This is a genomic window from uncultured Massilia sp. (assembly GCF_913773735.1).
Lineage (GTDB): Bacteria > Pseudomonadota > Gammaproteobacteria > Burkholderiales > Burkholderiaceae_D > Telluria.
Map to the genome: position 1 here is coordinate 57,441 of NZ_CAJYEB010000042.1, position 57,671 is coordinate 115,111.

The window sequence follows — 57,671 nt, forward strand, 5'->3', positions numbered from 1 at the left end:
AGCACCTGGCGCGCCACTACCGGGTGCACCTGGCGACGTTCGTGGACGACAAGGACGACTGGCAGTACGTGCCGCACGTGCAGGCCTTGTGCGCGAGCAGCCATTTCGCGCCGATGAACCCGCTGCTGGCGCGCGTGAAGAGCCTGGCGGCGCTGCTGAAGAACCGCTCGCTGTCGCTCGAGTACTACCGCGACGCCGCCATGGCGCGCTGGGTACGCGACACCGTCGCCGCGCACGACGTCAAGCGCGTGCTGGTGTTCTCGTCGGCGATGGCGCAGTACGCCGCCTCCTACCGCGACGCGCGCCGCGTCGTCGACTTCGTGGACGTCGACTCCGACAAATGGCGCCAGTACGCCGAGCAGAAATCGTTCCCGATGAGCCTGCTGTACGGCTACGAGGCGAAGCAGCTGCTGCGCTACGAGCGCCAGGTGGCGCGCGACTACGACGCCTCGCTGTTCGTGTCGGCGCCCGAGGCCGATCTGTTCCGCCGCCTGGCGCCGGAGAGCAGCGCCAAGATCGGCCACTTCAGCAACGGCGTGGACACCGACTACTTCTCGCCGGCGCAGGACTACGCCAGCCCGTACGCGCCGGGCGAGCGCGCGCTGGTGTTCACCGGCGCGATGGATTACTGGCCCAACGTCGACGCCGTGCAGTGGTTCGCCGACGAGGTCTTCCCGAACCTGCGCGCGCGCTTCGCGGACCTGAAGTTCTACATCGTCGGCTCGCGCCCGTCGCAGCAGGTGCAGGAACTGGGCAAGCGCGCCGGGATCGTCGTCACCGGCACCGTGCCCGACGTGCGTCCCTACATCGCCCACGCGGCGGTGGCGGTGGCGCCGCTGCGCATCGCGCGCGGCATCCAGAACAAGGTGCTGGAAGCGATGGCGATGGCGACCCCGGTGGTGGTCTCGCCGCAGGCGCTGGAAGGCATCGACGCCGAGCCGGGCAGCGAGCTGGTGCTGGCCGCCGACGCGCCCGCCTTCGCCGACGCCGTCGGCGCCCTGCTGGCCGGACGGGACGACGCCGCCGCCGCCATCGGCCAGGCCGCGCGCGCCAAGGTGCAACGCCGCTACAGCTGGTCGAGCAACCTGGCATGCATAGGAGAGAACCTCGAATGTTCCTGAAACCGCCTCCCGGCGTCGGCGCCGCCCACCTCTCTCCGCCGCTGTCGCGCCATGCCGCCGTCCTGCTCGCCATCGCGCTGCTGGCCCCGTTCGCCTTCTATTTCGGCACCGTCGCCTCGATCGTCTCGGTCTGGAACAGTTCCGAGACGTTCGCCCACGGCTACGTGATCCTACCGATCAGCCTGTGGCTGATCTGGCGCCGACGCGTCAACTTCCGCCTGTACCCGCCCAGCCCGTATCCGCCGGCCCTGCTGCTGCTGGCCGTGCTTGGCGCCGGCTGGCTGGCCGCGCGCCTGGGCGAGGTGCAGGTGGTCGCGCAATACACCTTCGTCGCGATGTTCCCGGCCGCCGCCCTGGCCCTGCTCGGCCGGCGCCTGGCCGGTTCGCTCGCCTTCCCGCTGCTGTTCCTGCTGTTCGCGGTGCCGTTCGGCGAAGTCTTCGTCGGCCCGCTGATCCAGTTCACCGCCGACTTCACCGTCTGGGCCGTGCGCGCCACCGGCATCCCGGTGCTGCGCAGCGGCACCCGCTTCGAGCTGCCGACCGGGAACTGGTCGGTGGTCGAGGCCTGCAGCGGCGTGCGCTACCTGATCTCCTCGATCACGCTGGGCAGCCTGTACGCCTACCTCACCTATCGCTCGACCATGAAGCGGGCGCTGTTCGTCGGCCTGTCGGTGATCGTGCCGATCGTCGCCAACGGCCTGCGCGCCTACATGATCGTGATGATCGGCCACCTGTCCGGCATGGAGCTGGCCACCGGCGTCGACCACATCATCTACGGCTGGCTGTTCTTCGGCCTGGTCATGTTCTTGATGTTCTGGATCGGCAGCTACTGGCGCGAGGACGGCGCGGAGCCGGCCCCGGCATCGGCGGCATGCGCCGACGTGCACGTCACCGCCCCGGCCGGCGGCACGATGCCGCCGCGCTTCGCCGCCACCGTCGCCGCCGTGCTGGCCCTGTGCGCCGTCTGGCCGGCCGCCGCCTGGGTGGGCGAGCGCGCCAACCACAACCCGGCGCCGGTCGATCTCGCCCCCATCGCGCAGGCGCTGGCCCTGCCGCCGGCGCCCGAGTTCACCGACTGGAAGCCGGCCTACCTGGCGCCGCGCGCGCGCCTGCACCGGGTCTACAGGATGGGCAGCCTGCCGGTCGGGCTGACGGTGCTGTACTACCGCAACCAGGACAAGGAGACATCCCTGATCAGCTCCCTGAACCGCCTGGCCGACTACGACGACGCCTGGCACGAGGTCGAGGGCGCCGGCCGCACCGAGGCGCTGGCCGGCCATCCGCTGGCGCTGCGCGAGACCGTGCTGCGCGCCCAGGGCCAGGGCCCGCTGCTGGTGTGGTCGTTCAAGTGGATCGGCGGCCACTACACGAGCAGCGACTACGTCGGCAAGCTGCGCCAGGCCGCCTCCAAGGCGCTGCTGCGCGGCGACGACGGCGCCGCCGTCATGCTGGCCGTGCCCTACGACGATCCGGAGCAGGCGCGCGCCACGCTGCGCCGCTTCCTGCAGGACCACGGCGCGGCGATCGACGGGGCGCTCGACGCGCAGCGGGCCCGATGAACGCGCGCGCGCCCGTGGCGATCGACACCGCGGCGGCCGCCGCCGCCGACCGGCGGCCGCTGGTGGTGCACCTCGTGTACGCGCTCGGCGTGGGCGGCCTGGAAACGCTGCTGGTCGACTGCATCAACCGCATGCCGGCGTACCGGCACGCGGTCGTGTGCCTGACCCGCTACACCGACTTCGCCGAGCGCATCGCGCGCGCCGACGTCGCGCTGCACGCGCTCGGCAAGCCGCCCGGCCTGGGCCTGAGCACCCACCTCGGTTTCTGGCGCCTGATGCGGCGCCTGCGCCCGGCCGTGCTGCACACCTACAACCTGGCGGCGCTGGAATACGCGTTCACGGCCACGCTGGCCGGGGTGCCGGTGCGCGTCCATGCCGAGCACGGACGCGACGCCGCCGATCCGCACGGCCTGAACCCGAAGCACAACTTCCTGCGCCGGCGCCTGGTGCCCTTCGTCGACCGCTTCATCCCGGTCTCGGAAGACCTGCGCCGCTGGCTGGCCGACGTGGTGCGCATCCCGCAGGCCAAGACCCTGTTCATCAAGAACGGCGTGGACACCGACAAGTTCGCGCCGGGCGGGGCGCCGGCCGCGGATGCGCCCTGGGCCGCCGGCGACATCGTGATCGGCACCGTGGCGCGCGTCCAGGACGTCAAGAACCACCGGGTGCTGGTCGAGGCCTTCGCGCGCCTGCGCGCGGCGCGCCCGGACCTGGCGCCGCGGCTGAAGCTGGCGATCGTCGGCGACGGCCCGCTGCTGCCGGCCGTGCGCGAACAGGTCGCGGCGCTGGGCCTGCGGGACAGCGTCTGGCTGCCGGGCGCGCGCGCCGACATCGCCGCGCTGCTGCACGGCTTCGCCGTGTTCGCCCTGCCCTCGCTGGCCGAAGGCACGCCGGTGTCGATGCTGGAAGCGATGGCCTGCGGCCTGCCGGTGGTGGCGTCGAACGTGGGCGGCATCCCGGAAGTGGTGGACGAAGGCGTGCAGGGCCTGCTGGTGCCGGCCGGCGACGTCGGGCGGCTCGCCGCGGCGCTGGAACGCCATGCGGGCGACGCCGCCCTGCGCGCGGCGCACGGCGCCGCCGGACGCCGGCGCGTCGAGGAACGCTTCAGCCTGCGCGCCATGGTGGCCGCCTACGGCGCCCTGTACGACGGACTGTGTGGGCAGAAAACGCGCTGACGCGCTATCGTTTCATTTTCAGCAGGAAACCATCGATATGTGCGGAATAGTCGGCATCTTTGATACCCACGGCAGCCGGGACATCGACCGCGAAGCGCTGCGGCGCATGAACGAGAGCCAGCACCACCGCGGCCCCGACGAGGGCGAGCTGTACCTGGAGAAGGGGCTGGGCATGGGCCACCGCCGCCTGTCGGTGATCGACGTGGCGACCGGCCAGCAGCCGTTCCTGAACGCCGCGCGCGACGTGGCGCTGGTGTTCAACGGCGAGATCTACAACTACCGCGCGCTGCGCGACGAGCTGGTCGCGCTGGGCCACGTGTTCCGCACCAGGTCCGACACCGAGGTGGTGCTGCAGGCCTGGGTCGCCTGGGGCGTCGAGTGCGTGCACCGGCTGCGCGGCATGTTCGCCTTCGCCGTGTGGGACCGGCGCCGACAGACCCTGTTCCTGGCGCGCGACCACGTCGGCGTCAAGCCGATGTTCTACTCGCTGCTGCCGGGCGGCCTGTTCGTGTTCGGCTCCGAGCTGAAGTCGATCATGACGTTCCCGGAACTCTCCCGCGAATTGAACCCGCGCGCCGTCGAGGATTATTTTGCCTACGGCTACGTGCCGGAACCGAACACCATCTTCCACAACGCCTACAAGCTGAGCCCGGGCCATGCGATCCTGCTGCGGGTCGGCGACCGCGACGTCAAGCCGCACCGCTGGTGGGACCTGGCATTCAAGCCGGCCGCGCCGCGACCCGAGGCCGAAGTCGCCGAGGAACTGATCGGCCGCCTGCGCGAGACCGTGCGCCACCAGATGGAATCCGAGGTGCCGCTGGGCGCCTTCCTGTCCGGCGGCGTCGACTCCAGCGCCGTCGTCGCCATGATGGCGGCCGACGCCGACGGCCGCATCGGCGAGGGCGTGACGACCTGCTCGATCGGCTTCGACGACCCCGAGTTCGACGAGACGAAGTACGCGACCGAGGTGGCGCAGCGCTACCGCACCCACCACCACGCCCAGATCGTCGACAAGGACGACTACGGCCTGATCGACACGCTGGCCGGCCTGTACGACGAACCGTTCGCCGACAGCTCGGCGATCCCGACCTACCGCGTGTGCCAGCTGGCGCGCCGCCACGTGACGGTGGCGCTGTCGGGCGACGGCGGCGACGAGAACTTCGCCGGCTACCGCCGCTACCGCTTCGCCATGGCCGAGCACAGCGTGCGCTCGAAGCTGCCGGACGCGATCAGGAAGCCGCTGTTCGGCACCCTCGGCAGCCTGTACCCGAAGGCCGACTGGGCGCCGCGCATGTTCCGCGCCAAGACCACCTTCGAGGCGCTGGCGCGCGACCTGGTCGAAGGCTACTTCCACGGCGTGTCGCGCCTGCCGGACCGCCAGCGCGAACAGCTGTTCTCGGAATCGTTCCGCAGCCGCCTGCAGGGCTACCGCGCGATCGAGGTGATGCGCGGGCACGCGGCGCAGGCGCCCACCGACGACCCGCTGGCGCTGATCCAGTACCTCGACTTCAAGACCTGGCTGCCGGGCGACATCCTGACGAAGGTCGACCGCGCCAGCATGGCCCATTCGCTCGAGGTGCGCGTGCCCCTGCTCGACCACACCTTCTGCGAGTACGCGGCCACGCTGCCGAACGACCTCAAGCTGCACGGCGGCGAAGGCAAGTACATCCTCAAGAAGGCGCTGGAGCCGCACTTGCCGAACGACATCATGTACCGCGCCAAGAAGGGCTTCTCGATCCCGCTGGCGGCCTGGCTGCGCGGCCCGCTGCGCCAGGCCGTGCGCGACGCCGTGCTGGGCGAGCGCCTGCTCGACACCGGCATCTTCGAGCGCCGCACGCTGGAACGGCTGGTCGAGCAGCACCAGGCCGGCAGCGCGGACCACAGCGTGGCCCTGTGGTCGCTGATGATGTTCGAAGCCTTCCTGCGCGTCAGTGTCGCTTCCTGACAACCGCCGGCGGCGCGCCTTCCGGTACCCTGCCGCAGGCGCGCACGGCACATCTTACCGTGTGAAAGTTTAAATTTATTTAAGGTAAGATGCTGTCGTAAAGTAAATTTTTCGCAGCAGCATGACCCGTCGATGGCAAGGCCGCATGCCGCCCGCCATCCGTCTCACACGTGGAGCAGTTTCCAGTGCGCATCCTCTACCACCACCGTACCCGTTCCAAGGACGGGCAATACGTCCATATCGAAGAAATGATCCATGCGCTGCGCGCGCAGGGCCACGAGATCGTCATCGTGGCGCCGCCGAGCGCCGAGACCGAATCGTTCGGCGCCGATGCCGGCGCCGTCGCGCTGCTCAAGCGCTGGCTGCCCAAGTGGTTCTATGAACTGATGGAGCTGGGCTATTCGCTGGTCGCCTACCGGCGCCTGGCGAAGGCCATCCGCGCCCACCGGCCGGACTGCATCTACGAGCGCTACAACCTGTTCCTGCCGGCCGGGATCTGGGCCGCGCGCCGCCACAAGCTGCCGCTGCTGCTGGAAGTGAACGCGCCGATCCTGGAAGAACGCAGCCGCTACGACGGCCTGGCGCTGACCAGGCTGGCGCGCTGGTCGCAGGCCTACGCATGGAAGAACGCCGACATGGTGCTGCCGGTGACGCAGGTGCTGGGCGACATCGTGCAATCCTACGGCGTCGACCCGAAGCGCATCGTGGTGATCCCGAACGGCATCAACGGCGAGCGCTTCGACCGCGCCCCCGACGTCGCCGCGGCCAAGCGCGCGCTCGGCCTGGACGGGCGCCTGGTGCTGGGCTTCACCGGCTTCGTGCGCGACTGGCACGGCCTGGACAAGGTGCTCGACCTGATCGCCGCCGACCCGCCGGGTTCGCCGCGCCACCTGCTGGTGGTGGGCGACGGCCCGGCGCGCGCCGGCCTGGAGCGCCAGGCGCGCGCGCTGGGCATCGAGAACCGCGTGACCTTCACCGGCATCGTCGGGCGCGACGACGTGGCGCGCCACGTGGCCGCGTTCGACATCGCCCTGCAGCCGGCCGTGGTGGCGTACGCCTCGCCCCTGAAGCTGTTCGAGTACCTGGCGCTGGGCAAGGCGATCGTCGGCCCGGCCCAGCCGAACATCGAGGAAATCCTGCGCCAGGACCACAATGCCGTGCTATTCGACCCGGCCGACCCGGACGGGCTGGCGCGCGCCGTCAGCCGCCTGTGCGAGGACGCGGCGCTGCGCGCGCGCGTGGCCGAGAACGCCCAGCGCACCATCGACGACATGCAACTGACCTGGGGCGCCAACGCACGCAAGGTGGTCGGCCTGTTCGGAGCCCTGCGACCGCATGCGTGACATCGCCATCACCCTGATCATCTTCGGCATCCTGCCGTTCGCCTTCAAGCGGCCGGCGATCGGGGCACTGCTGTTCACATGGATCAGCCTGATGAACCCGCACCGGCTGACCTACGGCTTCGCCTATACCTTCCCGTTCGCGGCGGCGATCGCCGGGGTCACCATGCTCGCCATGTTGACCAGCAAGCAGCCCAAGCGCCTGCCGGTCACGCCGGTGACGGTGACCCTGCTGCTGTTCGGGGCGTGGATGACCTTCACCAGCTTCTTCGCGCTGGAGCCGGAACTGGTGTGGCGCGAATGGGACCGCGTCAGCAAGACCTTCCTGATGGTCCTCGTCACCATGATGGTGATCAACAACACGCGCGACCTGAAGATCTTCGTCTGGATCGTCGCCCTGTCGCTCGGCATCTTCGGCCTGAAGGGCGGCCTGTTCACGCTGGCCTCGGGCGGCCACTTCCGCGTCTACGGCCCCGAGGGCAGCTACATCGCCGAGAACAACGGCATGGCGCTGGCGCTGGTGACCACGCTGCCGCTGATCTGGTACCTGCGCACCCAGGTGACGAACAAGTGGATCACGCTGGGCCTGACGGCGATGACGGCGCTGACCGCCGTCTCGGTGGTCGGCTCGTATTCGCGCGGCGCCCTGATCGGCGGCGTGGCCATGCTGTTCTTCCTGTGGTGCCACAGCCAGAAGAAGGCGCAGACCGCGATCATCCTGCTGGCCGTGGTGGCGCTGATCGCGGCCGTGATGCCGGAAGCCTGGTTCGAGCGCATGAACACCATCGACGAATACCACGAGGACGGTTCGGCCCAGGGCCGCATCAACGCCTGGAAGTTCGCGTTCAACATCGCCTCCACCTTCCCGCTGGGCGGCGGCTACAACGTGTTCACCCCGCGCATGTTCGCGATGTACGCGCCCAATCCGCTCGACTACCACGTGGCGCACAGCATCTGGTTCCAGGTGCTGGGCGATCACGGCTTCGTCGGGCTGGCCATGTTCATGATGCTGATGGTGTTCGCCTGGCGCACCGGCACGCGGGTGCGCAAGTACTGCGCCACCCAGCCCGACCTGAAGTGGGCGGAAAACTTGGCGCGCATGTGCCAGGTCTGCATCATCGGCTATGCCGTCAGCGGCTCGTTCCTGTCGCTGGCCTATTTCGACCTGTACTACGACATCGTCGTCATCCTCGTATGCCTGGAAAAGATCCTGCTACCCTCGAAGCGCACGACGCCGTTCCGTTCGCTGCAGACGCAAGCGGCGCGATGAACGTGCCGCGCGCCACCCCGCCCGTCGCCGCCGGCGTCGTCAAGCCGGCCATGATGCGCGGCATGCTGTCGCTGCTGTCGCCCGCGGGACCGGCCGCGCGCCTGTCGGTGCTGCTGTTCCACAAGGTGCCGACGCTGGCCGACCCGCTGGCGCCGGGCGAACTGAACCTGGGACGCTTCGAACAGATCCTCGACTTCGTCGGCGCCAACGCCAACGTGCTGCCGCTGACGGAAGCCAGCGCCGCGCTCAAGCGCGGCACGCTGCCGGCGCGCGCGGTCGCGCTGACCTTCGACGACGGCTACGCGGAATGGATCGACAACGTCGCCCCGGCCCTGCTGCGGCGCCGGATGCCGGCCACCTTCTTCATCACCACCGGCCCGCTCGAGGGCGGCGTGCTGTGGCACGAGCGCATCCTGGCGGCGGTGCGCGCGCTGCCGGCACGCGGCGCCCTGCTGCCGGCCGGCCTGGGCATGTACACCGACCTCGACCAGCCCGGCGCGCGCGAGCGCCTGGTCGAGCAGTTGCAGGCGCGCCTGAAGTACGCGCCGCTGAGCCAGCGCCTGGACGCCATGGAACAGCTCGAGGCGCAGGCCTGCCGCCCGCTGCTGCTGCCGCGCGGCTTCGACGCCGCCTCGGTGCGCACGCTGCACAACAAGGGCTTCGAGATCGGCGCGCACACCGTGCACCACCCGATCCTGAACGAGTGCACGGCGCAGCAGGCGCGCGCCGAGATCGGCGACTGCAAGGCCGAACTCGAAGCCATCATCGGCGGCGCCGTGCATGCCTTCGCCTACCCGAACGGCCGCCCCGGCAAGGACTTCAGCCGCGAACACGTGGACATGGTCAAGGCGGCCGGCTACCGCACCGCCGTCACCACCAGCATGGGCGCGGCGAAGGGCGACACCGACCCGTTCGAGCTGCCGCGCTTCACGCCCTGGGGCCTGAGCCAGGAACGCATCTCGTTCCAGATGGCGCGCAACATGCTCGTGCGCGCGACCCCGGTGCCGGATGCGCCGCGCGCCACCGCCGCCGGCGGCGGCACCGACGTGCGCTGCCTGCTGGTCGCCAGCACCTTCACGCCGATCCACGGCGGCTCGGCCGTCGTGTACGACAACCTGTGCCGTCACATGCCGCCCGGCAGCGTGCGCGTGCTGAGCGCCACCACCAGCTACCAGAACCGCCAGGAAATCCCGGGCTGGCGCGAGCACGATGCCGCGCAGCCGTTCCCGGTCGAGCGCATCCGCCTGCTGCGCCCGGCGATGATGCCGCCGCCGGCCAACAAGCTGGTCTCGCTGTGGCGCCTGCTGACCCAGGACCTGCCGCTGTATGCGAAGGTGCTGTACAAGGCGGCGCAGGTGGTGCGCCGGCACGACATCAACCTGGTGTGCGTGGGCGAGCTGGTGACCGGTTCCTGGCTCGGCATCGCGCTCAAGAAGCTGTTCGGCTGCAAGCTGGTCATCTACGTGCACGGCGAGGAAATCACCACGCGCACCGACGGCCGCCTCGGCCAGAAGCGCAAGCAGTTCCTGCTGGCGGCCGACAAGGTGGTCGCGGTGAGCTCCTTCACCTGCGACGCGATGAGCGCGATGGGCGTGCCGCCCGCATCGATGGTGCTGATCCAGAACGGCGTCGACGTCGACCGCTTCACGCCCGGCGAGCGCGATCCGGAACTGATGGCGCGCCACGGGCTGCACGGCAAGCAGGTGATCCTGACCGTCGGCCGCCTGGTGCCGCGCAAGGGCGCCGACATGGCCGTGCGCGCGATGAAGCGCGTGGTGGCGCGCCGTCCCGACGTGCGCTACCTGATCGTCGGCGACGGCGAGCTGCGCGCCGAGCTGGAACGGCTGATCGCCGCCGAGGGCCTGCAGGAATGGGTGACCCTGGTCGGCAAGGTATCGGACGACGACCTGCTGCGCTACCTGCGCCTGTGCGACCTGTTCCTGATGCCCAACCGGACCATGCCGGACGGCGATACCGAGGGCTTCGGCCTGGTGTTCCGCGAAGCCAATGCCTGCCGCAAGCCGGTGATCGGCGGGCGCGCCGGCGGCGTGGTGGAGGCGGTGGAGGACGGCGTCAGCGGCCTGCTGGTGGACGGCAACGACCCGGACGACATCGCCGCCGCGATCGAATGCATCCTCGGCGATCCGGCGCTGGCCCGCCAGCTGGCCGAGGGTGGCCTGCAACTGGCGCGCGAGCACAGCACCGCGGCCGTCGCCTACCAGTTCCTGCGCACCTGCGAACGCGTGCTGGGCGCCGGCAAGCGCTGAGCCGCGCACGCGGCTCAGCGCCCCGGCGCAGGCCGGGGCCCAAGGTCACGCTGCAAGCCATCACGCCCCCGCCGGCCGCACCAGGCGCAGCACGCGCATGCGCGCCGCGCCCGCCAGGCGGTGCACTTCTTCCAGCAGTTCATGGCGCGTCGCGCGCAGGCTCGCATACCAGACGGCGACCAGCGGCGGCAGCGCCACCAGCAGGCGCAGCAGGGGCGGCAGCGATTCCGGCAGCAACAGGTGCAGCACCATGCCGGCGCCGGTGCAGACCAGCGTGACGAGCGCGCTGGCCGCCACCGAGCCGAACATCGCGCCCAGGCCGAAGCCCAGGTGGCGCGTCTGCTGGTAGACCAGCACCGGCCCGCCCACCAGCGTGGCCAGGCTGACCGCCCAGGCGAACGACACCAGCGAACCGTCGAACAGCACGTAGCCGAACACGAGGCGCCCGATGCAGGTGACGAGCTGCGGCACCGCGCCCAGGTAGGCCATGCCCATCGCGGTCAGCGCCACCGGCGCGTACTGGAACAGCAGCGTGACGCCGGCGGCCAGCGCGAGCGGGGCGATGGCGGGCACGCAATCGATCCACGCGGAGCCGTACAAGGCCAGCACCAGGTCCCTGCCGAATACGGCGGTCAGGGCGAAGGCGGGCCAGCCGATCCCCGTCAGCAGCGAGGTGGCGCGGCGCAGGATCGGCGCCAGCGATTCGCCGCGGTGGTGGGCCTGCGACAGGTAGGACAGCGCGCCATAGGTGATCGTGGTGCCGGCGGCATAGCTGAAGATCTGCACCGTCGAGGTGGCGCGGCTGAGCAGGCCGACGAGGCGCGCACTGCCGAGCTTGCCCAGCAACATGTCGGGAATCGCGCCACTCACGGCCTGCACGCAATTGGTCAGCAGCGTGCCGACGCCGAAGTTGACGACACTGCGCCAGTGGCGGAACGACGGCAGCCACGGCATGCCCTTGGGCCGGAACGGGATGTAGACGAGCGCGCACACCGAGATGTTGATCAGGTTGGCCCACGCCAGGCTCATGGTCCCGCAGCCCAGCGCCGCCAGGCCCAGGCAGCTGACGCAATAGCTGAGCGTGCCGGCCGCGGTCACCACCGCCTGCTTGTCGGCCGCCAGTTCGCGCAGCAGCATCGAATGGGTGATCGAACCGAAGGGCACGATCAGGAAGCCGAGGGCCAGGACCCGCATCACCGGCACGACCCCGGGTTCGCGCAGCCACACGCCGAGCGGGGCGCTCACCAGGAACAGGAACAGCGCGAGCGACCACGAGGTGGCGAGCATCACGCCGATGGCCGAGCGCATCTTGTCGACCGTCAGGTCGGGTTCGCGCTGCACATAGCTGGCGACCCCGAAGTCGCGGAACATGTGCGCGACGTTGACGAACACCGCCGTCATCGAGAACACGCCGATCTCGCTGGGACTGAGCATCCGCGCCAGCAGGATGCTGCAGAAAAACTGAAGCAGGGACGCGCCCGACGACGAGAAGAAATTGATGACGAGCGAACGACGCAGATTGGCCATACCAGACTTTCCTTACCCCTTCGACCGGACCGGCCGCCTCCGGCAATCCGGCGATTCTACCCTGCGGGCTTCCCGCCCAATTGCACGATTGAAAAACATTAGTGTTGTTGCGGCACATCCGGATCGGTGACGTCCGCCGCGGCGATGGCCGGCGCGCGCGGGCGGCGCCACCGGCCCTGCAGCGCCGCGATGCGGCCCCGGTACCACTTGACGCGGCGCTCGGTCAGCTCGGCCGCGACCAGCACGCCCAGCGCCATCGCCGCATAGAACGGCAGCGGCGCCGCGATCCCGGCCACGTCGCGGATCAGCACCAGCAGCGGACCGTGGAACACGTACAGCGTGAACGTGCAGCCGGCCAGCCAGCGGATCGGCCGCGCCGCGCGTTCGACCAGGCGCGGCAACCAGCCGAGCGAGGACACGGCCGCGAAATGCATCGCCACCACCAGGCCCAGCAGGTTGTCGTACAAGAACTGGGTCGAATAATGGGCGCGCCAGGCGAACGGCACCAGCGCATACAGGTGCGCGCGCAGGACGTCCGACACGTCGAGCCAGGTCATGAGCACGCCGATGGCGACCGAGGCCAGCAGGCAGGTCCAGGCCAGCGCCGGCTTCCACGCCGGCATGCGCCGGTACAGCAGCACGCCCAGCAGCCAGACCGGCAGCAGCAGCAGGATCTTGGGGCCGGCCAGCAGGCAGGCCGCCAGCACCAGTGCCACGCGCCACCGGGCCGGTGCGAACAGCCAGGCGCCGAAGATGGCGTAGTACCAGACCTCGTAGTTGAGCGACCAGAACGGCGGATTCAGCGGCGCCGCGACCGCGAACGGCCCCGATTGCGCGATGAACAGGGCGTTCGACAGCGTTCCCCACCCCAGGGACTCCGCGCCGGGCAGGCCGGGCCACAGCAGGCAGGCCGCCAGTGCCAGCAGCAGGGCCGTCCAGGCGACCGGCACGATGCGCGCGATCCGGTGCTGCAGGTACAGCCCGAAGGTCATGCCCGGCGCCGTCGCCGCATGGGCGATCACGTAGCCGGACAGGACGAAGAACACCACCACGGCCTCGTGCCCCGGCCACTTGAACGGGCGGTCGGGAAACGTCAGGCTCCAGGTGTGGTACAGCACGACGAACAGCGCGGCCGCGAAGCGCACCAGGTCGAGGTAGAGCGACAGGTGCGGCGGGATCGCCCGTCCGACGGCGCGCGTCGTCACGGGATGCCCCGCACGATGGATGCCACGTCGCGCAGCGACGTCAGCGAGGGCGTGCGCAGCAGCATCGGCGCCACCGCGGCCAGCGCCGCGCGCCGTTCGCCCTTGCGCAGGTACATATAGGCCAGGCTCAGGCGCCCCTGGCGCAGCTTGGCGCGCCAGCCGCGGCGGATGCCCGGGTCGGCGCCGCGCAATTCCGGCTCCAGCGCGTCGAGCGCCGCGACGTAGCGGCGCTGGGCCAGCACGACGTCCTTGCGCAGCGCGCTGCCGGGGTAGATGTAGTAGACCGCCAGCGGCAGGTTGACGACGCCGCCCTTGCGGCTCGCCGCGCACAGGCGGATGAAGAAGAACAGGTCCTCGCCGATCTTGTGCTCGGCCGGGAAGCCGCCCAGCGCGAGGAAGGTGCGGCGCGGGATGGTCAGCGTGCGGATCTCGGCGAAGCCGTCGGCCACGAAGGCCTCGAAGTCGTCCTTGCGGATCGGGATCTCGACGCTGCCCGGATGGCGCGCCAGCAGTTCCCGGCCGCAGGCGCTGGCATCGATCGCGCGCTGCAGCAGCTTGCCGTCGGGTTCGCGGTATTCCTGGTCGGCGAACAGGAAATCGATGTCCGGCTCGCGCTCGATCCAGCGCGCATGCGCGGCCAGGCGTTCCGGCAGGTAGATGTCGTCGGCGTCGAGGAAGGCGACCCAGTCGCCGCGCGCCTGGCGCACGCCGTTGTTGCGCGCGGCCGAGACGCCGCCGTTGGGCTGGCGGATATAGCGGATGCGCTCGCCGAAACCGGCCGCGACCTCGGCCGACGCGTCGGTCGAGCCGTCGTCGATGACGATGATCTCGAACGCGGGATGGCGCTGCGCCAGCACCGACTCGATCGCGCGGGCCAGTGTCGAGGCATTGTTGTAGTTCGGGATGACGACCGAGATCGTGGGCATGGACGTGGGGTGGCGCAGGCGCGCGATGTTAAATTTAGAACAAGTCTTGCGATTGTAAAACAATTTACTCACAGACAGCCGATGCGCCAATCGTGCGCGCCTCGCCCGTTGCGCGGAAAGAAAAAACGGCACCGGGTCCATGGGACGCGGTGCCGTCGGCAGGCGGTTCCGGCGCGGCCGGAACCGGCGCATCAGCGCGGGAGGATGTCGAACTGCGGCTGGTCGTTGTAGACCGGCTTGACGGTACGCGACATGAACAGGGCCCAGGCCTGCTTGCCGCCGGTGCCGCCGACGTCCGCGGCGTAGGCCAGGGCCGGCTGCATGTTCGACGGATAGCCGATCGGGGAATCCGAGTAGCCGGTCATCTCGCCGACCTTCAGCTTCAGGTAGCTGGCCATCTGCTGGCTGTTGCAGGCCAGCGAGGTGAAGTCGGCCGCATGGGTCGCCTTGTAGACTTCCGCCATCGAACCGTACACCGGCGAATACATGTCGTTACGCAGCGTCATGGTGTAGGCGGCGGCGTCGATCCAGCACAGGCCCGGCGTCGTCATGCGCTGGATCGGGAACTTCGCCTTGAACGCCAGGATCGGGGCGGCCTTGGTGAAGCCCAGTTCCGCGGTGTGGCCGATCGCCGAGGTGAAGAAGTCGTCCTGCCACGGCGCGATCGCGGTGTAGTTGTAGTACGAGTACGCATAACCGTGGGACAGGGCGCCGAACGTGTTGCTGGTGGCGGCATTGTTCACGTAGGTATCGTTGTACCAGTCCAGGTTGTTGTTGACGAAACCGACCAGGTCCTTCTTCAGCGCGTCGTTGTCCGGCGTGATGTAGGCCGCTTCGGCCGCCGTGCGCATGCTCCACGCCTGGCCGCGCACCTGGTTGTCCTGGTACAGGCCCTTCGAGGTCTGGCGGTAGTTCGGGTTCGACTCGAACGTGTTGTACATGGTCCAGAACTGCAGCTCTTCCAGGTAATAGTAGTCGCCCGTGACCAGGTACGGCAGGTAGGCGAAGCCCGGCTGGTGCGACGAGTCGTGGGTGTACGGCGTGTCGCACAGGGTGGCGGCGGCGCAGCCCGGGAACGCCTCGGACTTGCCGGTGTTCCAGTTGATGCTGTCGGTCTCGCGGCCCAGGATGGTCATGTACGGATAGTTCGTCACGCTCACCGGACGGTCGGTCTTCTTGTCGCGGTAGTGCATCGACCAGGTACCGGCCAGGTCGGCGGTGCCCAGCGTGACCAGCTTGGCGCGCTTGTCCATGCTCAGCAGGTAGTTGGTCGCCCAGCTCGGCATGATGCCGATGTCCGAACGGCCGCCGGTGGTCGGCATGTAGGCCAGGGCCATGCCCACGCCCATCGGCTCGATCGCGGCGCCGGTCCAGCCGGACTGGTAGCCGGCCAGCGTGCCTTCGCTCGGGGTGGCGGCCTGGTCGTAGTTCGGGACCGCGCGGGTCGAGATCAGGTAGGCCGTGTTGAGCTTGACGTTGACCTGCGGCTCGACGCCGTTCCACCAGAACGTCTTGCGCCAGCGCGCGTGGTGGTAGTGGGTCAGGCCGCTCTTGGCGTACACCTGCTTGCCGCCCGACACCACCGAGGCGTCATAGGTGAAGTTCTGCGGGTTCGCTTCGAAAGCCCAGGTGTTCTCGATGGTCGTGTCGATGCGCGCCTTCTTGACGCCGTCGAACCAGCGCACGGCGAAGCGCGCGGTCAGGTGCGGGTGGGTCGCGCCGGCGCTGGTGCGCAGCGGGGCCGAGACCAGCCATTCGTTGGCGACGGTACCCTTGAGCCAGTTGACCGGGGTGCCGCTCTTGAGCAGGTCGGCGGCGGACGCATAGTAGTCGGTGCCGCCGATCTTGGCGTGCACGGAGAAATCGAAACCGGCGGCGGCCAGGGCGGCCGGGGCGGCGACGGTGCCGGCGGGCGCCGCGCTGCTCTTGACCAGCGACAGCTTCGGCTGGGCATTCGCGGCCAGGGCCGGCAGCACGCCGGAAATGATCGCGTGGCGCACCGAACCGTCGGCGTGGGTCGCCTTGACGTCCAGCTGCAGCGGCACGGTCGTGCCGTCGTCGAGACGGCCGGTGAGGAATTCGGTGCTCTTGAGCTGGCCCTGCACGAAGACCTGGCCGAAGGTGAACGGCACGCTGGTCTGGGCGGCGCCGGTATTTTCCAGGCGCACGTCGGTCAGCGCGCTGCCGGTGACCGGCGCGGTGGGCGCGGAAGTGGTGACCGGGGTGGTGGTGGTCGGGGTCACGGCCACCGGCTTATAACCACTGGTTACAGTCGCCAGCGAGCGATTGCCGTCGGTACCGACGCCGGCACTGTCGCCGCCGCCGCCGCAGGCGGTCATGAGGGCTGCCGCCGACAGGACGGCGATCACATTGGTGCCCGCGATCTGTCGTGCGGATGCAAGGCTTTTAATACGCAGGGTAGTGGTCAGTTTCATGATTGGGGGCAATTAAGTTTGCCGTGGGAAATTTCATTCGAGAACTGAACTTTACCCTCGTCAACACTTTCCGTGTACCTTTCCTGTCGGAAAAACCGAAAATTCCACAAAAAAACAACGAAAAATTCCAATTTTTCTATCGAAAATAAACTGAACATCAATCGTCAAATAAAAAACATTGACGTCCCATCCAACTGATGATTCGAAAAAATTAAATCGAATACATCGAAGTTTCAAAATCGTTCACGCTCGTGAATAGAATGAAAACTCTGACAGCCAGCAGGCATGCGGCTTCCAGACTTTCCGGAAGTCATTGCGGCGGGGTGGGTAGGATATAGGAATAAGGAAAGAATGCAAAGCCGAAATAATATGGCTGAGCATGTTCCATTCAATAAATGAAATGTGAATTTCTTTTCAATTTCTGAATGGATTCAATTCATACCGATTACATAATTGAATAAAAAATACCGATAAACTTGGCGTTTTCGCCATGCGCACGCCGGGTCCCGAGACCCACGCGCGCCAGCGCCCCATCGCGCCCCGCATCGCGCCCCCACCGCGCCCCCATCGCACCCGCAAGGCGGACCGGCGGAACGGCAGCGCAAAGGCATGGAAGAAAGGAACGGCCGGAAAAGCGCCTCGACGGGCGGCCGGCAGCCGGCGCGGCGCCGTGGACGGTCCGCCGTTGCGGGGTAACCGAAAAGCGCTGGGCCGGGAGGGAATCAGGCGGCGCGGCGGCGCCAGGCGTGCAGGCGGCCGAGCGCCTGCCAGCGGTAGTGATTGAGGTGGTACATCGTGCGGATCTCGTCGGTCCAGCGCGTATGCCACTCCATGACCTTGCCGTAGAACTCGATGCGCCGCACGCGTCCCTCGTCGAACAGGCGGCGGCAGGCTTCCTCGCGCATCAGCAGCGCCGGGGAATAGTGCGCGGGCACGCGCTCGTCGTAGGCGGTCTTGAGCACGACGATGCAGTCGCCCTCCTCGATGCACAGGTCCATCGCCACCAGTTCCTCGCCGAACCAGTAGCGGTAGACGCTGCCGCGCCCGAGGGCGCAGGACGCTTCCAGCAGCGCGCGGTAGAAGCGCCCCTGCGCGTTGTCGGCCGCCACCGCGGTGCCGGCGCGGCCCTTCCACCCCGTACTCTCCAGGCGCCCGTAGTCGGCGACCGCCTGCGCCATCCGTTCCGGCGCGCGCCAGACCTCCAGGCGCGGCGCGATGCCGGCGCCGGCCAGGCGGTTGCGCTGCTTGCGCAGGTTGGCGCGCAGGTTCTTGCCGCGGCCGTTCCACCAGCTGTCGAAATCGCCGGCTACGCTGATGCGCGCGGTGTCGATGTAGTCGTCGGTGCTGGCGCGGGGACCGGCCGGGCGCGGCAGCAGGAACGGGTCGCACTGGGTCAGCCCCGCCAGCAGCGCGCATCCCGGCAGCGCGCGCACCAGGCCGGCCAGCAGCGCGTCGGTGTCCAGGCCGGGGCGCTGCAGCCACGGCCCGACCGGCGCCTGGGACGGCTGGAACGTAGCCCAGCGGCCCGCGCCCTGGGGCGCGAGCACGGCGGCGGCGGCCGGGCCGGCGGCGTCCTCGCACAGCGCCAGCAGCTCGGCGCCGGCGCCGAAGGCGTCCAGCAGGGCGCCGACGACGTAGCTGTCCAGCACCGGCGCGCTCGGCCCCGTCGCGCGCAGCGCATCCCAGCGCGCCGCGTGCGCCATGAAACCGGCGGCGGGCAGCAGCGTCCACTTCATGCGGGGAACACCTCGTCCAGGCGCGCGCGCAGCCAGTCGAATTCGTCCGGCGCCAGCTCCTGGTGGCAGGGGAAGGCCAGCACGTGGCGCGACAGGTAGGCGCTGTGCGGGCAGCGTGCCGGGTCCATGCCCGGCCATAGCGTCTCGGCGAAGCGCACGACCGGCACGCCCAGCCGGCGGACGCGCGCGAACGCGGCGTCGGCGTCGTCGACCAGCAGCGGGAACAGCCACGGGCAGACGCCGTCCGGCAGTTGGGCGAACAGCGGCCGGCAACCCGGCCGGCCGGCCAGCAGCGCCTGCAAGGCCTGGTAATGGCGCCGCCGCAGCGCGACGATGCGCTGGCGCGACACGCGCGCCAGCAGCAGGCGCGAGAACGCCGACGTGCGCTTGTCCAGCCAGTGCGGATCGAAGCTGGCGTCGCTGTCGGAGGAGCCGGGCGCCAATGCCACCGCCGCCGCCCCCGCTCCCGCGGCGGCGCGGCGGCCGGCCTTGATGCGGCGCCACAGCAGGTCCTTGGCGCGCAGCGGCAGCGCCAGCAGCGCCCGCAGCGCGCCCAGGCGTCCATAGGAAAACGCATATTCGAGCGTGGCCAGCGCCGCCTTGGCCTCGAAGCCCTTGCCGGCGGAGCGCAGCGCGACCCCGTCCAGCGCGTGGCGCGCCGACACCAGCGCGCCGCCCTCGTACATCGGGAAGAATTTCATCGTGCTGGCGATCGCATAGTCGCCATGGCTGCCGAGCGGCTTACCCGCATGTTCGCCGAAGAAGGCATGGGCGCAATCCTCGACCAGGGCGATGCCGCGCGCGTCGCACCAGGCGCGCAGCGCCACGAGGTCCTGCGGGAAGCCGAAGTAATGGGTCGCCACCAGCACCCTGGCGCCGGCGTCGCACTGCGCGGCGATGTCGCCGAGGTCGGCGCGCGCCTGCGCGTCGACGCGGTAGAAGCGCGGCGTCGCCCCGCGCCACAGCACCGGCGGCACCATCGACAGGCTGTGGTAGGCCGGCAGCAGCACGGTGTCGCCCGGCCCCACGCCCAGTTCGCGCAGCGCCAGGGCCAGCGCGATCCTTCCGCTGGTCACCAGGCGCACGGCCGGCGCGTCCAGCACGCCGGGCAGCGCGCGCGCCGGCGCGCCGCGCACGCGGCGCAGCGATGCCGCCGACAGGGGCGGCACCAGCGGCACGCGCGGACGCGCCGGCACGGCGGCGGCGGCGCCTGCGGCAGGGGAAGACGGCGTCATGGATTCGGTTGGGACGGGCACGGGGTATCGTTTCGACGTTGCTCGACACGAATGGTAACATTGCAATTTGGCTTTTCCATGCACGGTCGGCCGTCGCCCGCCGCCGGCCCGACAGCGCGAACCGTTTATTCCGATGAGCGACCTGATCCACGACTTCATTTTCGCGTCGGCGCAGCGCGCGCCGGCGGCGCCGGCCCTCGTCCACGGGACGACCCGGCTCGACTACGCCACGCTGGCCGGCACCGTGCGGCAGGCCGCCCATGCGCTGCTCGGCGCCGGGCTGGCGCGCGGCGAACGGGTCGCGGTCTACCTCGAAAAGCGCGTCGAGAACGTGGCCGCGCTGTTCGGCGCCGCGCTGGCCGGCGGCGTGTTCGTGCCGGTCAATCCGCTGCTCAAGCCGGAGCAGGTCGCCCACATCCTGGCCGACTGCGACGTGCGCATCCTGGTCACGTCGGGCGAACGCCTGGCGCAGCTGGCGCCGCAACTGGCGCGCTGCCCCGGCCTGCGCACCGTGTTCGTCACCGGCGCGACGCCACCGGATGCGGCGACCGGCATGGCGCTGCATGCCTGGGACGAGGCGCTGGCCGGCGCCGCGCCGCGGGCGCCGCACCGGCGCATCGACACCGACGTCGCCGCCATCCTGTACACCTCGGGCAGCACCGGCAAGCCGAAGGGCGTGGTGCTGTCGCACCGGAACATGGTGGCGGGCGCGCGCAGCGTCGCGGACTACCTGGCGCTGGTGCCGGACGACCGCCTGCTGGCGGTGCTGCCGCTCAGCTTCGACTATGGCCTGAGCCAGCTCACCTGCGCCTTCCTGGCCGGCGCCAGCGCCGTGCTGCTGAACCACCTGTTCGCGCGCGACGTGGTCGACGCCGTGGCCGCCCACGGCATCACCGGCCTGGGCGCGGTGCCGCCGCTGTGGAACCAGCTGTCGCGGCTGGCCTGGCCGGACGGCTGCACGCTGCGCTACATCACCAACTCCGGCGGCGCCATGCCCGGCGCCACGCTGGCCGCGCTGCGCCGCGCGCTGCCGCGCGCGCAGGTCTTCCTGATGTACGGCCTGACCGAGGCGTTCCGCTCCACCTACCTGCCGCCGGACGAGATCGACCGCCGTCCCGGCTCGATGGGCCGCGCGATCCCGAACGCCGAGGTGATGGTGGTGCGGCCCGACGGCACGCCCTGCGCGCCGGACGAGCCGGGCGAACTGGTGCACCGCGGCGCCCTGGTGGCGCTGGGCTACTGGAACGATCCGGCCAAGACCGCCGAGCGCTTCCGCCCGGCCCCTGGCCAGGACCCGGGCCTGCCGCTGGTCGAGATGGCCGTGTGGTCGGGCGACACCGTGCGCCGCGACGCCGACGGCTACCTGTACTACATCGGCCGCGCCGACGACCTGATCAAGGTGTCGGGCTACCGCGTCAGCCCGACCGAGCTGGAAGACGCCGTGTATGCCCTCGGCAGCGTCGACGAGGCGGTGGCCTTCGGCGTGCCGCATCCCGAACTGGGCCAGGCGATCGTCCTGCTGGCCGCCAGCAGCGCCGCCGACGCGCCCGATGCCGCCACGCTGCGCCGCGCCTGCCAGCAGCGCCTGCCGGGCTGGATGGTGCCGGCCCACGTCGAGGTGCGCGCCGGCGCCTTCCCGCGCAACCCCAACGGCAAGATCGACCGCAAGACCCTGGCCCTGCCCTTCCTGAACCTGTTCGAGACCAGCCCCCCATGAGCACCAAGCCCGTCCACGCCGCGATGCACCAGTTCGCCGTCGCCGGCGGCGAACTGCTGGTCGGCGGCATCCCGCTGTCCCGGCTGGCGCTGCGCGTCGGCCGCACGCCGTTCTACGCCTACGACCGCGCCCTGCTGACGCAGCGCGTGCGCGATACCCGCGCCGCCCTGCCGGCGGCGCTGCGCCTGCACTTCTCGGTCAAGGCCAATCCGATGCCGGCCGTGGTGCAGCACATGGCCGCCCTGGTCGACGGCCTCGACGTCGCCTCGGCGGGCGAGATGAAGACGGCGCTCGACACCGGGTTCGACCCGGCCCACGTCAGCTTCGCCGGTCCCGGCAAGACCCCGGCCGAGCTGGCCCAGGCGATCGCCGCCGGCATCCTGCTGAACGTCGAGTCGGACCGCGAGATCGACACCGCCGCGCGGATCGGCGACGAGCTGGGCATCGCGCCGCGGGTGGTCGTGCGCGTCAACCCGGACTTCGAGCTGAAGGGATCCGGCATGCGCATGGGCGGCGGCGCCAAGCCCTTCGGGATCGACGCCGAGCGGGTGCCGGACAGCCTGCGCCGCCTGGATGCGCTGGGCATCGCGCTGCAGGGCCTGCACATCTTCGGCGGCTCGCAGAGCCTGAAGGCCGACGCCATCGCCGACAGCCACGCGCGCGGCGTCGAGCTGGCGCTGCAGCTCGCCGGCGAGGCGGGACGCGCGCTGCCGGGCCTGTACCTGGGCGCCGGCTTCGGCATCCCCTATTTCCCGGGCGAGCAGCGGCTCGACCTGGCGCCGGTCGCGGACAACCTGGAACGCTGCCTCGCGCGCCTGGACGCCGCGCTGCCGGGCACGCGCCTGTCGCTGGAATCGGGGCGCTACCTGGCGGGAGAGGCCGGCATCTACGTCGCGCGCGTGGTCGACCGCAAGGTCTCGCGCGGCCAGGTCTTCCTCGTCACCGACGGCGGCCTGCACCATCACCTGGCGGCCTCCGGCAACTTCGGCCAGGTGATCCGCAAGAACTACCCGGCCGCGATCGGCAACCGCATGGACGCCGCCCGCGCGACGGAAAACGTGTCCGTGGTCGGGCCCCTGTGCACGCCGCTGGACGTGCTGGCCGAGCGCATGGATCTGGCGCAGGCCGACATCGGCGACCTGGTGGTCGTGTTCCAGTCGGGCGCCTACGGCCTGTCGGCCAGCCCGACCGCCTTCCTGGGCCATCCGGCGCCGGCCGAGGTGCTGGTCTGAGCGGCCGGCGTCCCGCCATGCCCAACCTGCGCCGCTCGCTGGTCATCACCTTCCTGTCGTCGACCGGCGCGACCGTCCTGCAGTTCGCGGTCAGCCTGATGCTGGCGCGTATCCTCACGCCGGCGGAGATCGGCGTGTTCTCGATGACGGTGGTGTTCACCAACTTCGCCCACGTGTTCCGCGACTTCGGCGTGTCGGCCTACATCCAGCGCGAGCAGGACCTGACGCCGGACAAGCTGCGCTCCGCCATGGGCGTGCTGTTCTTCACGTCCTGGCTGATCGCCACCATCCTGCTGCTGGCCAGCGCCGCGATCGGCGACTGGTTCGCCGAGCCGGCGATCGTCCCCGTGCTGCGGGTGCTGGCGGTCGGCTTCTTCTTCATCCCGTTCGGTTCCGTGACCAACGCCCTGCTGGCCCGCAATTTCGAGGCCGGCAAGGAGGCGTTCCCGGTCGCCGTCGGCACCGTCTGCTTCTGCGTCAGCTGCGTCACGCTGGCCAAGCTGGGCTTCGGCAGCCTGTCGCTGGCCTACGCCAACCTGATCAACATCATCGCCTGCACGCTGGCCTACATCCCGATGCGCCCCAAGGGCCTGCCCTGGCTGCCCTCGTTCAAGCACTGGCGCGGCGTGGCGCACTTCGGCCTCGGCTCGCTGGCGTCGAGCACGGCCGACACCGTGAACGGCTCGATTCCCGACATCGTGCTGGGCAAGCTCGGCACCGCGCGCCAGGTCGGCCTGCTCAGCCGCGCGAATTCGACCGTGACCATCTTCGGCTACGTGGCCGGGGCCACCGTCAGCTACGGCGCCGTGTCTTACCTGGCCCAGCTGCACCACCGCGGCGAACCGCTGGCGCCGATGCTGGCGCGCGCGTCCACGCTGCTGACCGGGATCGGCTGGCCGGCGCTGGCCCTGTCCGCCGTGCTCGGGCGCGACATCGTGCTCGCGCTGTACGGACCGGCGTGGCTGGACTGCGTGCCGGCGATCCTGCCGCTGGCGCTGGCCGGCGCGATCGGCATGGCGTTCCACTACATCCCGATCGCCCTGACCTCGATCGGCCGGCCCTACCTGGGCGCGGTGCCGAACCTGGTCTCGCTGCTGGCGCGCATCGGCTTCGGCGTGGCGCTGTTCGACGGCAGCCTGGAACGCTTCGCCTGGGCCCTGTGCCTGGCCGGCGCGGTGACCGCCCCGTTCACGCTCGCCCAGCAGCGGCGCCATTTCGGCTACGGCATCGGCGCGATGCTGCGCAACCTGGCGCCCAGCGCCGCCGTGACGCTCGGCACCGCGGCGGCGGCGTGGATGCTGGACACCCTGCTGCCGCCCGCGCTGCCGGCGCTGGCCCGGCTGCTGGTCATGGCGCTGCCGCTGGCCGCCGTCTGGTACCTGCTGCTGCGCGCCACGCGCCACGCGCTGGCGGGCGAGGTGCACCGGCTGGCGGCGCCGGTCAAGGCGAAACTTGCGCTGCTGCGCCCGAATATATAATGGCGCCATGGCGCGCCGCCGGTGGCCGCGCCGCAACCGGAATGAGCACCATGTACCTTGACGATGTAAAGACCACCCTGATCGACGTGCTGAACCTGGGCCCGGCCGGCCAGGCCCTCGACGCCGATTCGCCGCTGCTGGGCAGCCTGCCCGAGCTGGATTCGATGGCGGTCGTGAGCCTGATCGGCGCGCTCGAGGAGCGCTTCGACATCGAGATCGGCGACGACGACCTCAGCGCCAGCACCTTCGAGACCCTCGGCAGCCTGGCGGCGTTCGTCGCCGCCAAGCGCGCCGGATGACCGCGCCGCCGGGCCACGGCGGCATCCAGGCCGAGCCGTTCTTCCTGGACGGCGCGCCGGGCCGGCGCTTCTGCCTGTACCACCCGCCCGCCGGCCGCTGCCGCGGCGCGGTCCTCTACGTCCACCCGTTTGCCGAGGAAATGAACCGTGCACGCCGCATGGCCGCGCTGCAGGCGCGCGCGCTGGCGGCGCAAGGCTACGGCGTGCTGCAGATCGACCTGTACGGCTGCGGCGACAGCGGCGGCGACTTCGGCGACGCCCGCTGGGAGATCTGGAAGGACGACCTGGCGCGCGCCGCGGCCTGGCTCGACGCCCGCCTCGGCCAGCCGCTCACGCTGTGGGGCCTGCGCCTGGGCGCGCTGCTGGCGCTCGACTTCGCACGCGACCGCGTCGCCCCGCATGCCGTGCTGCTGTGGCAACCCGTGACCAAGGGCTCGGCCGGCCTGACGCAGTTCCTGCGCCTGCGCATGGCCGGCGACCTGCTCGGCGAGGGCGCCGCGCCGGCGGGCACCAATGCGCTGCGCGCCGCGCTGCAGGCCGGCGAGACGCTGGAGATCGCCGGCTACGACCTGGCGCCGGCGCTGGCCGCCGCCCTCGACGCCCTGCCGCCGCTGGAAGCGCTGGCGCCGCCCTGCCCCGTGCACTGGTTCGAGGCGCTGGGCAGCGTCGGCCAGGCGCTGCCGGCCGGCGCGGCGCGCATCGCGGCGGCCTGGCGCGAGCGCGGCGTCGACCTGGCGCTGCATGCGCTGCCCTGCCCGCCGTTCTGGACCACGCCCGAGATCGCGGTCGACCAGGGCTGGCTGGACGCGACCTGCGCCGCCCTCGGAAAGGCCGGCGATGTCCATTGACGAGCGCGCGCTGACCTTCGACTGCGGCGGCGACCGGCTGGTCGGCATCCTCGCCCTGCCCGCGCAAGCGCCACCACACGCGCGCGGGGTGCTGGTCGTCGTCGGCGGTCCGCAATACCGGGCCGGCAGCCACCGCCAGTTCACCCTGCTAGCGCGCGACCTGGCCGCCGACGGCGTGCCCGCGATGCGCTTCGACTACCGCGGCATGGGCGACAGCGAGGGGGATATGCGCGATTTCGAGGCCGTCGCCGACGACCTGCGCGCCGCCGTCGACGCCTTCGTGGCGGCCGTCCCCGGCCTGCGCGACGTGGTGCTGTGGGGCCTGTGCGACGGCGCCTCGGCGATCGCCATGCATGCGGCCACGGATGCGCGCGTGGCCGGCGTGGTGCTGCTCAACCCGTGGGTGCGCAGCGAGGAAGGCATCGCCCGCGCCACCCTCAAGCATTACTACCGCGCGCGCCTCGTCGATCCGGCATTCTGGCGCAAGCTGCTGGGCGGGCGCTTCGACGTCGCCGGTTCCGTCAAGTCGATGCTGGGGCTGGCCCGCGCCGCGCGCGAGCGCCCGGTCGCGCCGACGACGGCGCCGTTTCCGCTGCGGATGCGCGCCGGCCTGCGCGCCTTCGGCGGCCCGGTGCTGGTGATCACCAGCGGCGCCGACCTGACCGCGCGCGAGTTCTGCGACCTCGCCGGCGCCGACAAGGAGTGGAAACGCCTGCTGGCCGCGCCGCGCGTGACGCGGCGCGAACTGGACAAGGCCGACCACACCTTCTCGCGCCGCGCCTGGCGCGACCAGGTGTCGCGCTGGACGCGGGAGTGGCTGCGAAGCTGGTGACGGCGTTTCAGGCCGACGGCGCCTTCCCCTGGTCCGGCGCCGCGCGCAGGCAATCGTTGAAATCGTCGAACGCGCCATACGCCCGCACCGGGCCCGCGCCGCACAGGGCCATGCCCTGGCCCGCGCCGCGCCGCTGGGGCGCGCCGCCGCGCCAGGAGAAATCGCCGTCCAGCGGCGCCGCGAACAGGCGCCGCACGCCGTGGTAGCCCACGTAGGACGGCCACAGCGACGCCGTCTCGTTGTCGCCCAGGTGCAGCAGGCCGCCGTCGCGCGCGCGGATCGGGCCGTCCACCAGGTTGCCGTCCAGGCGCGCGCTGCTGGTCGCGAAGCGCACGTCGATGCCCGCCGTGTCGACGACGGTATTGTCCTCGACGCGGCTGTCGGCGGCGCCGTTGAGGTAGATGCCGACGTCCGAGCAGGCCGCCACCAGGTTGGCGCGGATGGCCGCGCCCTGCTGCTCGACGATGCAGCGGCCGTCGCGGCAGAACGGCTTGTCGGTGCCGCCGCCGCCCAGCGACAGGCCGACGCGCTGGCCGGGCAGGCCGCGCAGCCGGTCCTCGCACCAGACCAGGTTGCGTTCGAAGACGTTGGCGCCGCCGCCGCCCTTCACGAACGCGCCGTAGCTGACGCGGTTGCCTTCCAGCTTGACGAAGTCCTTGATGACGTTGGCGCGGATGGTCCAGCGGCTGGCCGCCACCAGGTCGATCGGCACGACCGGATTCGCGGTCCGGCGCGCATGCGTATTGAACAGGGTGTTCGATTCCAGCAGGCCGTCGTCCGGGAATGCGCCGCCTTCGCCATTGATCTTGACGTGGGCATTGAAATCGGCGACCGCATTGTTGACCGCGGCAAAATGGTGGGCGGCGCCAATGACGTGGAACGCGTGCTCGCACTGGCTGTCCTCGCCGCAGGTGCCGCGGATGGCCAGGTTCTCGAAGCGCCAGTAGGGTGCGCTCACGCGGAATCCCTCGACCTGGGCGAACTCGATGCGCACGCTGCCCGGCTGCGCCGCGCGCACGACGATCGGGGCGTCCGCGCGACCGGGCCGGCTGGCGTCCAGCGGCCGCCCGGCGAAGCGGTAGTCGCCCGGCGCCAGCGTGATCGTCTCGCCCGGCTGCGCCTGGGCCAGGGCCTGGCGCAGGCCGTCGGCCTCCATCACCAGCGTGCCGCTTCCGGCCGCGCCGGCCGGGAGCGGCTGCGCGCCCAGCGCCAGCGCGCGCAGTTCGGCCGCGCCCGGGGGACCGGCCGGTTCGCCGCGGTCCAGCTGCAGCAAGGTACGGCTGGCGAAGGCGCCGGCGGCGACGATGGCGGGATTGTGGCCGCTGCTGCGCTTCTCGACGTAGGGCGCGAGCGCGCGCGGCGCCAGGCCGAGGTGCTCGACCACGGCCGCCGCCGCGCCCAGGCCGGCCAGCGCCAGCACGGCCGCGCCGGCCAGCAGCAGGCCGGCGCGCCGCCCGCCCCGTCCGGCCCGGCGGGCGCGCCGCGGACCTGCGCTCATGCGCTGGCCTTGATGCCGTGGCGTCCCATCAGGTCGTACATGGTCGGGCGGCTGATGCCCAGCATCTCGGAGGCCTTGACGATGTTGCCGTCGGTGCGCGCCAGCGCGCGGGCGATGGCCTTGTACTCGGCCTCGTCGCGCACCTGGCGCAGGTTCAGCGGCTCTTCCTCGGCGCCGGCGTCGGGCAGGCCCAGGTCGTCGGCGACGATGGTGTTCCCGTCGGCCATGATGACGGCGCGCTTGATGCAGTTTTCCATCTCGCGCACATTGCCCGGCCAGGCATAGGCTTCGATGGCGGCGATGGCGTCCGGCGCGAAGTGCAGCGAGGCGCGCGCTTCCTGGGCGCAGAACTTGTTCTTGAAATGGTGCGCCAGCAGGGCCGCGTCGCCCTCGCGCTGGCGCATCGGCGGGATCGTCACGACGATCTCGGACAGGCGGTAGTACAAGTCTTCGCGGAAGCGTCCCTGGGCGCACAGTTCCTTGAGCTTCTGGTGCGTCGCGCAGACGATGCGCACGTCCACCGGGATTTCCTCGTGGCCGCCGATGCGCTCGATCACGCGCTCCTGCAGGAAGCGCAGCAGCTTGGCCTGCAGCGGCATCGGCAGGTCGCCGACCTCGTCGAGGAAGAAGGTGCCGCCGTGCGCCAGCTCGACCTTGCCCTTGGTCTGCTTGGCGGCGCCGGTGAAGGCGCCCTTCTCGTAGCCGAACAGTTCGCTCTCCAGCAGGTTTTCGGGAATGGCCGCGCAGTTGATCGCCATGAAGCGTTCCTTGGCGCGCGGCGACAGCGCATGCACGGCGCGCGCCAGCACTTCCTTGCCGGTGCCCGATTCGCCCAGCAGCATGACGGAGGCCGAGGTCGGCGCCACCTTCTCGACGGTGCGGCACACCTTCAGCATGCCGGGGTCGCGCGAGATCACGCCGGCCAGCGGCGAATCGGCCTGCGACTGCTGCATGCGGCGGTTTTCCTGCTGCAGGTTGTACAGGAAGAAGGCGCGCTGGATCACCAGGTTCAGCACCTCGGGATCGACCGGCTTCTGGTGGAAGTCGTAGGCGCCCATCCCGATCGCCTTGACGGCATTGCTGTGGTCCTGGTTGCCGGTCAGGACGATCACGCGCGTGTCCGGCGCCAGCGCCAGGATCTGCTGCAGCGTGGCCAGGCCCTCGGTGGCGCCGTCCGGGTCGGGCGGCAGGCCCAGGTCCATCGTCACCACCGCCGGCTCGTGGCGGCGCACCTGGGCCAGCGCGGCTTCGCGGTCGCCGGCCACCACCACCTCGTAGGCATCCAGGCTCCAGCGCAGCTGCTTCTGCAGGCCCGGGTCGTCTTCGATGATCAGCAGTTTCTGTTTTTGTTGTGTCATGGTTCCTCTGTCAGGCGATCGTTGCCGTGGTCGCGGCCGCGCTGCGCTGCAGCGGCAGCACGACCCTGAAGGTGGTGCCCTGGCTGGGCCGGCTCGTCACTTCGAGCAGGCCGCCCAGTTCGTTGATGTATTCGCGGCTCTCGAACACGCCGATGCCCATGCCGGCCGCCTTGGTCGACTCGAAGGGCTTGAACAGGCGCTCGCGGATGAATTCCTCGCTCATGCCGGCGCCGGTGTCGGCGATCTCGATCTCGGCGGCGTCGCGGCCGGCGCGCTGGCCGACCCGCACCGAGACGGTGCCGTCGCGCGGCGTGGCCTCGATCGCGTTCTGGATCAAGTGACCCAGCACGCGCTCCAGGCGCTCGCGGTCGGCCACCACCACCAGGCCGGCCTCCTCGACCACCAGTTGCGGATGCGGCTCGAAGGCGCTCTTGAGGGCCATCGCCTGGCGCACCACGTGGTCGACGGCCAGCGGCTGCGGCTTGGCCACGGCGTTCTCGGTGCGGCCGAGCTTTTGCAGCATCAGCTTCATCTTCTGCACCGAGTGGTCCAGCGTCTCCAGCATGTCGCGCTGGAATTCGGGATTGTCCTTGTGCTTTCCGGCGTTGGCGTTCATCAGCGACAGCTGCGCCACCAGGTTCTTCAGGTCGTGCACGACGAAGGTCGACATGCGGTTGAACGATTCGAACTGGCGCGCCACCATCAGCGCATTGGCCGCATCGTCCTGCGCCAGGTGGCTGGCGGCCTGGCTGCCAGCGATCTCCAGCAGGTCGAAGATTTCCCAGTTCAGCTTGAGCGGGCTGCGCGCGCGCTGCAGCACGACGAAGCCGAACAGCGTTTCCTGCAGCATCAGCGGCACCACCAGCCAGCGGCGCGGGATGTCGAGCAGCCAGCCTGGCACGACCAGGCCCTCGTACTTCTCGGGATGGGCGAGGTAGTCGTCCAGGTCGACCACCCACTGGGTGCTTTCGAGGAAGCGGCAGAACGCCGAATCGGCCGGCTCAGTGCTGGCCACGGCCGGCGCCTGCCAGCGCGCGCGCTGCGCGAAGCCGCCGCCGTCGCTGCGCTGCCACAGCGCGCCGCCGGGACTCTCGACCAGCGCGGCCAGCGCCTGCAGCGCGCGCTCGCCCAGGTGCGGGCCGCGCTCGGACAGCGTGCGCGTGAAGCGCATCCATTCCTCGCGGTAGTCGTAGTTGTAGCGGAAGAAGTGCTTGCTGATCGAGACCTTCAGCCAGGCGCGCGCGCTGCCCGAGAACAGGATCACGCCCAGCAGGCAGACGGCGCCGAACAGGAAGCCGGTCTGCATCACCGTGCCCCAGCTGCCGCCGACGTAGCGCAGGTAATAGCCGACCGAGCCCATGGCCAGCAGGTAGATCGCGGAACCGAACAGTGCCGCCGAATGGAACACCACGCGGCGCGACACCGCGAACGACGTGGTCCAGGACTTGCGGCGCGAGATCGAGGCGGCCAGCAGCGGCACGGTCAGGGCGTTGATCACGCCGCGCGCCGTCCACACGTCCGGATTCATCTCGCGGAACAGCATGGTGTTGCTGTACAGGTAGAGGTCGTAGGCGAACATGCCGCCGATGCCCAGGCAGGCGAACTTGATCGCCCAGCGTTCCTCGACGGTGCGGTTGCGGTACACCTGCTCGACCAGCAGCATGCCGTACACGGCCAGGCCCATGAAGGCGCCCAGCAGCGGCACGCCGAGCACGTGCATCAGGTCGGGGTCCAGCCAGCCGGCGCCGATGACGGCCAGCACCACGAGGTAGGCGGCGGCCGCCGCCAGCAGCGACGGGCGCAGCGCGCGCAGGCGCGGCGGCTGGCCGTCCGGCTCCACCTGCTCCGCATGGCGCCAGTTGCCCAGCAGGGCCACCAGGAACAGCGACCAGGCGCCATCGCGCACCACTTCCAGCATGCCGCCCAGGGGACTCCACAATACCTGGCGCGACGCGTCCCAGGCCAGCGCCGCCGCCCAGGCCGCGGTGGCCAGGCAGGCCAGCGACAGGGCGCCGCGCTGGGCGCGGCCGCGCCAGCCCGACAGCACGGGCAGGCCCAGCACCAGAAAGCCGATGGCGGCCAGGGTATAACTGGAAGCGGCGATATTGGTCACGATGCTGCTGGGCACGAATGAATGTAAACCGCGGCCGCCGGCTTGCCGGCACGACCGCGGACTGGAATCAGCGCCCGCTACGGAACAGCACGACCTTCAGGGTGTCGATCAGGATCAGGACGTCGAGGAACAGGCTGTTGTTCTTCACGTAATACAGGTCGTACTGCAGCTTCTGCAGCGCGTCCTCGGCCGAAGAACCGTAGCCGTAGCGCACCTGGGCCCAGCCGGTGATGCCCGGCTTGACGCTGTGGCGAACATTGTAATACGGAACCACTTCGATCAGCTGTTCAACAAAGTACTGGCGCTCGGGGCGCGGGCCGACGAACGACATCTCGCCCTTGAACACGTTGAGGATCTGCGGCAGCTCGTCGATGCGGGTCTTGCGCATGAAGTTGCCGACGCGGGTGATGCGCGGATCGTTCTGCTGCGCCCACTGCGGCTTGCCGCCCTTTTCGGCGTCGGTGCGCATGCTGCGGAACTTGTGCACGCGGAAGGTCTTGCCGTCCTTGCCGACCCGCTCCTGCGAGTAGAACACGGGGCCGCGGTCTTCCATCCACACAGCCAGCGCGGCCAGCAGCATGACCGGGAAGGTCATGGCCAGGATCAGCACGCTGCACACGAGGTCGAAGCAGCGCTTCATGAAGCTGCGCACGTAGCTCTGGTCGAAGCCGCCGCCGAACACCAGCCACGAAGGCTGCAACGAGTCGACGCGGATCTGGCAGGTCTCGCGCTCGAAGAAGGTGGCGGCGTCGGTGACCTTGAGGCCGGCCAGCTTGCACTCGAGCAAGTCCTTGATCGGGAAGCCGCCGCGGCGGTTCTGCACCGACACCACGATTTCCTCGACGTTGTGCTGGCGCGCGATCGCCAGGATCGACTCCCCTTCGCGCGACTGCAGCAGGCTGCCCGAGGGCACGCACAATTCCTCGGTCGGCGTCGGGACGAAGCCGGTGATCTTGTAGCGGTGGTAGCTGGCGCTCTGGCGCGCCAGGTCGCTGCACTCCTTGGCCAGCGGACCGCTGCCGAGGAACAGGATGCGCGTTTCCATGAAGCGCAGCTGCGAGCTCTTGAAGAACGCCATGCGCGCCAGGAAGATGCCGGCGCCGGAGATGCCGAACACCAGGGCCAGGATGCCGCGGCCGAAATACAGGTCGGGCGCCACGTAGAACACCAGCGTCAGGATCAGGAAGCCCATCAGGAACGAGGGCATCAGCTTCATGAAGAAGGGATTGCGCAGCCCTTCGTTGAAGTCGAGCTGGTACATGCCCATCGCGCTCATGCTGAAGATGATCGCGGCGGCGAAGGCGATCGCCGAGGTGAAGAAATGGTCGAGGTGTTCGAGGTTCGTCAGCGACACCGCCTGGCCCAGGTCGATGAAGCGCACGGCGGCGCCGATATAGGCGGCGCCGAGCAGCACCAGCACTTCGACGAACAGCAGGACGAAGACGATCTTCGAGACGTAATGGTTTGCAATCCTAAGCATGCGAGCCTCCGGTATTCTGTCTAGTTTTTATTGTGAATACGAATGCATGCGCACGACGCGCGACGGCATTCCGATAAATAATTGCCTGGTGGAAATTTTTTTGGCGTTAGCTCGCCCATATTTCTTACCGTTTTTCATTGCTGACCAAGACAGGGGGTCCGGCAGGAAGAGACCCGCCGCACGACTTTCGCTATTATGCCGGGCGAATCCTCCCGCCCGGCCCATCAGTATCACTTTTATCGTTTTTTGTTGCTCATAAACGCCAGACGCAGTAGCCGGCATCGCGGATCTGCTTCGGATCGAACTGCGCCTTCACGTCGACGAAGCAGCCGCCCTCGGTCAGCTTCTTGCCGATTTCGGGCATGCCCATCTCCAGCAAATCGCGGTGCGCGACCGCCGCGATGAACGCGTCGGCGCGCGGCAGGTCGTCCCACGCTTCCAGTTCGATGCCGTATTCGTGGAAGGCTTCCTGCGCGTCCGCGACCGGATCGTGCACGTGCACTTCGACGCCGTAGGAACGCAGTTCGTGGACGATGTCCGCCACCTTCGAGTTGCGCAGGTCGGGGCAGTTTTCCTTGAACGTCAGGCCGACCACGTTGACCTTCGATCCCTTCACGTGGAAGCCGGCCTCGATCATCGACTTGACCGTCTTTTCCGCGACGAACTTCGCCATGCCGTCGTTGATGCGGCGGCCGGCCAGGATCACTTGCGGGTGGTAGCCGATCATCTCGGCCTTGTGCGTCAGGTAATACGGGTCGACGCCGATGCAGTGCCCGCCCACCAGGCCCGGACGGAACGGCAGGAAGTTCCATTTGGTGCCGGCCGCTTCCAGCACCTCCAGGGTATCGATACCGATCTTGTCGAAGATGATCGACAGTTCGTTCATCAGCGCGATGTTCAGGTCGCGCTGGGTATTCTCGATGACCTTGGCGGCCTCGGCCACCTTGATGCTGGACGCGCGGTGCACGCCGGCCTCGACGACAGTCTCGTACATGGCGGCGATGCGCTCGAGCGTCTCGTCGTCGTCGCCGGACACGACTTTCATCACATTGGTCAGCGTGTGCTTCTTGTCGCCCGGATTGATGCGCTCGGGCGAGAACCCGACGTGGAAATCTTCCTTCCACTTCAGACCCGAGTGGCGCTCCAGCACCGGGATGCAGATTTCCTCGGTGGCGCCCGGATAGACGGTCGATTCGTAGATGACGATCGCGCCGCGCTTCATGTGGCGGCCGACGCTCTCGCTGGCGCTGATCAGCGGCGCGAAATCGGGCACGTGGGCGATGTCGACGGGCGTCGGGACGCCGATCAGGATGTAATCCGCCATGGCCAGCGCGGCCGGATCGTCGGTGACGGTCAGGTAAGTTGCTGCACGCAATTGCTCGCTCGACACCTCGTCGGCGGGATCGATGAAATTCCGATAGCTTTCAATCTTGCTCGTCGACAAGTCGAAACCGATCGTCGCGCCTCTTTTACCGAATTCGACGGCCAGGGGCAGACCTACATACCCCAGCCCGACTACTGCAATGACTTCATCTGGCTTCATAATTATCCGTCCACAAAGTTTTGCATGTGTGATAACTCTGGCTCTTAGTACGGAAGATGGAAGCTCAACATATGCGCGGTATTTGTCCTGAAATAACAGAGACTTAGCCATGATCCCGGCTGTCCCCGGGCACCGTGTTCCGGAAGCCCGGCCGCCGCACTGCCGAGCGGCCGTACGTGACGAGATATTAACATTTTCTGAGTTACAAGTTATTAGCAAAACCTATTGTGCGCAACATTAGCCATCGCCATCGAAATAACTCGACGGGCAGACGCAGTTTCGTCAAAGCGACGGTACGACATGCAGAAAAATGAGGCTGGGCCAATTCACCGACAACAAAGAACGTTCATCCTCATCGCGATGCCATGGCGACAGGCGCGGGGTTGCGGCGCCGGACAGGCAGGCCGGTTCCCGCGGCGTGCCGCGGATGCCCTCGGCGCACGCGCCAAGCAGGCATGCGACGAATGAAACCAGACTGATACGATCCAGTATAGCCGGTAAATCTTGGTTACGGAAACGGGTGAGCGGTAGCAGGAACGTTCGCGCGGCAAATTCCTGCCAAATGTTTCCTATTCGTCGACATTTGGCGACACGTTGTCGCGCAATCCCAACGATCACATCGCCTGGATGCTTGAATACCTGATGTACGGAGAAATAAATTGCGCAAAAACAAGTGATCTCTTGCCGTGACGGCAGGGAACATTGTCATGTGCAAGGAATCGGGGGAAATGGCGCGGCTGGCTGGGATCGAACCAGCGACCCTTGGCTTCGGAGGCCAATACTCTATCCACTGAGCTACAGCCGCGCTGGGTGTGGATGCGAAGGATACAACCTTTCCTGCATGGCGTCTACGAGATCCGACGGCAACGGTCAGGTATTGCGTTTCGAGCAACCATCTTTGATCTATAATCCGTGCTGGACGGCATTGCACCCCAAGCATCCGTGACGCAAGTGCCGAGTACAGGTTTTTTCAGGTTTTTAAGGAAATCATGAGCGACGCACATAATGAACAATCCTTCATCAGGACCCCCAAGCAGCTGATCGTCGTGGTCGCCGGCTTCTTCCTGGTGATTGTCCTCGGCATCATTCTCCTCGTCACGTTCGTCACCAACAAGCCGCTGGGCGGCGCCGGTTCCACGGGCCAGAGCGCGGAAGCCGTGACGGCGCGCATCCGGCCGGTCGCCGAGGACGGCTATGTGTTCAAGGACGCCAGCGGGCCGAAGGTGCTGCAGACCGGCCAGGCGATCTATACGTCCACCTGCGCGGCCTGCCACGGCGCCGGCGTCGCGGGTGCGCCCAAGATGGGCGATGCCGGCGCCTGGGGCGCGCGCATCGCGCAGGGCTACGACACGCTGGTCAAGCACGCCATCGAAGGCATCCGCGCGATGCCGGCCAAGGGCGGCAATCCGGACCTCGACGACGTCGAGGTGGCGCGCGCCGTCGTCTACATGAGCAACCAGAGCGGCGCCAAGTTCAAGGAGCCGGAAGTCCCGGCCGCCGGCGCCCAGCCGGCCCAGGCGGCCGCACCGGCGGATGCCGCCGCGGCCCCGGCCGCCGCTCCCGCCGCAGCACCCGCTGCTGGCGCCGCGCCGGCCGCCACGCCTGTCGCCGCCGCCGCACCGGCCGCCACCGGCGCCGCCGCCGGCAAGACCGTCTACGACGCCACCTGCGTGGCCTGCCACGGCGCCGGCATCGCCGGCGCGCCCAAGTTCGGCGACAAGGGGGCATGGGCGCCGCGCATCGCCCAGGGCAATGCGACGCTGTACGACCATGCCATCAAGGGCTTCCAGGGCAAGACCGGCATGATGCCGCCGAAGGGCGGTTCCGCCGCTCCCGATGCGGACGTGAAGGCCGCCGTCGACTTCATGGTGACCGCGGCCAAGTAATACGCCGGTCGCGCCCGTACCAAAGACAATGCCCCGCACGAGCGGGGCATTGTCTTTTCCGGCATGGATGCCGTTGGCGGCATCCGCGCGGGTCAGGCCTGGCGCCGGCGGCGGGCGGCCGCCACGGCGGCCATCAGGCCGATGCCGCACAGGAGGATGCTGTCCGGTTCCGGCACGGCGGCGGTTTCCTCGCCGACCAGGAAGGCGATGCTGAAGCCGGCGACCGTGCGCGCATCGATGTTTTCCTCGCCGAAGGCAAACAGGTTCTGCACGTCGGGGAAGATGCCGTCCCAGGGATCCGGGTTGGTGACGATCTGTTCCAGGTTGTCGAACGTGGCGATCACGTTGTTGGCCGCATCGAAGAAGTACAGGGTGGCGGCGCGCAGCGCCGGCGAATCCAGCAGGTCGAGGCCGTTGCCGTCCGCGGCGCCGATGCCGAAGACCAGGGCTTCGTCGCTCGTGGTGAACAGGGTCGCGCCCGTACCGTTGGGGTCGCTGGCCCGCAGCGAGATCGTGATCAGGCTCTGGCCATTGTCCTGGACCATTTCCGATTCGCTGACGACCAGGTTCACGTCGCGGTACGAGGTCTGCTCCGCGATGTTGTCGAACGTCGTCGTGGCCAGTACGGCGCCGGGATCGTTCGTGCCCTGGATGTAGAACGAATACGACGAACCGGCCTGCACATAAGGCAGCGCCGCCGCCGGCAATGCCGTCGCACCGGCGCCCAGCAGCAGCAGCAGTGAAAACAGGTATTTTTTCATGTTATCCCCTTGGTGAAATCAGCAAATGTGAATGATTAAGCAATTACCGTTCCATCACCATAAACATTGATAAATCAATCACTTGCGAAAGTTTCCCGGGGTCATTGATATGTGTTGTAAAAAATGTCGACAGAGTAATATATTGATTGCATTCGGCATGTATGCAACAGTTGGTTAATCCAGGATAGGCAGTCAGGACAATCGATTTATTTCAATAAATAAATTATTAGTAGTAAATTGGCAAATCGATGCATTCCTAGGGAGAAGCGCGATTTCTGTATAAAAATTAATCGCCGAAAGTATATTTCATGAAATTTTTATGTGTCTAAATCACATATTCCAAACATCAATGTTATTTTTGTAATTATTATTAATTACATATTTCAAGTAACAACTCCTTACAAATATCCGGACCGAAACCTCGTATCCTGCGACTTTCCAGCAGGAATAACTGCCGATAAGCACTTTTACGAGGAATAGATAATGCAACAACCGGTTTCGAACGTTTCGCGCACCAAGGGTTCTTCCGCTTTCCGCTTCACGCTCCTGCTGGCCGCCATGGCCGCGACGGGAACGGTGTCCGCCGCCACCCTGTCGGTCGGTCCGGGCAAGACCTATGCGGCGCCCTGCGCCGCCTTTGCCGCCGCCAGGGATGGCGACGTCGTCGAGATCGACGGCAGCGCGACCTACCGCGGCGACGTCTGCGGCATCTACCGTAACGGCCTGACTGTCCGCGGTGTCAACGGCCGCCCGAAGATCGAGGCGAATGGCGCCAATGCCATGGGCAAGGGGATCTGGGTCGTGGCCGGCAACGACGTCACCATCGACAACGTCGAGATGTCGGGCGCCAGGGTGGCGGACAAGAACGGCGCCGCGCTGCGCCTGGAAGGCACCAAGTTCACGCTACGCAACAGCTTCCTGCACGATAACGAGAACGGCATCCTGAGCGGCGCCAATCCGAACAGCGACGTCCTGATCGAGAACAGCGAATTCGGCCACAACGGCTACGGCGACGGCTATTCGCACAACCTGTACATCGGCAACGTCAAGAGCCTGACCTTCCGCTATAACTATGCGCACGATGCCAACGTGGGCCACAACCTGAAGTCGCGCGCGAACGTCAACACCATCGCCTACAACCGCTTCTCCAGCCTGGCACCGGGCCAGGCCGGCACCACGGCGGCCGGCCAGCCGAGCTACGAGATCGACCTGCCGAACGCCGGCACGTCCTACGTGATCGGCAACGTGATCCAGCAGCCGGCGGCCAACCAGAACCCCACGCTGCTGGCCTATGGCGAGGAAGGCGCGAGCAATGCCGGCAAGGATTTGTATGTGGTCAACAATACCTTCCTGAACGACTATGGTTCGGGCGGCACGTTCGTGCTGGTCGGTTCCGGCGTCACGACGCCGGTCCTGCTGCAAAATAATATTTTCGGCGGCGTGGGCACCGTGACGAACCAGTCGAACGCCATCGACCGGACCAATTACCGCTCGGCCGCGCCGGGCTTCGCCAACCGGGCCGGCTACGACCTGCACCCGGCCGCGAACGCGCAGGTGGTCGACGCCGGCTCGGCGCCGGGCAAGTCCGCCGCCGGCGTGGCCCTGGCGCCGGTGGCCCAATACCGGCACAGCGCGGCGGGCGAGACCCGGCCGGCGCGCGGCCAGCTCGACATCGGCGCCTACGAGGCGGCGACGGCCACGGCCACCCCGACGGTACCGGCCACCGCAACCTGGACCGCCTGCGCCAGCGAGAACGGCACCTGCGCGGTGCCGGGCACGCGCCAGGTGCGCTACGGCGCCGGCGGCAAGTTCGCCACGAAGACCGTGACCGGTTCGGTGCGTTGCTCGAACTCCGTGTTCGGCGATCCGGCCGTCGGCATCGTGAAGTCCTGCAGCTATTCCAGCGTGGCGCGCTGATCCGCAGGACCTGGTGTCACTCGCGCCCGCCCGTCTCGTCCAGCGCGAGGCGGAACGCGGGCGGGATGCCGGCGGCCGCGTACAGGCGCCGCCCGACGTCCCAGGAGCCCTTCATCGACAGGTGGTGCTTGTCGAAGTACAGGCTGGCGCGGTCCGGGCCGTAGGCCGAACAGATGCCACCGGGACAAAGCAGCGTCTCGACGTCGAAGTAGGCGACGCCCGCCTGCCCTTGCGCGTAGCGGCGCAGGCTGGCGTTCACGCGGACGATCTCATCGAGCATGGGGTTGGTGCCCGCCGCGCAATCCTTGAAGGGGAAGCGCAGGGCCTTTTCGCGGCACAGGCGGTCGTATTGCGTGATGACCGGCACCTTGCCGAGCAGGATCACCCGCTTGCCCGCCGCCACGTAGCCGTCGACCTGCGCGAACAGCGTGGGCAGGAATTGCGGGGAATTGCGCTGGTATTCGCTCCACGAGCCGCCGAGGATGATCACGTCGGCCGCGGCGATCGCCGCGCGCCAGACCCGCTGCGACGCCGTGCAGTCGGCGATGCGGCGCGCGTCGGCGAAGCGGGCGACGTCGCCGAACACCGGCGGGCAGGAACCGACCTCCAGGTTGCGGAAGCGGAAGGCCCCGTGCTCGGCGAAGGTGGCGACGATGCCGACGTAGTGGGCCGCGTTCGAATCGCCCATCAGCAGGATGCGCGCGGCCGGCAGGCTGCCCTTGCCCAGTGCGCAGCGTGGATTGTCCAGTTCGCCGGGGGCGAGGACCTTGCGCTGGCAGACGTAGTCGAATGCCGTGGTCGGCAGGTCGAGCGCGCGCAGCGCGGCGAGCGAACGCGCGTAGGCGGCGCTGCCCGCGGGCAGGAAGCGCTCCGGGTAGACGAAGGCCAGCGACACCCCGGCCAGCACGACCGATCCGGCGGCCCAGCCGACGAAACCGGCGCGCCAGCCGATCCGGTTCCCGCGCCGCGCTGGCTGTTCGACGAAGCGGTAGGTCAGCTCGGCCAGCGCCAGCGTGGCGCAGAAGATGGCCGTGCCCGCGGCCAGGCCCGGCTCGCCATAGCCGTAGCGGTAGAAGGCCAGCAGCGGCCAGTGCCACAGGTAGGCGGAATAGGAGATCGCGCCGATCCGGCGCAGCACGGGCGTCCCCAGCAGGCGTGAAACGACGCTGGTGCCGTTGGCGCCGCCCAGGATCAGCAGGGCGGCGCCGGCCGTGGGCGGCACGGCCCACCAGCCGGGAAAGACGAGGCGCTCCGACAGCAGCGCGATCGATGCCAGCACCAGCGCCAGGCCGCTTGCGGCCAGCGGCGCGGCGCAGCGCGCCACGGTGCGCAACTGGCCGGGCGTGCCGGCCACGACGACGGCCGCGGCCAGCGCCCCGAGCAGCAGCTCGCCGCAGCGGCTGGGCAGCATGTAGTAGGCGAATCCCGGGCTGTGGGCAAACGCGGCCTGGCCGAGCGCGAACGAGGCCGCCGCCACCAGCGCGATGGCGCCCGCCAGCGCCGCCAGGCGCCAGCGGCACAGGGCCAGCGCGACGACCGGCCAGACCAGGTAGAACTGTTCCTCGACGCCCAGCGACCACAGGTGGAGCAACGGCAGCTCGCTGCTGCTGGCGGCAAAATAACCGGTGTCCTGGAACAGCCAGAAATACACGTTGGCCATCGAGGCGAAGGACCAGACGGCCGACTTGGCCGCCGCGCGCGCGTCTTCCGGCAGCAGCATGAACTGCGCCACGGCCAGCGTCGCGAACACCACGACCGCCATCGCCGGGGCGATCCTGCGGATGCGGCGGAAATAGAAATCGACGAACGAGAACGTACCCTCGCGGCCGGCCCTGAAGATGTGGGCGCTGATGAGGTAACCGGAAATCACGAAGAACACGTCCACGCCGGCGAAGCCGCCGGGCAGCAGGTCCTTGTCGATGTGGAAGACGATGACAGCGAGCACGGCGAGCGCGCGCATGCCGTCGATGTCCGGCCTGTAGCCGAGCGCGTCCGGCATGCCCAGTGCGGCGTGCGCGTCCCGTTTCATGGTTTCCCCTGTCCTGCTCCGCGCGGCGCGCGGGTTTGTTGTTATTGATGACTCGTATCGATAGCCAAAAATACAGCGTCGTGTAATGACAGTAAATGAAAACCTGAAAAACGATGCCGGCATGCCACACGCGCGGGGCGCCCATGAAAAAACCCCGGGGCCTTGCGGCTCCCGGGGTCGTGTCCCTGCGCGGTACGCCAGGGTCGATGCTTACCAGATGATCACGCGGTCCTTCGGCGCCAGGTACATCTTGTCGCCCTGCTTGACCTTGAACGCCTCGTAGTAGCCCGGCTGGTTGCGCAGCGTGCCGTTGGCGCGGAACTGGCCCGGCGAGTGCGGGTCGGTCTTGACCTGCACGATCTGCTGCTGCTCGCGCATCTTGGTGCGCCATACCTGGGCCCAGCCCATGTACAGGCGCTGTTCGCCGGTCAGGCCGTCGATCACCGGGGCCTTCTTGCCTTTCAGCGAGATCTGGTAGGCCTTGTAGGCGATGGCCAGGCCCGAGTTGTCGGCGATGTTCTCGCCCAGCGTCAGTTCGCCGTTGACGTGGTAGCCCGGGATCGGCTCGAAGGCGTTGTACTGGTTCACCAGCATCGCGGTCTTGGCCTTGAAGTTCTTGTGGTCGGACGCGGTCCACCAGTCGCGCAGGTTGCCGTCGCCGTCGTACTGGGCGCCCTGGTCGTCGAAGCCGTGGCTGATCTCGTGGCCGATCACGGCGCCGATGCCGCCGTAGTTGACCGCGTCGTCCGCATTGGCGTCGAAGAACGGCGGCTGCAGGATCGCGGCCGGGAACACGATCTCGTTCATCTCCGGGTTGTAGTAGGCGTTGATGGTCTGCGGCGTCATGCCCCATTCGTCGCGGTCGATCGGCTTGCCCAGCTTGTTGATCTCGCGGTCCGCCTCGACGATGCGCGAGCGCATCACGTTGCCGACCAGGTCGTCGCGCTTGACGACGAGGGCCGAGTAATCCTTCCACTTGTTCGGGTAGCCGATCTTCGGCGTGAACTTGGCCAGCTTGGCCTGGGCTTCCTTCTTGGTCGCCGGGCTCATCCAGTCGAGCTTGTCGATCGACTGCTTGTAGGCGGCCAGCAGGTTCTTCACCAGCGCTTCCATGCGCGCCTTGCGCTCGGCCGGGAAGTACTGCTCGGTGTACAGCTTGCCCAGCGCCTCGCCCTGCGAACGCTCGATGGCGCCCACGCCGCGCTTCCAGCGCGGCTCGATTTCCTTCACGCCCGACAGCGTGGTGCCGTAGAAGTCGAAGCGCTCGTCGACGAAGGCCTTCGACAGGAAGCTGCCGTAGGATTCGATCAGGTGCAGCGACAGGTAGGCCTTCCAGGTGTCCAGCGAGGTCTTGTCGGCCACGCCGACGAAGCCCTTCAGGTAGGTCGGCTGGCTGACGATCACGTAGGTGACCTTGTCGCTCAGGCCGGCGGCCTTCAGCCAGGCGTTCCAGTCGAAGCCCGGGGCGATCTTGCCCATGTCGGCCAGTTCGACCTTGTTGTAGGCCTTGATCGGGTCGCGCAGCTCGACCTTGGTCCACTGCACCCTGGCGATCTCGGTCTCGAAGTCGACGATGGCCTTGGCGTTCGCGGCGGCGTTCTTGTCGCCGGCCAAGGCCAGCATCTTCTGCACGTGCTCCTGGTACTTGGCCTTGGTGGCGGCCAGCTTGGCGTCGTCCGCCTTCAGGTAGTAGTCGCGGTCCGGCATGCCCAGGCCGCCCTGGCCGATGTCGGCCACGTACTTGGTCGAATCCTTGTTGTCCTGGTGGATGCCGAAGTCGAACGGCACGCCCACGCCGATCTTGCCCAGCTGCGCCAGCAGGGCCGGCAGCTCGGACTTGTCCTTCAGCGCGGCGATCTTCGCCAGTTCCGCGTTCAGCGGGGTCACGCCCAGCTGCTCGAGGCGCGCCTCGTCCATGAAGCTGGCGTAGAAGTCGCCGATGCGCTGGGCGTCGGTGCCCGCGGCCGGCTTGCCGCCGGCGACCTTCTCGATGATGCCGCGCAGCTGCGGCAGGGTGTTCTCGCGCAGTTCCATGAACGAGCCCCAGCTCGACTTGTCGGCCGGGATCTCGACGGTCTTCATCCATTTGCCGTTCAGGTAATCGTAGAAGTCGTCCTGCGGGCGCACGGACGGCTCGATGTACTGGGTAGCGATGCCGGAGGTCAGCGCCGGGCCGGCCTTGCCGTTGTTCTTGGCGGCGGCGCCTTCGGCCGCATGGCCCAGGCTGGAGATCAGCGCCAGCGTCAGTGCGCTCAGCAGGTATTGCTTCTTCATCGTGATGTTCCCTCGTGGTCTTGGGTGGATGCGGCCGGCGCACGTGACGCCGGCCGTCGTTGCATGCCGCGGTAGCGGCGGGGCCGGTCGATCACCAGATCGTGACGCGGTCTTCCGGCTTCAGGTACATCTTGTCGCCTTCCTTCACGCCGAACGCCTCGTAGAACGCGGCCTGGTTGCGCAGCGTGCCGTTGGCGCGGAACTGGCCCGGCGAGTGCGGGTCGGTCTTGACCTGCTGGATCTGCGCGGCCTCGCGCATCTTCGAGCGCCACACCTGGCCGAAGCCCATGAAGAAGCGCTGGTCGCCGGTGAGGCCGTCGATCACCGGGGCCGGCTGGCCGTGCAGCGAGATCTTGTAGGCCTTGTACGCGATCGCCAGGCCCGAGTTGTCGCCGATGTTCTCGCCCAGCGTCAGCGCGCCGTTGACGTGGTAGCCCGGGACCGGCTCGAAGGCGTCGTACTGCTTGACCAGCATGTCGGTCTTGGCCTTGAAGCGCGCCTGGTCCTGGTCGGTCCACCAGTTGCGCAGGTTGCCCTGGCCGTCGGACTGGCTGCCCTTGTCGTCGAAGCCGTGGCCGATCTCGTGGCCGATCACGGCGCCGATCGCGCCGTAGTTGGCGGCGTCGTCGGCCTGCGCGTTGAAGAACGGCGGCTGCAGGATCGCGGCCGGGAACACGATCTCGTTCATGCGCGAGTTGTAGTAGGCGTTCACGGTCTGCGGCGTCATGCCCCATTCCTCGCGGTCGATCGGCTTGCCCAGCTTGTTGACGTTGCGCTCGTGGGCGAAGATGGCGGCGCGCTGGACGTTGCCGACCAGGTCGTCCTTCTTGATCGCCAGGCGCGTGTAGTCGCGCCACTTGCTCGGGTAGCCGATCTTCGGATTGAAGGTGGCCAGCTTGGCCTGCGCTTCCTTCTTGGTCTCCGGGCTCATCCAGTCGAGGCCGTCGATCGATTCCTTGTAGGCGGCCAGCACGTTCTTGACCAGCTCTTCCATGCGCGCCTTGCGCTCCGGCGGGAAGTACTGCGCCACGTATTCGCGGCCCAGCGCCTCGCCCAGCGCGCCTTCGACGACCGACACGCCGATCTTCCAGCGCGGACGGTTCTCGGTGGCGCCGGTCAGCGTCCTGCCGTAGAAGTCGAAGTTCTCGTCGACGAAGGCCTTCGACAGGTAGGGCGCGTATTCGCGCAGCAGCTGCCACTCGAAGTAGGCCTTGACGGTGGCCAGGTCGGTCCGCTCCAGCACCGCGTTCAGGCCGGTCAGGTAGCTCGGCTGGCCGACGATCACGTAGTCGGCCTTGTTGCCCACGCCGGCGCCGGCCAGCGCGGCCTTCCAGTCGTAGCCCGGGGTCAGCGCGACCAGTTCGGCCACGCTCATCTTGTTGTAGCTCTTGTTCGGGTCGCGCAGTTCGACGCGGGTCCACTGCACCTTGGCCAGCTCGGTCTCGAAGGCGACGATCGCCTTCGCCCTGGCGGCGGCGTCCTTGTCGCCGGCCAGGCCCAGGATGCTGGCGACGTGCTTTTCGTAGGCCGCGCGGATGTCGGCCATCTTCTTGTCGTCCAGCTTCAGGTAGTAGTCGCGGTCCGGCATGCCCAGGCCGCCCTGGCGGATGTAGGTCGCGTACTTCGTCGACGCCTTGGCGTCCTGCGCCACGCCGATGCCGTACGGGGTCGCCACGCCGATGCGCGACAGGTGCGCCACCAGCGCCGGCACGCCCTTCTTGTCCTTCAGCGTGCGGATGCGCTGCAGTTCGCCCGCCAGCGGACGCGTGCCCAGCGCTTCCAGCGTCTTCTCGTCCATGAAGCTGGCGTACAGGTCGCCGATCTTCTGCTGGTCGGTGCCGACCTTGTGCGCCGCCTTCTGGTCGGCTTCGATGATGCCGCGCAGCTGCGGGGTCGTGTCCTCGCGCAGCTTGATGAAGGTGCCCCAGCTGGAACGGTCGGCCGGGATCTCGGCGGTCTCGAGCCACTTCCCGTTCAGGTACTTGAAGAAGTCGTCCTGCACGCGCACGCTCGGATCGATGTACTGCATGTCGATGCCCGACGTCAGCCTGGTGGCTGCCGGCGCGGCATTGTCCGCGGCGCCCGCGGGTGCGAAGGCGGCCATCAGGGACAGGGTCAGGGTGCTCAGAAGGTATCGTTTCACAAGGAAGTCCTCAGTCGTGCGGGAAAAGAACGGCTCTTGGCCGTCGGCAAATGTAACACAACGGTCATCGTTCCCGGATGGCGGAAACGCGCGTGTTGTCTGGCAGACACTACGAGCTCATGCGTAGTGTTCGCGGGGAGGGGGATGCGGGAGCGGCGTCGCGCTGCGCCGGCGCGACGGAAATCGGCGTACTCATGGGCGGATCGTTGTCATCGATTGCGCGGCGGCGCCCGGAAAAGCGGGGTGCTTGGCCGCGTGGATAAAACGATTCTAGCGGGGAAGAATAGTCGGATTACAAAAAAAGAGGCTTTTTTACTTTTCGATACATCATGCATATGTCATGCATGGTGCATGGCATCGCACCGCGCGCGCACGGCGCCGGGTCAGCCGCCGATATGCAGCGAGCCGCCACCCATGCCGCCGCCCGGACCGCCCATGCCGCCGCCCGGTCCGCCCATGCCACCGCGGCCGTGGCCGCCGCCGGGACGTCCACCCCGGTCGCCGCCACGTTCGCCGCCGCCCGGCCGGCCCTCCGGCACCACGCGCATCAGTTGCTCGCCCAGCAAGGCCGCGACCTGGACGCGCTGCTTGTCGTCGAGCGCGTCGTTCACGCCCAGCCACGCGGCGCGCAGCTCCCTGTCCTCGTCCGCTTCCAGCGCCAGCTCGGCCGCGATGGCCTTGTCCAGCTCGCGCAACTCGACGTCGGGCCTGGCCAGCAGCGCCTTCGCCTGCTCCTGGAGGGCGTCGCGGCGGCGCTGGCGTTCGCGCAGCACGGCGCGCGAGCGGCCCTCGACCTGGTTCCACAGCGTCTGCTGGTTGGCGTTCAGGTTCAGCGACTTCCTGAATTCGGACGCCATCGGCAACAGGTCCTCGACGCGCAGGTCCAGCAGCGGCACGGCGAACGACGGGACGGCCGCGCCGACGGCGAGCGCGAACAGGATGGCACGGACGGACCGGGTTGGCGACATGACAGGCTCCTGGACAAAAAAATGCCCACGGGGGTACCGTGGGCAAAGACCACTTCAAGAGTGGAGAGAGAGAGAAAAACTGAGAACGACTATATGCCTCGCCCGCCACCCTGTCCGGTCACTTTACAAATACTTACCTGCCGTTCGCGTGGGGATACACGGATTTACAGGAACGCGGAAGTCGTATTGACGTTCGCGGCGGTGGCGCGCACCGGCACGTCCAGCGTCCACGTGGTGCCCTCGCCGACGCGCGTGGCCAGGTCGAGCCGGGCCTGGATCCGGGCGGCGCGCTCGCGCATGCCGGCCAGGCCCCAGTGGCCGGGGCGGCCGCCGTTGGCCGCGACGTCCGCCGGGATGCCGCAACCGTCGTCGGCCACCGTCAGCGTCAGGCCGCGCGGCGCGTAGCGCAGCGTCACGGTCACCGCGCGCGCCTGCGCGTGCGCGAACGCATTGCGCACGGCCTCGCGCGCGATCTCGCGCACCTCGGCGGCGACTTCCGCGTCCAGCGCGACGGGCGTGCCCACGGTCACAACGTCGAAGCGCACCCCGCCGTCGCGCAGCGCGGCCGCGCCGTCGTCGGCCAGCAGTTGCGCCAGGCCGGCCGGCGCCGTGCGCTCGCCGCGCAAGCCGGCCACGCGGTCGCGCCCCTCGCCGATCACGGCGCCGGCCTGTTCCAGCGCCTCCTCGAGCGGCCGGCGCTCGTCCTCGCGCAGGCGCTGTACGGCGGCGCCCAGCTTCATGACGAGTCCCTGCACCGATTGCAGCAGGGTGTCGTGCAGTTCGCGCGCGATGCGCTCGCGCTCCGCCAGGCGCGCATCCATCTGCGCCGCCAGCCGGCGCGCCATGCGGCGCAGGCGCAGGCGGTGCAGCAGCCACAGCACGCCCAGCGCGGCGGCGACGCACAGGCCGCGGAACCAGGACGTCTGGACCAGGCTGGGCGCGATCTCGAAGGAGAGCGAGGCGCCCTCCTCGTTCCAGATGCCGTCGTCGTTCGCGGCGATCACGCGGAAGCGGTAGCGGCCCGGCGCCAGGTTCGTGTAGTGCGCCGAACGGCCGGTGGCGTCCTGCCAGTCGCGGTCGACGCCGTCGAGCCGGTAGCGGAACGCCATGCGTTCGGGCGCCCGGTAGCCGAGCGCCGTGAACTCCAGCGCCAGCGCATCCGTGCGCGGCGCCAGCCGCAGGCCGTCGTGCGCCGGATAGGCACGCTCGCCGCTGCGCAGCGCGGTGATGAAGACCGGGGGCACGCGCGGATTCTTCGCCAGCGCGGCCGGGTCGAATGCGAACACGCCGCTGGTGGTCGAGAACCACAGCATGCCGTCGGCGGTCCGGATCGCCGACGGCAGGGGAATGATCGGGGCGGCGTTGCCGAACAGGCCGTCGCGGTAGTCGAGCCGGTCGAAGCGCACGCGGTAGGCGGGATCGGCCAGCGCCCGGCGCAGCTCGGCCGGGGCGATGGCCGACAGGCCGGCGCCGCCGTTCAGCCACAGGGTGCCGTCGCGCGCGAACACCAGGCCGCTGGTGCCCGCGAACGGTTCGCCACCGCGCCCCGCCACCGGCACGAAGCGCTGGCCGTCGAACCAGGCCAGGCCGTTCTCGCCGCCGACCCAGGCGCCCTGGGCGGCCGGCAGGATCGCCAGCACCGTCCCGACGTGCAGGCCGTCCTGCCGGCCGAAACGCCGCACGGTCCCCTTGTCCAGCAGGCGCAGTTCGTCGTCGGTGGAACCGAGCCACATGCGTCCAGCGGCGTCGGCGGCCATCGCGATGGTGGCGAACGACGCCAGTTCCGGCACGCCGCCGCCGCGCGCGCTCCAGCGCCCGTCGCGCAGCACCCAGGTGCCGCGCCGCCCGAGCGCGACCCACAGCGCGCCGCCGGCATCGCTGGCCAGCGACAGCACCGGCGTCGCCAGCGGATCGTCCAGGCCGGGCGGCATCGGCACCGCCTCGCGCCTGCCGTCGCGGACCTTCCACAGCCCGCCCAGGCCGCCGCTCCACAAGGTCCCGTCCGGCGCCGCGTGCAGCGCCGTGGTGGAATCGGTGTACGACGCGGGCGGCGCGAACGGTGCCGGCGCCGCGTCCGGGCGCGCCAGGAACGCGCGGTCGACCCAGGCCCCGCCAGCCGCGGCCGGGGCCAGCGGGCGGGCTTCGCCCAGGTAGCGCGGCAGGTCGATCGGGCGCAGCCGGTAGGCGCGGAAACGGTCCAGGCCATTGTCCGTGCCGACCCAGACATTCTGCTCGCGGTCCTCGAACACGATGTGCGGATGTGGGCCGGAGAGCCCGTGTTCGGCATCGGTGCGCTGCCGGTATCCGGTGTCCGGCGCCGACCGGTCGAAGCGCGTCACGCCGGCGATGCCGGTCTTCCACGCATTGCCGGCGCGGTCGAACAGGAAGACGTTCATCGTGTCGTCGACGTTCCACGCGTTCGGATCGGTGCCCGGCACGCCCTGCACGAGGTGCAGGCCGGCCTGCATCAGGTCCGACGCCCAGATGCTGCCGTCCGGGTGTTCGGCCAGGCTGCCGGCGCCGGCGACCTGCAGCCTGGGCGCGAAGCGCGCGCCGTGCCGCGCCAGCGCGAACACCGTCTGCGCGGTGCGGATCCAGAACACGCCGCGGCTATCGAGCAACATGGCGGTGACGGTCGCGGACGGCGCGGCGAGCCCGGCATCCGGTGCGCGCCACGTCCCGTCCGGCGCCAGCACGCGCAAGCCGCGGCTGCTGGCGATCCAGATGCGGCCGGCGCCGTCCTGGCCCGCGGTGAACACGGTGCCGGGCGGCATGGCGTGCTCGCCGGGACGGAAATGGCGCATGGCGCCGTCGCGCATGAGGCTGATGCCGCCGAACTTGTAGCTCACCCACAAGGTACCGTCGGCCAGCAGGCCCAGGTCCTGGATGTTCGAGGACAGCGGCGCGAGCGCCCCTTCGGCGCGCTGGAAACGCACGCCGTCGAAGCGGAACAGGCCGGCCGTGCTGCCGATCCACAGCCAGCCGTCCGGCGTCTGGCGGATGCCGTAGATGCCGGTCGGCGCGCCGTCGCCGGCGGTCCAGCTGGCGTGCTGCATGGCGATGACGGGCGCGGGCGTGGGCGGCTCGGCCGGGATGGCGGCCACGGCCGGGACGGCAACGACGCCCAGGCCGAGGGCGAGCAGGAGCGTGGAGAGCGGGCGTGGTCGGGGCATGGGAGGCTGGCGCGTCGGCAGAAACTTCCCATGTTACCTGAACAGGATTACCTAGAAAACATGGTAATCCGGCATTTCCCCCCCTGGGCCAGGCGCTCAGGACAGGTATGCGGCGTTTTCCCCGCGCGCCTGGCGGTACCACTGCGCGAAGGATGCGAGGCCCGTCGCCAGCGAGGTGGTGGGCTTGTAGCCGACCCAGTCCTGCAGCTTGGACGTGTCCGCGTGCGTGGCCGGCACGTCGCCCGGCTGCATCGGCTGGAAGTCGAGTTCGGCCTTCACCTGGAATGCGTCTTCCAGCGTGCGGATGAAGTCCAGCACCTGCACCGGCTGGTTGTTGCCGATGTTGAAGATCGAATGCGGCGGCTTGCCTGCGTGGACCGACGGCTTGAACAGCAGGCGCACCACGCCTTCGACGATGTCGTCGATGTAGGTGAAGTCGCGGTACAGCTTGCCTTCGGCGAAGACCGGGATCTTCTCGCCGGCCAGCATCTTGCGCGCGAAGCTGAAATACGCCATGTCCGGCCGGCCCCAGGGTCCGTAGACCGTGAAGAAGCGCAGCCCCGTGATCGGCATGCCGTACAGGTGGCTGTAGGTATGGGCCATCAGCTCGTTGGACTTCTTGGTCGCCGCGTACAGCGACACCGGCTCGTCGGTGGCGTCGGTCTCGCGGAACGGCGTGCTGGCGCTGGCGCCGTAGACGCTGCTGCTGCTGGCGTACAGCAGGTGCTGCACGCCCTGCGCGCGGCAGGCTTCCAGCAGGTGGCCGAAGGCGACCACGTTGGCCTGCACGTAGACGGCCGGGTTCTTCAGCGAATAGCGCACGCCGGCCTGGGCCGCCAGGTGCACGACCAGCGTCGGCCGGACCCGCGCGAACAGCGCGTTCACCTGGTCCACGTCGCTCAGCTCGACGTGCGCGCAATCCACGCCCGCCGGGTCCAGCAGGGCCGCCACGCGGTGCCGCTTGAGCGCCGGGTCGTAGTAGTCGTTGAAATTGTCGCAGCCGGCCACCCGGTAACCCATGGCGGCCAGGCGCACCGCCACCGCGCTGCCGACGAAGCCGGCGGCGCCGGTGACGAGGACCGTCCCTGTCGTCTCGCTCATCGCGCGGCGTTCCCGGAACGGCGGCCGATGCCTTCGTAGGCCAGGCCGGCGGCGGCGAACGCTTCCGGATCGTAGATGTTGCGGCCGTCGAACACGGCCTTCATCTTCAGCTGCCGGGCCAGGAACGGCAGGTCCGGCGCGCGGAATTCCTTCCATTCGGTGACCAGCACCAGCACGTCGGCGCCCTCGACCGCGGCGCGCGCCGAGTCGACGATGCGCAGCTGGGCGTTGCACGTCTGCTCGCCGTGCGCGGCCAGCAGCACGCGCTGCGCTTCCGTGCTCGCCACCGGATCGTAGGCGACGACGTTGGCGCCGGCCGCGAACAGCGCCTCGATCAGCACGCGGCTGGGCGCCTCGCGCATGTCGTCGGTGTTCGGCTTGAACGACAGGCCCCACAGCGCGATGGTCTTGCCGCGCAGCGCCTCGCGCGTGCCGAAGAAGCGCACCAGTTTGCGGAACAGCACGTCCTTCTGGGCGTCGTTGACCTTCTCGGTGGCCGTCAGCAGGTGCAGCTGGTGCGCGTGGTCGGACGCGGTCTTGATCAGCGCCTTGACGTCCTTCGGGAAGCACGAGCCGCCGTAGCCCATGCCGGCGTACAGGAAGTCGGGGCCGATGCGCGGGTCCATGCCGATGCCCAGGCGCACCGCCTCGATGTCGGCGCCCAGCAGTTCGGACAGGTTGGCCAGTTCGTTCATGAAGCTGATGCGCGTGGCCAGCATCGCGTTGGCCGCGTACTTCGTCAGTTCCGCGCTGCGGATGTCCATTTCCACGAACTTCTCGTGGTTGCGGCTGAACGGCGCGTACAGCTGGCGCATCTGCTTGCCGGCGTCGGCGTCGTCGCTGCCGACCACGATGCGGTCCGGCTTCATGAAGTCCTCGATCGCCGCGCCTTCCTTGAGGAATTCGGGATTGCTGACGACGTGGAAGGCCACGTCGACGCCGCGCTTGGCGATCTCGTCCGCGATGGCGGCCTTGACCTTCTCGGCGGTGCCGACCGGCACGGTGGACTTGTCGACGATGATGGCCGGGCGTGCCAGGCGCTGGCCGATGCTGCGCGCGGCCGACAGGATGTGGGTCAGGTCGGCGCTGCCGTCCTCGTCCGGCGGCGTGCCGACGGCCAGGAAGATGATGTCGGCATGCTCGACGGCGTCGTCGTAGTCCGACGAGAACAGCAGGCGGCCGGCGGCGGCGTTGCGCTGGACCATGGCGTCCAGGCCCGGTTCGTGGATCGGGATGATCCCGTCCTTCAGCATGGCGATCTTGCGGGTATCGACGTCCAGGCACAGCACGGTGTTGCCGACGTCGGCGAAGCAGGCGCCGGACACCAGTCCGACATAGCCAGTCCCGATAACGGAAATTTTCATAATCTTTACTTTTGGATAGTGAGCCAGATGGCCTGCGGCCCTCGCGGGCTGGCGCCGGGCGCAGCGAAGCGGAGTTAACAACTAGACAAAATCTATCATACATTTCCGGCGCGCACGGTTACGATTGGGACATTTGTGTTGTACACAACGGCCCTGTCGCGCGCGCTTCCTGCAGCGCGACAAACAATTTCGTTCTGGCACATAATGGGGCCGAACCCGTATCGTCCAGACCCATGAAGCTCCTCACATTCAGCTCCCTTTTCCCGAACACGGTCAAGCCCAGCCACGGCATCTTCGTCGAAACCCGGTTGCGCTACCTGCTGGCCAGCGGCAAGGCGGAGTCGAAGGTCGTCGCGCCTGTGCCCTGGTTCCCGTCGCAGCATCCGCGCTTCGGCGACTACGCCGCCTTTTCGAAGGTGCCGCGCCACGAGGAACGCTACGGCATTGCGGTCAGCCATCCGCGCTACCTGGTGATCCCCAAGATCGGCATGACGGCGGCGCCGTGGCTGATGGCGCAGGCGTGCAAGCGCGAGATCGGACGCATCCTCGACGAAGGCTACGACTTCGACGCCATCGACGCCCATTATTTCTATCCGGACGGCGTCGCGGCCGTCATGCTCGGCAAGTATTTCAACAAGCCGGTCGTGATCACCGCGCGCGGCACCGACATCAACCTGATCCCGCAGTATGCGCTGCCGCGCCGGCAATTGATGTGGGCGGCGCACAACGCCGCCGGCATGGTCACCGTCTGCAATGCGCTGCGCGAGGAGATGATGGGCCTGGGCATTCCCGGCGACCGCATCGTCGCGCTGCGCAACGGCGTCGACCTGCAGCGCTTCCAGCCGATGGACCGCCAGGCCGCGCGCGCCAGCCTCGGCATCGACGGCTTCACGGTCGTCTCGGTCGGCGTGCTGGACCCGCGCAAGGCGCACGACCTGACCATCGGCGCGCTGGCGCTGATGCCGGACGTGAAACTCCTGATCGCCGGCATCGGCCCGGAACGCAAGCGCCTCGAGGCGCAGGCCGAGCGCCTGGGCGTGGCCGACCGCGTGACCTTCCTCGGCGCCGTGGCGCAGACCGAACTGAAGCACTATTACAATGCCGCCGACGCGATGATCCTGGCGTCCAGCCGCGAAGGCTGGGCCAACGTCCTGCTCGAATCGATGGCCTGCGGCACCCCGGTGGTGGCCAGCAACGTCTGGGGCACGCCGGAAGTGGTGGCCGCGCCCGAGGCCGGCGTGCTGATGCGCGAGCGGACGTCGCCGGGCATTGCCGAGGCGCTGGGACGGCTGCGCGCCAACTACCCGGACCATGCGGCCACGCGCCGCTATGCCGAAGGCTTCAGCTGGGACGCCACCACCGAGGGCCAGCTGCAGTTGTTCGGACGCATCATCGAAGGCGGCAGGCGCCTGCCGCTGCAGCAGCGCGCGGTGGCCTGAGGCGCACTGCGGGCGCGGGCGCGTTATACTGGACCGTGGCGCGTTCCGCGCCGCGTTCAACGACACCCGACAGCACATGCGTCCCACCTTCAAGAACGCCGGCCTGGTCACCCTCGGCGTGATCCTCGGCGTCGCCGTCACCATGCAATTCTCGGCGCTGGCCCACAAGCCGGTCGCCGACGGCATGCCGATCGACAGCCTGCGCCGCCTGGCCGACGCCTGGCACCTGATCCGCGCCGACTACGTCGAGCCGGTCGAGGAGCGCAAGCTGCTGCCCCAGGCGATCGCCGGCATGGTGGCCGCGCTCGACCCGCATTCGGCCTACCTCGACCGCGCCGCCTACCGCGAGCTGCGCGAGGGCACCGAGGGCAAGTTCGTCGGCCTGGGCATCGAGATCGGCCAGAGCGACGAGGGCTACATCCGCGTCAACGCCCCGATCGAGGGGTCGCCGGCCGAGCGCGCCGGCATCCTGGCGGGCGACCTGATCGCGCGCATCGACGGCGCCGCGGTGAAGGACATGGACCTCGACGACGCCATCAAGCGCATGCGCGGCGAACCGAAGACGAAGGTCGTGCTGTCGATCGTGCGCAAGGGCGTGGCCGCGCCGATCGAGATGACCATCGAGCGCGACGAGATCGTGCAGAAGAGCGTCAAGGGAAGCATCGTCGCGCCCGGCTACGCCTGGGTACGCATCGCGCAGTTCCAGGAACCCACGGTCGCCGACCTGGCGCGCAAGCTGGCCGACCTGGCGCGCGCCGAGCCGGCCCTGAAGGGCCTGGTGCTCGACCTGCGCAACGACCCGGGCGGCCTGCTGCAGGGCGCGATCGGCGTCTCCGCGGCCTTCCTGCCGAAGGACGCCGAGGTGGTCTCGACCAACGGCCAGCTCGCGGATTCGAAGGCGCGCTTCTACGCCAGTCCCGACTACTACATGCTGGGCCGCGGCAGCGACCCGCTGGCCCAGGTGCCGGCGCTGTTCAAGACCATCCCGATGGTGGTGCTGGTGAATACCGGCTCGGCCTCGGCCTCGGAAATCGTCGCCGGCGCCCTGCAGGACCACCGCCGCGCGGCCATCGTCGGCAGCCCGACCTTCGGCAAGGGCTCGGTGCAGACGATCCGCCCGCTGCCCGGCGACACCGCCGTCAAGCTGACCACGGCGCGCTACTACACGCCAGGCGGGCGCTCGATCCAGGCGCGCGGCATCCTGCCCGACGTCCCGGTCGACGAGAATGCCGAGGACGACGGCCTGAACGCGCTGCGCATGCGCGAAGCCGACCTGCAGCGCCACCTGGCCAACGACCGCGACGCCGAGGACGCCACCGGCCACGGCGACCTGCAGGAGCAGATGCGCATCCTGGCGCTGGAACGCACCCGCAAGCCGCTCGAATTCGGCAGCGCCGACGACTTCCAGCTGGGCCAGGCGCTGCGCCACCTGCAGGGCTTGCCGGTACAGTTGTCGAAGCGCAACACCCCCGCCATCCCGCTCGCCAGGAGCGCGCCTTGACCGTCGCACAACGCCCGTCGCGACGGGCGGCGTTCGATTAGCACATCCGTTCGATTTTCCGGCCGCGGCGGTTCCCACTGCGGGTACGTTTGTGTAGAATCGGCGGATTCTTCGGGAGTTTCCTCCCATTATCATCCAGGAAAGTTCATTCATGAAACCTGTCGTCATCAGCGGCACCGGCCTGTACACGCCCCAGCAATCGATCTCCAACGACGAGCTGGTGACGGCGTTCAATGCCTACGTCGAGCTGTTCAACGCCGACAACGCCGGGAAGATCGCGGCCGGCGAGGTCGCCGCGCTGGAACCGTCCAGCAGCGGCTTCATCGAAAAGGCATCGGGCATCAAGTCGCGCTACGTGATGGAAAAGGCCGGCATCCTCGATCCGACCCGCATGACCCCGCGCATCAAGGAGCGCGGCGACGAGGAACTGTCGCTGCAGGCCGAAATGTGCGTGGCCGCCGCGCGCGAGGCCTTGGCCCGCGCCGGCCGCACCCCGGCCGACATCGACATGGTGCTGGTCGCCGCCAGCAACATGCAGCGCGCCTACCCGGCCATGGCCGTCGAGGTGCAGGACGCGCTGGGCATCGAGGGCTTCGGCTTCGACATGAACGTGGCCTGCTCCTCGGCCACCTTCGCGATCCAGACCGCGGCCGCCGCCGTCCAGACTGGCCAGGCGCGCGCCGTGCTGGTGCTGGATCCGGAAATCACCAGCGCCCACCTGAACTTCCGCGACCGCGACAGCCACTTCATCTTCGGCGACGCCTGCACGGCGATGGTCATCGAGGCGGCGGAGACGGCGACCAGCGCGCACCAGTTCGACATCCTCGACTCGAAGCTGAAGACGAGTTTCTCGAACAACATCCGCAACAACTTCGGCTTCATGAACCGCTTCGACGAGGACGGCATCGGCCAGCCCGACAAGCTGTTCCGCCAGCAGGGCCGCAAGGTGTTCAAGGAAGTCTGCCCGATGGCGGCCGAGATGATCCGCACGACGGTGGAACACGCCGGCCTGCAGGTCGGGGACATCGCCCGCTTCTGGCTGCACCAGGCCAACCTGAACATGAACCACCTGATCGTGCGCACGCTGCTGGGTCGCGACGCCACGCCGGAAGAAGCGCCGGTGATCCTGGACACCTATGCCAACACCTCGTCGGCCGGTTCCATCATCGCCTTCCACAAGTACCAGGACGACCTGCCCAGCGGCAGCAACGGCGTGATCTGCTCGTTCGGCGCCGGCTACTCGATCGGCTGCGTGGTCGTGCGCAAGCGCTGATTGCTTCCCATTGGAACTACCTGAAATCAACATTCGTTGGAGAAAGAAGGTAGTTCCAGTCCTACAACGGTGCGCTCCCTGTTCCTCTGGAATACGGGCTTCCCGGCGCGCATGATCCTTCTGTCAGCGCATCACGCGCAGCCCTTGAGGAGGATCAACATGTCGAAACAAAAAGGCCCGGACAGCAATCGCTCACGCAGCATCGGCAAGGAAAAGACCATGACCGTCGCCGAGGGCAGCCAGCAACCGCGCGCGCCGGGCTGGGTAGCGCCGGGCAGCGCCAACGTGCAGTCGGCGAACATCGAACAACTGGGCGCGGCGCTGCGCGCGCGCGGCACGCTGCAGGGCGGCATCGACGACAGCCTGAACGTCCAGCGCAGCAGCGCGCGCCAGAGCGGCCAGCGCCTGCAAGCGCGCGGCGAGGAAGACCGCCTGAACGCGTCGCGCCAGTCGGGCTACGGCGGCGCGGAGCAACGCCAGGCGAGCGGTGCGGCGGCGCATGCCGATGCGGGCCGCCAGAAGCCGTCCGACGCCGGCAGCCGTCCGGGCAAGAAGGGCGGACGCGGACGATAGGTCCGGCCCGCGCTTGCGCCGCCACGCGGCGGCGCAGCGATGGCACGCCGCTATTTCCGCTGCCTTTCCCCTCTGCCAGTCCCCTCTGCCAGTCCCCTCTGCCATTCCTCACGCTTTCCCGCCGGCCTCCCGCAACCGCCTGCCGTCGCGTCCCGGCGGCGCGCCGAACATGCGCCGGTACTCGCGGCTGAACTGCGACGGGCTGTCGTAGCCCACCGCGAACCCGACCGCCCCCACGTCGCCCTCCCCCGCCACCAGCCGCGCGCGCGCGAGCTGCAGCCGGATCTGCTTCTGGTACTGGACCGGGGTCATCGACGTGATCGCCCGGAAATGACGGTGGAACGACGTCACGCTCATGCCGACGCCGGCCGCCAGCGCCTCGACCCGCAACGTTTCGGCATGGTGGCGGCGGATGTGGCGGATCGCCTTGCCGACCTGCGCCATGCGGCTGTTGGCCAGCCCGATCTGGCGGATCGTGGCGCCTTGCGCGCCGTTGAGCAGGCGCCACAGCAATTCGCGCTCGAACGCCTCGCCCAGCACGGGCAGGTCGTCCGGCGTATCCAGCAGCGCCAGCAGGCGCAGCACGGCCGCCATCACGGCGGCGTCCGCGTCCGCGGCCACGATCGCCCGGTCCGTAACGGCCGGCGCCAGCGGGCGGCTGGCGTCCAGCAGCAGCGCGGCGATGCGTTCCGCGTCCAGCGCCAGGCGCAACCCCAGGAAGGGCCGGTCGGCGCTGGCCTCGACGATGCCGGCCTCGACGGGCAGGTCCACCGGCAATACCAGGCACTGCCCCGGGCCGCAATCGAACAGCGCCGCCCCCAGGGCGGTGCGCGCCCGGCCCTGCACGACCAGCGTGAACGTCGGCTCGCACACGTGCAGTTCGGCCGGCAGCGGCGCACTGGCCGCCATCAGCGCGACCCGCGGCAATCCAGGCACGGCCGCGCTCGGCGCATGGGCATGACGCAGCAGCAGGCTGCGCAGGCGATCGAGGGTGGTCTCTTCCACGGTAGTCATCCGGCAATGCTAAGTGCACGATCCTAGCAGGCCTGGCAGGATCGTGCATTCTTCTGGCAGTTCCGCTCTCATGGCCGGCGCTCGGCCGGTGCTGTAATGGAGCCTTCATCGACCTC

The 57,671-nt window shown here is 68.8% G+C and carries 39 protein-coding genes and 1 tRNA gene (1 of these 40 only partly in view); 19 read left to right on the top strand and 21 right to left on the bottom strand.

Annotated elements, in window-relative coordinates; genetic code table 11:
- The 7 genes from QZ749_RS22050 to QZ749_RS22080 form a co-directional block, all read left to right on the top strand.
- Positions 1 to 1,121, top strand: the 3' portion of a protein-coding gene (locus tag QZ749_RS22050; protein ID WP_296951515.1) for a TIGR03087 family PEP-CTERM/XrtA system glycosyltransferase. The gene continues 82 nt to the left of window position 1, outside the view; only the last 1,121 of its 1,203 coding nucleotides appear in the window; its start codon lies beyond the left edge, outside the window; its stop codon occupies positions 1,119 to 1,121.
- A complete protein-coding gene (gene xrtA / locus QZ749_RS22055) occupies positions 1,112 to 2,680 on the top strand; it encodes an exosortase A (protein WP_296951517.1) in 1,569 nt (522 codons plus the stop codon). The genes QZ749_RS22050 and xrtA overlap by 10 nt, the downstream gene beginning before the upstream one ends.
- On the top strand, positions 2,677 to 3,855 hold the full coding sequence (locus QZ749_RS22060) for a TIGR03088 family PEP-CTERM/XrtA system glycosyltransferase (protein ID WP_296951519.1): 1,179 nt from the start codon (positions 2,677 to 2,679) through the stop codon (positions 3,853 to 3,855). Before xrtA ends, QZ749_RS22060 begins: the two co-directional genes overlap by 4 nt.
- Before the next feature lie 37 nt (positions 3,856 to 3,892).
- Entirely contained in the window at positions 3,893 to 5,800 is a 1,908-nt protein-coding gene (locus QZ749_RS22065; protein ID WP_296951522.1) for an XrtA/PEP-CTERM system amidotransferase, read from the top strand.
- A gap of 185 nt (positions 5,801 to 5,985) precedes the next feature.
- A complete protein-coding gene (locus QZ749_RS22070) occupies positions 5,986 to 7,143 on the top strand; it encodes a glycosyltransferase family 4 protein (RefSeq protein WP_296951525.1) in 1,158 nt (385 codons plus the stop codon).
- On the top strand, positions 7,136 to 8,410 hold the full coding sequence (locus QZ749_RS22075) for a putative O-glycosylation ligase, exosortase A system-associated (protein WP_296951527.1): 1,275 nt from the start codon (positions 7,136 to 7,138) through the stop codon (positions 8,408 to 8,410). The genes QZ749_RS22070 and QZ749_RS22075 overlap by 8 nt, the downstream gene beginning before the upstream one ends.
- Positions 8,407 to 10,677: a glycosyltransferase gene (locus QZ749_RS22080; RefSeq protein WP_296951530.1), complete on the top strand. Its 2,271-nt coding sequence runs from the start codon at positions 8,407 to 8,409 to the stop codon at positions 10,675 to 10,677. Before QZ749_RS22075 ends, QZ749_RS22080 begins: the two co-directional genes overlap by 4 nt.
- Before the next feature lie 60 nt (positions 10,678 to 10,737).
- Here the strand turns inward: QZ749_RS22080 and QZ749_RS22085 are convergent, their stop codons facing one another.
- The 6 genes from QZ749_RS22085 to QZ749_RS22110 form a co-directional block, all read right to left on the bottom strand.
- The gene (locus QZ749_RS22085; protein WP_296951533.1) at positions 10,738 to 12,204 is read right to left on the bottom strand and encodes an oligosaccharide flippase family protein; all 1,467 of its coding nucleotides are present in this window, start codon (positions 12,202 to 12,204) and stop codon (positions 10,738 to 10,740) included.
- 98 nt (positions 12,205 to 12,302) lie between these two features.
- Positions 12,303 to 13,409: an acyltransferase gene (locus QZ749_RS22090; protein WP_296951536.1), complete on the bottom strand. Its 1,107-nt coding sequence runs from the start codon at positions 13,407 to 13,409 to the stop codon at positions 12,303 to 12,305.
- Positions 13,406 to 14,527, bottom strand: a complete 1,122-nt coding sequence (locus QZ749_RS22095; RefSeq protein WP_307726675.1) for a glycosyltransferase — start codon at positions 14,525 to 14,527, stop codon at positions 13,406 to 13,408. Before QZ749_RS22095 ends, QZ749_RS22090 begins: the two co-directional genes overlap by 4 nt.
- Positions 14,527 to 16,770 carry a hypothetical protein gene (locus tag QZ749_RS22100; protein WP_296951542.1) on the bottom strand — a complete coding sequence of 748 codons (2,244 nt, stop codon included), beginning with the start codon at positions 16,768 to 16,770 and terminating at the stop codon, positions 14,527 to 14,529. The genes QZ749_RS22095 and QZ749_RS22100 overlap by 1 nt, the downstream gene beginning before the upstream one ends.
- 722 nt (positions 16,771 to 17,492) lie before the next feature.
- Positions 17,493 to 18,506, bottom strand: a complete 1,014-nt coding sequence (locus tag QZ749_RS22105; protein WP_296951544.1) for a GNAT family N-acetyltransferase — start codon at positions 18,504 to 18,506, stop codon at positions 17,493 to 17,495.
- Positions 18,503 to 19,762, bottom strand: a complete 1,260-nt coding sequence (locus tag QZ749_RS22110) for a DegT/DnrJ/EryC1/StrS family aminotransferase (protein ID WP_296951547.1) — start codon at positions 19,760 to 19,762, stop codon at positions 18,503 to 18,505. Before QZ749_RS22110 ends, QZ749_RS22105 begins: the two co-directional genes overlap by 4 nt.
- Before the next feature lie 112 nt (positions 19,763 to 19,874).
- Between QZ749_RS22110 and QZ749_RS22115 the strand changes: the two genes are divergently transcribed.
- The 6 genes from QZ749_RS22115 to QZ749_RS22140 are packed head-to-tail and all read left to right on the top strand — an operon-like array spanning position 19,875 to position 26,147.
- Complete coding sequence (locus tag QZ749_RS22115) at positions 19,875 to 21,458, top strand: acyl-CoA ligase (AMP-forming), exosortase A system-associated (RefSeq protein ID WP_296951550.1); 1,584 nt, start codon at positions 19,875 to 19,877, stop codon at positions 21,456 to 21,458.
- Complete coding sequence (locus QZ749_RS22120; RefSeq protein ID WP_296951553.1) at positions 21,455 to 22,690, top strand: pyridoxal-dependent decarboxylase, exosortase A system-associated; 1,236 nt, start codon at positions 21,455 to 21,457, stop codon at positions 22,688 to 22,690. The genes QZ749_RS22115 and QZ749_RS22120 overlap by 4 nt, the downstream gene beginning before the upstream one ends.
- A 17-nt stretch (positions 22,691 to 22,707) precedes the next feature.
- Entirely contained in the window at positions 22,708 to 24,168 is a 1,461-nt protein-coding gene (locus QZ749_RS22125) for an oligosaccharide flippase family protein (protein ID WP_296951556.1), read from the top strand.
- Positions 24,169 to 24,218: 50 nt separating this feature from the next.
- Positions 24,219 to 24,467: an acyl carrier protein gene (locus tag QZ749_RS22130; protein WP_296951558.1), complete on the top strand. Its 249-nt coding sequence runs from the start codon at positions 24,219 to 24,221 to the stop codon at positions 24,465 to 24,467.
- Positions 24,464 to 25,315 (top strand): hydrolase 2, exosortase A system-associated, encoded by an 852-nt coding sequence (locus QZ749_RS22135; protein ID WP_296951561.1) that lies wholly within the window; start codon positions 24,464 to 24,466, stop codon positions 25,313 to 25,315. Before QZ749_RS22130 ends, QZ749_RS22135 begins: the two co-directional genes overlap by 4 nt.
- Positions 25,305 to 26,147, top strand: coding sequence for a hydrolase 1, exosortase A system-associated (locus QZ749_RS22140; protein ID WP_296951564.1), 843 nt, complete (start codon positions 25,305 to 25,307; stop codon positions 26,145 to 26,147). Before QZ749_RS22135 ends, QZ749_RS22140 begins: the two co-directional genes overlap by 11 nt.
- A gap of 7 nt (positions 26,148 to 26,154) precedes the next feature.
- On the opposite strand, the gene QZ749_RS22145 is transcribed toward QZ749_RS22140, so the two are convergent.
- The 6 genes from QZ749_RS22145 to QZ749_RS22170 all read right to left on the bottom strand — a co-directional run bounded on the left by QZ749_RS22145 (position 26,155) and on the right by QZ749_RS22170 (position 34,944).
- The gene (locus QZ749_RS22145) at positions 26,155 to 27,645 is read right to left on the bottom strand and encodes a right-handed parallel beta-helix repeat-containing protein (protein WP_296951568.1); all 1,491 of its coding nucleotides are present in this window, start codon (positions 27,643 to 27,645) and stop codon (positions 26,155 to 26,157) included.
- Complete coding sequence (prsR, locus tag QZ749_RS22150) at positions 27,642 to 29,003, bottom strand: PEP-CTERM-box response regulator transcription factor (RefSeq protein ID WP_296951571.1); 1,362 nt, start codon at positions 29,001 to 29,003, stop codon at positions 27,642 to 27,644. The genes QZ749_RS22145 and prsR overlap by 4 nt, the downstream gene beginning before the upstream one ends.
- 10 nt (positions 29,004 to 29,013) lie before the next feature.
- Entirely contained in the window at positions 29,014 to 31,116 is a 2,103-nt protein-coding gene (gene prsK / locus QZ749_RS22155; RefSeq protein ID WP_296951575.1) for an XrtA/PEP-CTERM system histidine kinase PrsK, read from the bottom strand.
- Between the two features lie 67 nt (positions 31,117 to 31,183).
- The gene (locus tag QZ749_RS22160; protein ID WP_296951576.1) at positions 31,184 to 32,596 is read right to left on the bottom strand and encodes a TIGR03013 family XrtA/PEP-CTERM system glycosyltransferase; all 1,413 of its coding nucleotides are present in this window, start codon (positions 32,594 to 32,596) and stop codon (positions 31,184 to 31,186) included.
- 253 nt (positions 32,597 to 32,849) lie between these two features.
- Complete coding sequence (locus QZ749_RS22165) at positions 32,850 to 34,139, bottom strand: nucleotide sugar dehydrogenase (protein ID WP_296951579.1); 1,290 nt, start codon at positions 34,137 to 34,139, stop codon at positions 32,850 to 32,852.
- A 729-nt stretch (positions 34,140 to 34,868) separates the two neighbouring features.
- Positions 34,869 to 34,944, bottom strand: a tRNA-Arg gene (locus tag QZ749_RS22170).
- Between the two features lie 184 nt (positions 34,945 to 35,128).
- Between QZ749_RS22170 and QZ749_RS22175 the strand changes: the two genes are divergently transcribed.
- Positions 35,129 to 36,025, top strand: a complete 897-nt coding sequence (locus tag QZ749_RS22175) for a cytochrome c5 family protein (protein WP_296951582.1) — start codon at positions 35,129 to 35,131, stop codon at positions 36,023 to 36,025.
- Between the two features lie 92 nt (positions 36,026 to 36,117).
- Here the strand turns inward: QZ749_RS22175 and QZ749_RS22180 are convergent, their stop codons facing one another.
- The gene (locus QZ749_RS22180) at positions 36,118 to 36,786 is read right to left on the bottom strand and encodes a PEP-CTERM sorting domain-containing protein (RefSeq protein WP_296951585.1); all 669 of its coding nucleotides are present in this window, start codon (positions 36,784 to 36,786) and stop codon (positions 36,118 to 36,120) included.
- Between the two features lie 483 nt (positions 36,787 to 37,269).
- Here QZ749_RS22180 and QZ749_RS22185 point away from each other — a divergent pair, with 483 nt between their 5' ends.
- A complete protein-coding gene (locus tag QZ749_RS22185; RefSeq protein WP_296951587.1) occupies positions 37,270 to 38,703 on the top strand; it encodes a right-handed parallel beta-helix repeat-containing protein in 1,434 nt (477 codons plus the stop codon).
- A gap of 16 nt (positions 38,704 to 38,719) precedes the next feature.
- Here the strand turns inward: QZ749_RS22185 and QZ749_RS22190 are convergent, their stop codons facing one another.
- From QZ749_RS22190 to QZ749_RS22220, 7 genes are all read right to left on the bottom strand, one after another.
- A complete protein-coding gene (locus tag QZ749_RS22190; RefSeq protein ID WP_296951589.1) occupies positions 38,720 to 40,732 on the bottom strand; it encodes an acyltransferase family protein in 2,013 nt (670 codons plus the stop codon).
- 210 nt (positions 40,733 to 40,942) lie between these two features.
- On the bottom strand, positions 40,943 to 43,006 hold the full coding sequence (locus tag QZ749_RS22195) for a M13 family metallopeptidase (protein ID WP_296951591.1): 2,064 nt from the start codon (positions 43,004 to 43,006) through the stop codon (positions 40,943 to 40,945).
- A gap of 91 nt (positions 43,007 to 43,097) precedes the next feature.
- Positions 43,098 to 45,110: a M13 family metallopeptidase gene (locus QZ749_RS22200; protein ID WP_373896851.1), complete on the bottom strand. Its 2,013-nt coding sequence runs from the start codon at positions 45,108 to 45,110 to the stop codon at positions 43,098 to 43,100.
- 422 nt (positions 45,111 to 45,532) lie between these two features.
- Complete coding sequence (locus QZ749_RS22205) at positions 45,533 to 46,117, bottom strand: hypothetical protein (RefSeq protein WP_296951595.1); 585 nt, start codon at positions 46,115 to 46,117, stop codon at positions 45,533 to 45,535.
- Between the two features lie 164 nt (positions 46,118 to 46,281).
- Positions 46,282 to 49,290: a sensor histidine kinase gene (locus QZ749_RS22210; protein ID WP_296951598.1), complete on the bottom strand. Its 3,009-nt coding sequence runs from the start codon at positions 49,288 to 49,290 to the stop codon at positions 46,282 to 46,284.
- A 96-nt stretch (positions 49,291 to 49,386) separates the two neighbouring features.
- The gene (locus QZ749_RS22215; protein WP_296951601.1) at positions 49,387 to 50,391 is read right to left on the bottom strand and encodes an NAD-dependent epimerase/dehydratase family protein; all 1,005 of its coding nucleotides are present in this window, start codon (positions 50,389 to 50,391) and stop codon (positions 49,387 to 49,389) included.
- The gene (locus tag QZ749_RS22220; protein WP_296951604.1) at positions 50,388 to 51,755 is read right to left on the bottom strand and encodes a UDP-glucose/GDP-mannose dehydrogenase family protein; all 1,368 of its coding nucleotides are present in this window, start codon (positions 51,753 to 51,755) and stop codon (positions 50,388 to 50,390) included. Before QZ749_RS22220 ends, QZ749_RS22215 begins: the two co-directional genes overlap by 4 nt.
- A 233-nt stretch (positions 51,756 to 51,988) precedes the next feature.
- Between QZ749_RS22220 and QZ749_RS22225 the strand changes: the two genes are divergently transcribed.
- The 4 genes from QZ749_RS22225 (at position 51,989) to QZ749_RS22240 (ending at position 56,541) form a co-directional block, all read left to right on the top strand.
- Positions 51,989 to 53,194, top strand: a complete 1,206-nt coding sequence (locus QZ749_RS22225; RefSeq protein WP_296951607.1) for a glycosyltransferase family 4 protein — start codon at positions 51,989 to 51,991, stop codon at positions 53,192 to 53,194.
- 76 nt (positions 53,195 to 53,270) lie between these two features.
- Positions 53,271 to 54,695 (top strand): S41 family peptidase, encoded by a 1,425-nt coding sequence (locus QZ749_RS22230; RefSeq protein WP_296951611.1) that lies wholly within the window; start codon positions 53,271 to 53,273, stop codon positions 54,693 to 54,695.
- Between the two features lie 151 nt (positions 54,696 to 54,846).
- On the top strand, positions 54,847 to 55,968 hold the full coding sequence (locus tag QZ749_RS22235) for a beta-ketoacyl-ACP synthase III (RefSeq protein ID WP_296951614.1): 1,122 nt from the start codon (positions 54,847 to 54,849) through the stop codon (positions 55,966 to 55,968).
- A gap of 159 nt (positions 55,969 to 56,127) precedes the next feature.
- The gene (locus QZ749_RS22240) at positions 56,128 to 56,541 is read left to right on the top strand and encodes a hypothetical protein (protein WP_296951616.1); all 414 of its coding nucleotides are present in this window, start codon (positions 56,128 to 56,130) and stop codon (positions 56,539 to 56,541) included.
- A gap of 108 nt (positions 56,542 to 56,649) precedes the next feature.
- Here the strand turns inward: QZ749_RS22240 and QZ749_RS22245 are convergent, their stop codons facing one another.
- Positions 56,650 to 57,555, bottom strand: coding sequence for an AraC family transcriptional regulator (locus QZ749_RS22245; RefSeq protein WP_296951619.1), 906 nt, complete (start codon positions 57,553 to 57,555; stop codon positions 56,650 to 56,652).
- Positions 57,556 to 57,671: the final 116 nt, after the last annotated feature.

Bases quoted from the DNA above. Each gene is read 5' to 3' on its own strand.
- xrtA (WP_296951517.1), top strand. From the start codon at position 1,112: ATGTTCCTGAAACCGCCTCCCGGCGTCGGCGCCGCCCACCTCTCTCCG.
- QZ749_RS22060 (WP_296951519.1), top strand. From the start codon at position 2,677: ATGAACGCGCGCGCGCCCGTGGCGATCGACACCGCGGCGGCCGCCGCC.
- QZ749_RS22065 (WP_296951522.1), top strand. From the start codon at position 3,893: ATGTGCGGAATAGTCGGCATCTTTGATACCCACGGCAGCCGGGACATC.
- QZ749_RS22075 (WP_296951527.1), top strand. From the start codon at position 7,136: ATGCGTGACATCGCCATCACCCTGATCATCTTCGGCATCCTGCCGTTC.
- QZ749_RS22080 (WP_296951530.1), top strand. From the start codon at position 8,407: ATGAACGTGCCGCGCGCCACCCCGCCCGTCGCCGCCGGCGTCGTCAAG.
- QZ749_RS22085 (WP_296951533.1), bottom strand. From the start codon at position 12,204: ATGGCCAATCTGCGTCGTTCGCTCGTCATCAATTTCTTCTCGTCGTCG.
- QZ749_RS22095 (WP_307726675.1), bottom strand. From the start codon at position 14,527: ATGCGCCGGTTCCGGCCGCGCCGGAACCGCCTGCCGACGGCACCGCGT.
- QZ749_RS22100 (WP_296951542.1), bottom strand. From the start codon at position 16,770: ATGAAACTGACCACTACCCTGCGTATTAAAAGCCTTGCATCCGCACGA.
- QZ749_RS22105 (WP_296951544.1), bottom strand. From the start codon at position 18,506: ATGAAGTGGACGCTGCTGCCCGCCGCCGGTTTCATGGCGCACGCGGCG.
- QZ749_RS22115 (WP_296951550.1), top strand. From the start codon at position 19,875: ATGAGCGACCTGATCCACGACTTCATTTTCGCGTCGGCGCAGCGCGCG.
- QZ749_RS22120 (WP_296951553.1), top strand. From the start codon at position 21,455: ATGAGCACCAAGCCCGTCCACGCCGCGATGCACCAGTTCGCCGTCGCC.
- QZ749_RS22125 (WP_296951556.1), top strand. From the start codon at position 22,708: ATGCCCAACCTGCGCCGCTCGCTGGTCATCACCTTCCTGTCGTCGACC.
- QZ749_RS22130 (WP_296951558.1), top strand. From the start codon at position 24,219: ATGTACCTTGACGATGTAAAGACCACCCTGATCGACGTGCTGAACCTG.
- QZ749_RS22135 (WP_296951561.1), top strand. From the start codon at position 24,464: ATGACCGCGCCGCCGGGCCACGGCGGCATCCAGGCCGAGCCGTTCTTC.
- QZ749_RS22140 (WP_296951564.1), top strand. From the start codon at position 25,305: ATGTCCATTGACGAGCGCGCGCTGACCTTCGACTGCGGCGGCGACCGG.
- QZ749_RS22145 (WP_296951568.1), bottom strand. From the start codon at position 27,645: ATGAGCGCAGGTCCGCGGCGCGCCCGCCGGGCCGGACGGGGCGGGCGG.
- prsR (WP_296951571.1), bottom strand. From the start codon at position 29,003: ATGACACAACAAAAACAGAAACTGCTGATCATCGAAGACGACCCGGGC.
- QZ749_RS22160 (WP_296951576.1), bottom strand. From the start codon at position 32,596: ATGCTTAGGATTGCAAACCATTACGTCTCGAAGATCGTCTTCGTCCTG.
- QZ749_RS22165 (WP_296951579.1), bottom strand. From the start codon at position 34,139: ATGAAGCCAGATGAAGTCATTGCAGTAGTCGGGCTGGGGTATGTAGGT.
- QZ749_RS22175 (WP_296951582.1), top strand. From the start codon at position 35,129: ATGAGCGACGCACATAATGAACAATCCTTCATCAGGACCCCCAAGCAG.
- QZ749_RS22180 (WP_296951585.1), bottom strand. From the start codon at position 36,786: ATGAAAAAATACCTGTTTTCACTGCTGCTGCTGCTGGGCGCCGGTGCG.
- QZ749_RS22185 (WP_296951587.1), top strand. From the start codon at position 37,270: ATGCAACAACCGGTTTCGAACGTTTCGCGCACCAAGGGTTCTTCCGCT.
- QZ749_RS22190 (WP_296951589.1), bottom strand. From the start codon at position 40,732: ATGAAACGGGACGCGCACGCCGCACTGGGCATGCCGGACGCGCTCGGC.
- QZ749_RS22195 (WP_296951591.1), bottom strand. From the start codon at position 43,006: ATGAAGAAGCAATACCTGCTGAGCGCACTGACGCTGGCGCTGATCTCC.
- QZ749_RS22200 (WP_373896851.1), bottom strand. From the start codon at position 45,110: ATGGCCGCCTTCGCACCCGCGGGCGCCGCGGACAATGCCGCGCCGGCA.
- QZ749_RS22205 (WP_296951595.1), bottom strand. From the start codon at position 46,117: ATGTCGCCAACCCGGTCCGTCCGTGCCATCCTGTTCGCGCTCGCCGTC.
- QZ749_RS22210 (WP_296951598.1), bottom strand. From the start codon at position 49,290: ATGCCCCGACCACGCCCGCTCTCCACGCTCCTGCTCGCCCTCGGCCTG.
- QZ749_RS22215 (WP_296951601.1), bottom strand. From the start codon at position 50,391: ATGAGCGAGACGACAGGGACGGTCCTCGTCACCGGCGCCGCCGGCTTC.
- QZ749_RS22220 (WP_296951604.1), bottom strand. From the start codon at position 51,755: ATGAAAATTTCCGTTATCGGGACTGGCTATGTCGGACTGGTGTCCGGC.
- QZ749_RS22225 (WP_296951607.1), top strand. From the start codon at position 51,989: ATGAAGCTCCTCACATTCAGCTCCCTTTTCCCGAACACGGTCAAGCCC.
- QZ749_RS22230 (WP_296951611.1), top strand. From the start codon at position 53,271: ATGCGTCCCACCTTCAAGAACGCCGGCCTGGTCACCCTCGGCGTGATC.
- QZ749_RS22235 (WP_296951614.1), top strand. From the start codon at position 54,847: ATGAAACCTGTCGTCATCAGCGGCACCGGCCTGTACACGCCCCAGCAA.
- QZ749_RS22240 (WP_296951616.1), top strand. From the start codon at position 56,128: ATGTCGAAACAAAAAGGCCCGGACAGCAATCGCTCACGCAGCATCGGC.
- QZ749_RS22245 (WP_296951619.1), bottom strand. From the start codon at position 57,555: ATGACTACCGTGGAAGAGACCACCCTCGATCGCCTGCGCAGCCTGCTG.